Source organism: Brucella tritici, from assembly GCF_008932295.1.
Taxonomy (GTDB): Bacteria; Pseudomonadota; Alphaproteobacteria; order Rhizobiales; family Rhizobiaceae; genus Brucella; species Brucella tritici.
In genome coordinates, this window is sequence record NZ_WBWA01000005.1 from 57672 (window position 1) to 115342 (window position 57671).

The following is a 57671-nucleotide window of genomic DNA, read 5'->3' on the forward strand; positions in this document are numbered from 1 at the left end:
CCACGCAGATCGTCCCGAAGAACTGGGAAAAGACATATTTCGACTGGATGGAAAACATTCAGCCGTGGTGTGTCTCGCGCCAGCTCTGGTGGGGACACCAGATTCCGGCCTGGTACGGCCCGGACGGCAAATGCTTCGTCGAAAAGAGCGAAGAGGAAGCAAAGGCTTCCGCACGCGCTCACTATGGCGAAGATGTTGTACTGGAGCGTGATACCGACGTTCTCGACACATGGTTCTCATCGGCACTATGGCCGTTTTCGACGCTCGGCTGGCCGGACAAGACGCCGGAACTTGCAACCTATTATCCAACCAGCGTTCTGGTTACGGGTTTCGACATTCTGTTCTTCTGGGTCGCCCGCATGATGATGATGGGCCTCCATTTCATGGAGGAGATCCCGTTCCACACGGTCTATTTGCATGCTCTGGTTCGCGACAAGCACGGCGCGAAAATGTCGAAGTCGAAGGGCAACGTCATCGATCCGCTGGAGCTGATGGATGAGTATGGCGCCGACGCGCTGCGGTTCACCCTTGCAATCATGGCTGCACAGGGCCGTGACGTTAAGCTCGATCCGGCGCGTATTGCGGGTTATCGCAATTTCGGCACCAAGCTCTGGAACGCGACGCGCTTTGCCCAGATGAATGGCGTGAAGCTCGACGCTGGTTTCAAGCCGGAAAACGCCAAGCTTGCCGTCAATCGCTGGATTCTGACGGAGCTGACCAAGGCAACGCGCGCCGTCACTGAAGGCATCGACGCCTACCGCTTCAACGAAGCTGCGGGCGCTGCCTACCGCTTTGTCTGGAACCAGTTCTGCGATTGGTATCTGGAATTGCTGAAGCCGATATTCATGGGTGACGATGAGGCTGCGAAGGCTGAAGCTCAGGCCACGGCAGCTTATTGCCTCGATCAGATCTACAAGCTCCTGCATCCCTTCATGCCTTTCATGACGGAAGAGCTCTGGACCTTGACCGCAGGCGAGGGGCAGACGCGCGATACGGTGCTGGCGCTTGCAGCCTGGCCGGAACTGTCGTTCGAGGACGAGGAAGCAGCGACCGATATCAACTGGCTGGTTGATCTCGTCACCGGAATTCGTTCGGTTCGCGCAGAAATGAACGTTCCGGCAGGTGCAATTGCTCCGGTTGTCGTACTGGATGCCAATGCGGCAAGCGTTGATCGTTTTGCCCGTCACGACGCAGCGATCAAACGTCTTGCGCGCGTCGAAAGTGTTTCGTTTGAAGCGCAGGCGCCCAAGGGCTCGGCACAGATGCTGCTGGGTGAGGCGACCATTTGTATCCCGCTCGGCAATCTGATCGACCTCAAGGCCGAATCTGCACGCCTCGCCAAGGAAGCTGGCAAGATTGCCGCCGAAATGGACCGTATCGAGAAGAAGCTCTCCAACGAGAAATTCGTTGCAAATGCGCGCGAAGAAGTCGTTGAAGCAGAGCGTGAACGACTGATCGAGCTCAAAGAAGCGGCGCAGCGTGTGGCAACTGCTGAGTCACGCATACGTGATGCAGGCTGATTTGACCTAACGTCAGAAAGCGTCCTGCTTCCGAATCAAACACCCGGCCGCGTGCATTTCACGACCGGGTGTTTTTTATGCACAATGATAGAACTTCGGAGCGTTTCAATGGCTGGAGCGTTTGATCGAACTCCAATTTCGATTGTTTTTCCGCAATGTTGCGCTTTCGCAACAAGGCGAAAAATGGGCCGAAAAAGGGCCAATTTAGGCATGTTTCGCCATGTGCTTGGTTGAATTCCTCTAATGAAATGGTGAGGTACTTGATGTTTTAGCCATTTTCGACGGATGTGTCGAAAATCCGACGGTGCTAATCCAAGTTAGTGGGTCTTGCGGCCTGAATCCTTCCTGATTTACGTTTTCGTCAACGTTAATACTGATGCTCTGTGGGAGGACATTTATGAGTGTACAGCGCGTGAAAATGGCAGGAATGATCGCAGCTCTCCTCGGGAGCGCGGTTGCCGCCAATGCAGGTGGCTTCGAGCGCAGCTCACAGGATTTCGATATTCTTTTCGAAAAAGGCAATGCAGTCGAAGCTGGCGGTACCTTCGTAGCGCCACAGCGCAAGCTGAAGAACATTCACGGTTCAGCGATTGGAGATGCTCCTCCGCCCAGAGGCACAGGTGGGATTAACCCAATTACCCGACAGCCGTATGAAACAGAAGTAGATGAGGCCAAAAGCTACTGGGTTCCTAAAGCTTCTGCAAAGTTCGACCTGACTGACGATCTTGCCTGCGCGGCGCAATATCGCCAACCTTGGGGTATCGAAACCGATGTTGGCACCAGCACCGTTCGTATGTTCACGGCTATCGAGCAGAAGATTTCTTCGAACGACTACGGCGTGAATTGTTCGTATCGTTTTGCGGCTGGTGAAAAAAGCTATTTCCGTATTCTCGGCGGCGTAAGCTATCAGGAGCTCAAAGGGGAGCAGACCAAGATGGTTCCTCCCGGTTCCGCTTTCGGCGGCTCGTTTCGCATTGCGTCGCTGGATGTTGAAGACGAGGCTGTAGGTTGGCGCCTTGGTGCGGCCTATGAAATTCCTGAATATGCAATGCGTGCCACGCTCGTCTATCAGTCAAAGGTCAAATACGATCTCGAAGGCACGATTGATAATCTCGCACTCAATCCGCTCACGGGTCGCGGCATACCAATTAATGTCGAAAGTGACGTCGCGACACCTCAGTCGGTGGAATTCAAGTTTCAGACCGGTATTGCTCCTGACTGGCTCGCATTTGGTTCGGTGAAGTGGACTGATTGGTCCAGCATTGAATCGGTGGACTTCGTGTCCGCTGATAGCAAAGTCGCTCCGCAGGGGACAAAAATCACCAGCTTGAACCTATATTATCAAGATGGCTGGACAGTGAGCGGTGGTGTTGGGCACAAGTTCAATGACCAGTGGTCGACTGCTGCAACTGTTACCTGGGATCGCGGCACCAGCACGGGCCTGACTTCCCAGACAGATATCTGGCTCTTTGGTCTGGGCACGAATTACAAGCCGAACGATCAATTTGAGGTACGTCTGGCTGGCGCTGCTGGCTGGCTTTCCTCGGGTGAGCTCGACGACACCGTCGTCGCCGGTAAATCGAGCCCGACCGGTTCCAAGGGCGAATTCGGCAACGATTTCGTCGGTGCGCTTTCGCTGACTGCCAAAGTGAAGTTCTAAGCTTAGGATACTAATAAAAAAGCCCGGCATCGATGCCGGGCTTTTTTGTTTGGGAAGGTGTGTTGATCACTGTTCCAGACGCGCGAGCAATGAAGACGTATCCCAGCGTTTGCCGCCAATCTTCTGCACTTCTTTATAGAACTGATCCACAAGCGCTGTGACAGGCAGAAGCGCGCCATTACGGTCGGCTTCCTCCAGGCAGATGCCAAGGTCCTTGCGCATCCAGTCAACGGCAAAGCCGAAATCATATTTGCCCTGATTCATGGTGCCGGACCGGTTTTCCATCTGCCACGAGCCAGCCGCGCCTTTCGAGATCACCGAAATCAGTTTTTCGATGTCGAGGCCGGCTTTCTTGCCGAAGTGAATACCTTCGGCCAGCCCCTGAACGAGACCGGCAATGCAAATCTGGTTGACCATCTTGGAAAGCTGGCCGGAGCCGACCGGCCCCATGAGGCCAACCATGCGCGCATAAGCATCGATAATTGGCCGGGCACGCTCAAACACGGCTTCCGGTGCGCCGACCATGACAGTCAGCACACCGTTCTCAGCGCCAGCCTGTCCGCCGGAGACGGGGGCGTCGATGAAATGGAAACCGAGCTTTTGCGCTTCGGCATCCAGTTCGCGAGCGACTTCCGCAGATGCGGTCGTGTTGTCGATGAAAATCGCGTCCTTCTTCATGGTTGAGAAGGCGCCATCCGGGCCGATGGTCACAGAACGGAGATCGTCGTCATTGCCAACGCAGGCGAAGACAAAGTCTGCATCGCGCACGGCTTCGGCAGGTGTCGCGGCAAAGCTGCCACCGAATTCCTTGGCCCATTTTTCGGCCTTTGCCGTCGTACGGTTATAAACCGTGACATCGTGACCGCCCTTGTTCTTGAGGTGGGCTGCCATGGGATATCCCATGACACCCAGGCCCAGAAAGGAGACTTTAGCGGGTGTCGTCATTCGTTCATTCCTCTGGATAATTCTAAAATCAGGTGAGAGGCGTCATAACGGCCGCCTGATAGGCTGGGCGCTGCTTGAGACGGCCATACCAGTCTTCAAGGTGCGGAAGAGAAGGGCGCTCAATCGGAAACTCAAACCAGGCATAGGCATAGCATCCGGTGGGAATATCGCCGATACCGAAGTTCTCGCCCGAAAACCACGGCGCTTCCTTCAAGCCTTCATTGGCAATCTGCATCGATTGCGCAAGACCCTGAAGACTTTGTTCCAGAAGGGCTGGATTGCGTTCGGCTTCTGGCAATCGGATCAAGTGTTTCATCACGTTGCTGAAATTGGTGTAGAAGGATGAGGACGCCCAATCCATCCACTTTTCGGCCTGCGCACGCTTGGCCGCGTCTTCGATCCACAGCGTCTCCTTGCCGTAAGCTGCTGCAAGATAACGCGTGATGGTGTTGGATTCCCACAGCACTGTGCCGCCATCTTCCAGCAAGGGGATCAGCCCATTCGGATTGCGGGCAAGGTAGGCCGGGTCTTTCAGTCCGCCGAACTGGCCGCCGACATCGATCTGTTCATAGTCGAGATTAAGTTCGCGCGCTGTCCAGAGCGCCTTCTTCACATTGGTGGAATTGATACGACCCCAGATTTTCAGCATGACTCAACCTGTTACATTACTGTTGGAAGCTGCATTCTAAACAGATCGCCCCCGGAAGCCGCAAGGCTGCCGAGGGCGATATTTCGAGTTTTTGCGGTTCAGGGATTTCTAGAGCGCGTTGCGTTTAATGGAATTCATAGCGCTCGCTCTAGATTCTTTTAATTGCCGCATGTTCGCGAACGCTAAATGAATCCATTTAGCTGCGACATGCTTTAGCGAACGAGATGCCGGGTGAGGCGTCGCTCAAGAAAGTCCCAGATGTGCCGCAGGCATTCTACGATCAGCAAATAGATGACCGCAGCCCAGAGATAAGTCTGGAAGTCGAATGTCCGAGAATAGGCACGGCGCGTTTCACCCATCAGATCAAGCACGGTGATGATAGCCACGATAGCCGATCCCTTGATCATCAGGATGATTTCATTGCCGTAAGGACGCAATGCCACGATAAGTGCCTGCGGAAGAATAACCTTCCAGAAGGTTACGCGCTTGGAAATACCAAGTGCCGCAGCACCTTCCCATTGGCCCTGAGCCACGCTCTGGATAGCGCCGCGCAGGATTTCAGCCTGATAGGCTGCCGTGTTGAGCGAAAACGCCAGAATGGCGCAGTTCCACGCATCGCGGAAAAACACCCAGAGCCCGATGCTTTCAAGAAACGGACGGAAAGTGCCAAAGCCGTAATAGATAAGGAATGTCTGCGCCAGCAGCGGCGTGCCGCGGAAGAAATAGACATAGCCGAAAGCTATTCCGCGCAGCCACCGATTATTGGACATGCGCGCAGCCGTGATGGGCAGCGAGAGCAGGGCGCCTATGACAATCGATACGGCAACCAGTTTCAGCGTTATCAGAAGCCCGGACCAATAGCGTGGTCCATAGGTTTCAAACAGATCGATACGCCATGCATTGTAGAGATAGATCGCAAGGCCAGCGAACAGAAGAAACCAGAGAGCGACGATGATATGGCCGGCAACGCGCATCCGCGTCCATTGCCTGACCACTGGCGGCGGAGCCATAGCGGGAATAGTCGTATTGGAGACCGTCTGGCTCATATCATGCACCTCGCGAACGGTTGGCGCCCGCATCGGCCCAGCGGGCAATGCGATCGATGAAGTAGGAGGAGATGATTGCGAGAACCAGATAGAGCAGGCAGGCTATGCCGAAGAACAGAAACGGTTCCTTGGTCACACGTGCCGCAATGGAGGTCTGCCGCAGAATATCGGACAAAGTGATGACCGAAACCAGCGACGTATCCTTGAGCAAAACAAGCCACAGATTGGCAAGGCCGGGCAGGGCGATGCGGATCAATTGGGGCAGGATGACCTTGCGCATGGTCTGCCAGTGCGACAGGCCAACCGCATATCCGCCTTCATATTGCCCGCGCGGGATCGCACGGAATGCCGAAAGGAAGACCTCGCTCGAATAGGACGAGAAGACGAAACCCAGCGCGACCATACCCGCGCCGAACGCATTGATTTCGACATTGGCCTCAATACCAAACAGACTCAAAAGCCGCTGAAGGCCGAGCGATGCGCCGAAATAAACGAGAAAGAGGGTTAGAAGCTCGGGCAAGCCACGGAAGATCGTGGTGTAAATGTTTGAAGCGAGCCTAATCGATGGTTCGCTGGATTGTTTGCCGATGGCAACCAGAAAACCCAAAGCAAGACCGACGGGAAGTGTAGCGAGAGCCAGCGAGACGGTAACCAGAAGGCCCCAGGCAATACTTGCGCCCCAACCGTCGGGACCGAAACTCAACAAAGTGGCGTAGTGTTCCATGCGCCTATTCTTTTTCCTTAAGGCATTTGCCTATCTTTTTATCGCCTGCGAGAACTGGCCCGGCAAGGCTTTGTGCGGCATGCCCGTACAAATGTTTTGCGCCGATTTGCGGGAAAGCAAACCGGCGCATAGGTGTCAGTTTTGATTAATTTTCGGCGCCGTAAGCATCGAAGTCAAAGTACTTGTCGTTGACTTCCTTGTACTTGCCGTTCGCGCGGATCGCCTTGATGGCCGCGTTGAACTTTTCAACCAGCTCCGGACGGCCCTTCTTGAACGCAACGCCAGCGCCCGGACCATGGATTTCGATAACCGGCGGGAAGGTGCCGACCATCTTGCAGCATGCGCCATCAGGCGTCTTCAGCCATTCGGCCAGCGTCACGCTATCGTCGTTGACGGCGTCGAGGCGACCATTGGCGAGATCGAGACGATATTCCTCAGCGGTCGGATAAGCCTTGATCGTGCTGTCGGTAAAGGTCTTTTCCGAATAGTTGGCGTGCGTCGTGGAAACCTGAACGCCAATGGTTTTGCCAGCGAGGTCTTCCTTGGTCACACCCTTGATGTCGGTGTCCTTCGGAGCGGCAATGCCGGGAGGCGTGTTGTAATATTTGTTGGAGAAGTCAACCTGCTTCTTACGCTCGTCCGTGATGGACATGGAGGCGATGAAGGCATCGAACTTGCCAGCCTGAAGGGCGGGAATGGCGCCGTCCCATTCCTGGGTGACGAATTCGCACTGCGCCTTCATTTCATCGCAAAGCGCCTTGGCAATATCGACGTCGAAGCCCGAGAGGGTGCCGTCCGGCTTGATGAAGTTGAAGGGAGGATAGGCGCCTTCGGTGCCGATCTTGAGCTTGAGCTGCTCTTCTGCATTTGCAACACCGGCAGTCATGCTGCCGATTGTGATTGCCAGCGCAGCAACAGATGCCGCAGCGGCGATACGCTTGAATACGCGCATTTTTAGTCCTCTCGTTTTGTTCTGGCTGGTTCCCTGATTATTTCTTCTGGTTCAGCCGCTTAAGGGGTAGTCACGACCGTGAAACTTTAAATTGCACGTTTGGTAGTGGTTTCCCCCGGCCACTACCAATAGATGGTTGAGCCGATCATGCGCAATATTTTTTCGCGCTTCCATCCCCACCATCAAATCTGACAACGATATTCCCACCATTTTGAGACGATTGGCAAGATGGTCTACGTAATTAAATTGTGTCTCTCAAGGGTGGATTTCTCGGCGTTTTCAGCAGAGCTTTGCCAGAGTATGGGGAATTGTTTCGTAAAATAGGGTAATTATAGAGAATCTCTCAAAGACCCATCTGACCTTCGATGAAATCGGCTATTTGCTCGATATCGTCAATGCCGAACACCGGCACGTTTTCGCCGGGTTGGGGCTGGTCGCTGGCAATGGCGACAATGGCAGGATCGTCGGTCGAGAGCGGTGGTCCGGCACGGCCAGCTTCGCGACGCAGTTCGATTTTCTTGTGCGTCTCGCGTTTGTAGCCTTCGACAAGAATCAGATCGCAAGGCGCCAGCTTGGCCGCAATCTCCCACAGAGAAGGTTCTTCCTCGCCCAAGCCTTCGTGCATGATTGCGTAGCGTTGCGACGAGACGATAGCCACCTCTGCTGCTCCGGCCTTTCGATGACGCCAGGAATCGGTGCCTTCATGGTCGATATCGAAATTATGATGGGCATGCTTGATGGTGGCGATGCGGTATCCGCGTGCCGTAAGACATGCCACCAGACGTTCGGTCATCGTCGTCTTGCCGGAGTTTTTCCAGCCTGTGATGCCGAACAGTTTCTGGTTCATTCCATTGCCTCAGCCAGTATTCGGGCGGCAACGAGGTCGTCGGGCCGGTTGATGTTGAAGAACGGATCATATGTTTCGGGACTATCGCCAACGAAGGCAAGCGGAAAATCGACGGTCTCAAACCCGATCTGCTCGGCAAATGCGAAGACGCTGGCCCTGCTGGTGCCGGCGAGCCAGGCCGCGAGTTCGTCGGCCAGCCCAGTTTCCCACAGGCCAAAAATCGGATGGACCCGGTTACGGGAACTGGCGAGAACGACGCGCGCTCCGGTTTCGTTCCGACGTGAAAGAAGGCGGCCAGTGAGGTCGTGGGGCAGGAATGGCGTATCCGCAGCTGTCGTCAGCAGCAGCGAGGCTCCCTGCGCCTGCGTCAGCGCAGTCAGAATGCCGACCAGCGGACCGCCATGCTTCGTGGGCAGGTCCTTGATCACCGACACGCCGAGATCAGTCAGGCGGGGATCATCGCTATTCGCATTGATGACCAGAGTGTCGACCTGCGGTTTGATCCTTCTGGCGACGTGGGAAATGATGGTGCCAGTGCTGCCGAGAGGCTGAAGGAATTTGTCACCTGCAACGCCGCCTTCCTGCATGCGGCTTGAAAGCCCTCCTGCGATGATGGCGCCTGCAATCATGATGGTTCCACGCCGGTCGGGATCGTCGCAAGCGTGCTCTTGTTGCGCTCCCGCTTCTTCAGCACATTCTCGCGATAAACCATATAGACGCCGCTCCCGACCACCAGAATCGATCCCGCTATCATATACATGTCAGGCGCTTCGCCAAAAACCAGCGTGCTGAGGCCGATTGCCCATAGCAGGCTGGAATAGCGGAACGGTGACACGAACGACACCTCACCCTCGCGCATGGCAAGAATGATGAAGTGATATCCGACGAGAAGGAGAACTGCCGCGACGGCTGCAGCACCAATTACGGTTATTCCAACGGGCTGCCACCCGCCTAAAGGAGCGGTCAGCGCACCGCCGGTCAGCGTTATGGCAATCGACGTCACGGTGGAGAGAAAGAGCGTAGGTACGTGCTTGGGCACGCGGCGGGTGGCAATGTCCCGCGTGGCGGCAAAACCTACGCTGGCAAGAAGGACTGCAATGGCAACAAGGCTTGCAGCGCCATCTGTTCCCGGTCGGATGATGATGAGAACCCCGACAAGGCCGACAAGAATACAGGACCAGCGGCGCCAGCCCACTTTTTCCTTGAGGAACAGTGCTGCTCCCAGCGTGACGACGAGCGGCGTTGCCTGAAAGACAGCCGAACAGAATGCCTGTGAGAGATGACCGAGGGAATAAATATAGGTGATTGTGGCGACAACTTCCCCCGCAACACGCAAGACGGTCATCTTTTCTAGCGAAAGACTGCGCAATGCGCCATGGCGCCAGGCCAGCAAACCGATCAGAACCGTTGCGAATATGCCTCGGATCAGCATGTACTGTCCGCTGTTCATCTCGGTCAGGAGGTATTTTGTGATCGTATCGCCGATGGTAAAGGTCCCCATGGCGAGAAGCATGAAAATACTTGCGCGAAAATTTGCTGACTGCGGCACGATACAGAATCCAGTTTAGGCACTAAGCCATGCAACTGCATACCGTTTTAAAGTCGATCTCGCGACAATTATTTCAGGCCGTCAGCTTTTTTAAGTATAAACGGCTCAGCCGCCGGTAAGACTCATGTGGCGAGCGACCGCAGGGCGATTGTGATCGCGGTCAATGATGAAATCATGGCCTTTCGGCTTGCGCGAAATAGCTTCATCAATGGCCTGGTTGAGCAGCAGGTCGCTTTCGCTTTCCCGCAAGGCCTTGCGCAGATCGGCATCATCGTTCTGGCCGAGGCACATATAGAGCATGCCGGTGCAGGTAAGCCGGACGCGGTTGCAACTTTCGCAGAAATTATGCGTCATCGGCGTGATGAAACCGAGCCGGCCACCCGTTTCGGCAATCGTCACATAGCGTGCAGGGCCGCCAGTGCGGTAAGGAATGTCGGATAGCGTGAATTGCTGCGAGAGGTCCTCGCGCACCTGCGAGAGCGGCAGATATTGATCGGTGCGGTCAAACTCGATTTCGCCCATGGGCATCGTTTCGATAAGCGTCATATCCATGCCGCGGCCATGCGCCCAGCGGATCAGCTCGGGAATCTCATGGTCGTTGAAATCCTTCAACGCGACCGCATTGATCTTTACGCTGATGCCGGCACGCTGTGCAGCTTCGATGCCTTCAAGAACGCGAGCGAGGTCGCCCCAGCGGGTAATCTGATGAAATTTTTCAGGATCGAGCGTATCCAGCGAGACGTTGATACGTCGTATCCCGCATTCCGCGAGTTCTTCGGCAAAGCGCGAAAGCTGCGATCCGTTCGTGGTGAGAGTCAATTCATCCAGCGCACCTGATTTCAGATGACGCGAAAGCTGCCGGATCAGGTGCATGATATTCTTGCGCACCAATGGTTCGCCACCGGTCAGGCGCAGTTTCCTGACACCCTTTTCGATAAAGGCGGTGCAGAGCCGGTCCAGTTCCTCAAGCGTCAGCAGGTCCTTCTTGGGCAGGAACGTCATATGTTCCGCCATGCAATAGGTGCAGCGGAAATCACAGCGATCCGTCACTGAAACGCGAAGATAGGTAATGGCACGCCCGAAAGGATCAATCATGGGTCCAGTCGGGGAAACAAGTGGCCGGGCTTGGTTTGTGTACATCATTAAGCCGTTGTTTCCACAGGATGCGGAGGAATATCCGCGTCATCTGACTAGAAATAGGATCTGCGAGCCTCAATGTCCAGTTTCACGCGCGCGAAGCTCTTTCAATAATACCCGCGACTATTGCGATATTTTAACGCGGGGCCTATCAAAAGCTGACAAAGAACCAAGCTGGAGAATGGTGATGAGTGAGGTCTGGCCGACTGAGTTGCGTGTTTCGCACGACCGCAAACTGCTGACTGTGGCGTTCGACGATGGCCAGAAATTCGAGCTGACCGCCGAGCTGTTGCGTGTTCTGTCGCCTTCGGCAGAAGTGCAGGGGCATTCGCCGGAACAGCGCATAACGGTCGGTGGCAAGCGAAATGTCGAAATCATGAAGATGGAGCCAGTCGGCAATTACGCCGTCCGCATAACATTCGACGATATGCACGATACCGGCCTGTTTTCGTGGACCTATCTTCACAAGCTCGGCACGGAGAAGGACAGCTTGTGGCAAACCTATCTCGATGAGCTTGCCGAAAAAGGCCTGAAGCGGGATCGTTGATCCCACCTGCCGGTCATTCTTTCTCCAGCATTTCGGATATGCGGCGCATCACATCGCCCATCGCGTTGCACTGCGCGTTCGTCGATTGCGCCATGACGCGGTCGATCAGGTCGGTATAGATCGTCAGCGCATGTCCCAGAAGCTTTTCGCCCTTGGCGGTTAGCGTCAGTCGCATCACACGCTTGTCTGCCGGGTCGCCCTCGCGCACCAGCAAGCCGCGCTTTTCAAGCTTTGGTAGCAGCATTGTGATGTTCGAACGCCCGACGAGAATGCGGCGCGCAAGATCATGCTGGGATTCACCGGGATGACGATAAATATTCATCAGCACATCGAGATCGGCGATCTTGAGATCGAAAGCCGACAGCCCCTGGGCGAGGGCGCGTTCCACCGCTTTGCCGGCACGCGCAACAGCAATCCAGTTCTTGAAGCGTGGATTGTCCCACGGCAGTTTTTGAGTCTTGTCTTGCATTTTGTTCATTCTTGTACAATTATTTGTTCAGGATTGAACATAATTGAGGCCCTGTCATGACATCGATTTCTTTGCAGGTTACGCGATTCGGTCTGGGTGTGCTTGGCCGCATTGATGCCGACAAGGCAGGTCGCGCCGCGTTCAGGATTTTCTGTCGAACGCCAAGCCGCAAGCCGAAGACCAAGGCCTATGCCGCGCGGCTTGAACAGGCGAGCAACGAACTCAGCCGGGCAAAGCGGCTCGATCTGATTATAGATCGCGGACTTATCGCCACCTATCAGTTCGAACCGGACAGCTATGTGGGAAGAACGTCGCTCGTCGTCCATGGCTGGGGATCACGCACTGCGGATATGATGACGATCATTCGCGAGCTTGTTGCGCGTGGCGAACGGGTTGTTGCCATCGATCTGCCAGGGCATGGCGCATCGGCAGGCCGCACCCTCAACATGATACAGGCCATCGCCGCCGTCGATGTTGCGTGGCGCCAGTATGGCCCGTTCGATGCGATGATCGGCCACTCGTTCGGCGGGGCGGTCATCGTCAATGCCGCAGCGGGTTCTCTTGGGTGCTACCAGTCACATCGCCCGGCAAAGCTGGTGACCATTGCTTCCCCGCACTCCATGGCAGGCGTCTTTGACGGTTTCGGCAAAATGCTTGGGCTCGGTCGTGATGTGCGCAACGCAATGAAGGAACAAGTCCGTTATATCGCAGCGCGCCCGATCACGGATTTCGACACCGATGTTCATTTGCGGCGTATGACCATTCCAACGCTGGTTATCCATGCGCATGACGACAAGGAAGTGCCCGCCATCTGCGCGGAAATGGCCGGTAAGGCAGGCTCTCATGTCAAGGTGCACTGGGCCGATGGCCTTGGGCATCGCCGCATCATCGCAAGCGCCGACGTGGCATCGCTCGTGGCGGAATATCTTGATGATACCCCGAGGTTAAGGCTGGTTGCCTGATTATGCGTTGGGGAAAACCAGTTTCTCCCAGGCAGCCATGGCGCCCAATGCCGTTGCTGTAAGGTCTTGGCGCGTTCCGCCATCGCGCGCGAGAATGGACATGCCGTTCTGGACTGTCGCATAAAAGGTTGCGACCGCTCCGCAATTGACGGATGCAGCAATATCTCCATCACGAATGCCGCGCTCGAGCCGCTTTTTCAGGGTTTCTATATTGGTCTGGCGGCGATTGCGCAGCACGCCGCAAACCTTGTCGCTTGACTGCGTCCGATGCAGCGCATCCAGCGCAATCATGCAGCCCCGCGGCACGGATTCCTCACAATAGGCGTCTATCGTGGCAAGCAGAAAGCGCTCGAAAGCTGCGCGAACATCAGCCGTTTCATCCAGTGTCGACCAGATTTCAACGCCGATTTCACCAGCGTACAGGGTAAGGGCTTGAAGATAGAGTTCTTCCTTGCTGCCGAATGCCGCATAGAGGCTTGGCGCATTGATGCCCATAGCCGTCGTTAGATCGGCCAGCGACGATCCGTCGAAGCCTTTTTCCCAAAATATAAGCATCGCAGCACGAAGCGCTGTTTCGCGGTCGAAGCTGCGGGGCCTTCCTTTTTCTGCCACGTGCAAACCTTTCTGTATCGATCATTAAATAAATCGCTTGACGGTTCTGTGCAAGCCTGTCAGCAATTATGTATCAATCGATACAGAAAGGAAATGGCATGTCAGCCGAAGCTTTGAACGGAAAGGTTGCCTTTGTCACCGGCGGCAGTCGCGGCATCGGTGCCGCGATTGCACGACGGCTCGGGAAAGATGGCGCGGCAGTTGTCGTCACTTATGTAAACGGCAAGGAAAAAGCTGAAGCCGTGGTTTCCGAAATCGTAGCCAATGGCGGCAAGGCTCTGGCGCTGAAGGCCGACAATCGCGACGCGAGCCAGATTACGGCGGCAATCGAGAAAACGGTCAAGGATTTCGGTCGTCTGGATATATTGGTCAACAGTGCTGGTATCTGGCATGCAGCACCACTGGAAGAGATCACGCTTGCTGACTTCGATGAAGTGATGGCTGTGAACTTCCGGGCTGTCTTTGCCGCCGCTTCAGCGGCCACACCACACCTCGGTGCTGGCGGACGCGTCATCACCATCGGCTCCAACCTCGCCGAAAGCGTGCCGTGGCCGGGCATCAGCCTTTATGCGGCAAGCAAGGCTGCGCTGATCGGTTTGACGAAAGGTCTGGCGCGTGACCTTGGCCCAAAAGGCGTCACGGTCAATGTCGTTCAGCCTGGCTCCACCGATACGGATATGAATCCGGCGGCTGGAGAACATGCCGAACAGCAACGCGCGCTTATCGCAACCGGCAGTTTCGGTTCGCCTGATGATATTGCAAGTCTGGTGGCCTGGCTTGCCAGCCCCGAAGGGCGTTTCGTGTCCGGAGCTACGCTCACCATCGATGGCGGCACAAATGCCTGAAACAGAAAGGGCGGCTTGCGCCGCCCTTTTATTTGCTTAGAGCACAGATCTGATTCAATCAGATCTGTGCTCTAAGCGTTTGTTTCGTCGCATTATCGAACGCAAAACCGCTTCGTACTTTTGCTGGAAATGCTTTAACCCAGATTGAGTTCCTTGAAGAAATCGTTGCCTTTGTCATCGATGACGATGAAGGCCGGGAAATCTTCCACTTCGATACGCCAGATCGCTTCCATGCCGAGTTCCGGATATTCGACGACCTCGACCTTCTTGATGCAATCCTGTGCCAGACGAGCAGCCGGACCGCCGATGGAACCCAGATAGAACCCGCCATGCTGACCGCAAGCTTCGCGCACCTGACGCGAACGGTTGCCCTTGGCGAGCATCACCATGGAGCCGCCGAAGGACTGGAACTGGTCCACATAGGAATCCATGCGGCCTGCCGTGGTCGGTCCGAATGAGCCGGAGGCATAGCCAGCAGGCGTCTTGGCCGGGCCTGCATAATAGATCGGGTGGTTCTTGAAATAATCCGGCATGGCTTCGCCGTTTTCAAGCCGCTCGCGAATTTTGGCATGGGCCAGATCGCGCGCCACGATGATTGGACCGGAGAGCGACAGGCGCGTCTTGACCGGATGTTTCGACAATTCCTTGAGAATGTCCTGCATTGGCTGGTTGAGGTCGATCTTGACCACATGCGACGACAGTTTTTCCTCGTCGATATCCGGCATGTACTTGGCCGGGTTGGTTTCCAGCTTTTCCAGAAAGATGCCGTCCTTGGTGATCTTGCCCTTGGCCTGACGATCCGCAGAGCAGGAAACACCGATGCCGATTGGCAGCGAAGCGCCATGGCGCGGCAGGCGAATGACGCGGACGTCATGGCAGAAATATTTGCCGCCAAACTGGGCGCCGACGCCGAGAGATTGCGTCAGCCTATGGATTTCAGCTTCCATTTCGAGGTCACGGAAAGCATGCCCGGTTTCGGAACCCTCGGTCGGCAGGCTGTCCAGATAACGCGTCGAGGCGAGCTTGACCGTCTTCAGGTTCATTTCAGCCGAAGTGCCGCCGATGACGATTGCCAGATGGTAAGGCGGGCAGGCGGCTGTACCAAGGCTCAGGATCTTGTCCTTGAGGAAGTCGATCATGCGGTCATGCGTCAGAAGAGAAGGCGTTCCCTGATAGAGGAATGTCTTGTTCGCCGAACCGCCGCCCTTGGCGACGAAAAGGAACTTGTAGGCGTCTTCGCCCTCTTCATAGATGTCGATCTGGGCAGGCAGATTGTTCTTGGTGTTTTTTTCCTCGAACATGGAAAGCGGCGCCAGTTGCGAATAGCGCAGGTTCTTCTTGTTGTAGGCGTCCAGCACACCGGCTCCCAGCGCGTCAGCGTCACCGCCTTCGGTCCAGACGCGACGGCCCTTCTTGCCCATGATGATGGCTGTTCCGGTATCCTGACACATCGGCAGAACACCGCCAGCGGCGATATTGGCGTTCTTCAGAAGATCGTAGGCGACGAAACGGTCATTGTCCGTTGCTTCCGGGTCTTCGAGGATATGGGCAAGCTGTTGCAGGTGGCCGGGGCGCAGCAGATGGTTGATATCGGCAAAGGCCGCTTCCGAAAGCAGGCGAAGCCCTTCCGGATCGACGGTCAGGACTTCCTGTCCCTTGAACGTATCGACAGAGACATGATCGGAAGTCAGCTTGCGGTAAGGGGTGTCGTCTTCACCAAGAGGGAAAAGATCGGCGGCGCTTGCTTCTGCCATCGCGGTACCTCGCTTGCTTGCCAGCTACGCCAGCCGGAGGTCGTCATTGTTTCCGGCTCGCGCGATATGTTGATCGAAGTTCCGAAGAAGAGCTTTGGAACCATAGTCTGTGGGGCTTTTAGCGCGATGCGGGGTGGATGCCACTGCGTCACATTGTTCATTAAGGCATTCCGGGTTTGCCTCCCGAGAAGATGCCTCAAACAATTGTGATAAACGCAAATCAGAAAATTGCTTCAGGAAACAATAGCGTTAAAAGTTTCTATACGAGATTGGTAAATTCTACGGGTGAGATTCGGACGGATTCGCTTTTGAGCGAACGCATCAACTTTGGCGGTTTGAAATGCAGTTTTCCAGACACTCGCAGATGGATCAAAAGAGCAGCGCCGCGCGCGGACAAAATATCCGCCGCGCAGCCGCGATAGCTCTGGCAGCTTCGGTGTTTCTCCCCATGGCGCAGGCTCAAGCCGCAAATTCGTTGATGGAACTTTTCCAGCAGCGTCGCCAGCAGCAGGTGCAGCCAGCCCAGCCTGTCCAGCCGCAAGTCGCCCCCCGCGCTCCCGCAGCGCCGAATGCTGTCTCCGCTCCTCGTGCGGCCGTGCGCAGCCTTCCGCCAGTCCAGCGCGTGACCGTCAAAGGGCCGCAGATTTACGACTATAAGCCGGATGCTCTGGTCAATATCGATTTCAGCGCGCTCGATATGCAGGTAACTGCGGCCACCGAACCCACCACCGTCGACCCGCTGACATCGGGCATGTCGCCGATCCGTCCGCAGCTTCGGGAAGAAACACCGGGCGAGCGGGCATTCGATGCGGCGACGAATTATCTGAAATCCGTCGATGTCAAAGCCGAGAAAGAGATCGCTCAGGCAATCGTCGATTATTACTCAAGTCAGCGTTCCTTCATGTGGTCGGCCGATGACAAGGTGCTCGACCGCGCCAAGAATGTCGCGGCCTTCTTTGCCCGCGCCGATGAGGACGGGCTCAATCCCGAAGAATATGCAGTCACGATTCCGGCTGACAGCTTCGACACTACCGCGGAAGCCGAACGCCAGCAGAAGCTTGCCGAGTTTGAAATTCGCATGTCTGCCCGCGCGCTGCGCTATGCCATCGATGCAGGCGAGGGACGTGTCATAGCCGACCGCCTCAGCGGCTTCCACGATCTGCCGCGCAACCGCGTCGATCCGAAAGCTGTTCTCGAAAAGCTGGCATCGGAAAACGATCCGGCTGCCTATCTGCATGGTTTCCAGCCGGGCAATGAGCAATATGCGGCATTGAAGCGCGAATTGGCGAATACCGAGCCGCCGTCTGCCGAACCGGTCCGCATCTCGCTGAATGGCATCATCAAGCCGGGCGATACCAATGACCAGCTCAGCAACGTGGTTGCGCTGATTTCGAGACACGCGCCCGCCAGCTATCTGGCAGAGCACAAGCAAGTGCTGGATGCCCACGCGAGCGGCGACGTCTACGATCCGGAACTGGTTGCAGCCATCAAGGACTACCAGAAGCTTTCCGGTGGCACACCCGACGGTATCATTGGCCGTAATACGGTTTCAGCCCTTCAGGGCGAACAGTCATCCATCAAGCGCGACCGCATCCTTTATTCCATGGAACGTCTGCGCTGGCTGCCGCATGATTTTGGCACGCGCTACGTGATGGTCAATCAGCCGGCTTACCGTGCCGAATATTTCGAGGACGGAAAAGAGAAGCTGGCGATGAATGTGGTCATCGGCTCGCCGACCCATCAAACCTACTTCTTCTACAACAAGGTTCAGACAGTCGTTTTCAATCCATCCTGGGGCGTGCCGCGTTCAATCATTCTGAACGAGATGCTGCCCAAGGTCATGCGCGATACGAGCTATCTCGACCGCAATGGCTATGAAGTCTATGCGGACGGCAAGAAGGTTTCGGCAAGTGCCGTCAACTGGAGTGCGGTTGCCGCAGGCAAGGCCCATGTCGGCATCCGCCAGAAGCCGAGCCTCGACAACGCACTGGGGGAACTGAAGATCCTGTTCCCGAACACGCATGATATCTACATGCACGACACACCGGCCAAATCCTATTTCAGCCGCGACATGCGTGCCCTGAGCCATGGCTGTATCCGTCTGGAGCGCCCACGCGATATGGCGGCGGCTGTTATGGGAACATCGGTGGCGGATCTCGGAAAATATTTCGGAAAGAATGAGCGCGGCATCAAGGTCAAGGAACCTGTGCCTGTCTTTATTTCCTATTTCACCGCATGGCCGGCAGCGGACGGGAAAGTCCATTACTACGGCGACGTCTACGACCGTGATTCCGGATTGCAGAAAGCATTCGACAAGACCGAGAGCTCGCGTCTCGCAGCGCTCTGAAATCCCTTCCGCATCAAAACAGAACGGCAATCATCGATGGGTGGTTGCCGTTTTTCTTTTGGGGTAAGAGCTATCTTGGGAAAGATAGAAATCTCTTTGGAAACAGGCTTGCGAGACGCTTGACTTATGCAGCCGCTGGCCAGTATATCCGCACCACCTTGATTGAGCTTGGCTCATCGGGCGTGTAGCTCAGCGGGAGAGCACTCCCTTCACACGGGAGGGGTCACAGGTTCAATCCCTGTCACGCCCACCATTCAACGATATTCTGTATTTCTCTAATCACTGAACCCGGCAATGATTGAAACCTGTTGCTTCGTCAGTTGCTGTCACACGCGCACAATGGTCCGCAGACGTCATGGCGGCTCAGCGATGCCTGATTTTCAAAACGCCATTGGAATAAAAAAGAGGATGCTGAATCAGCACTTCTGGGGTAAAGCTCCTCACGATTGATAGCGGTATGGAAATATTCAGAAAATGGAATGGATTCCTGTATTCTTCGTAGCGTTCAAGGTTGTCGTGTTGGGCGCGGCCATGTTCTTCGCCATCAAGTGGCATTACGACGAAGATAAAAAGAAAAAGAAGAACGAAGTAAGCGGGTCGTAGACGTCCGCTTTGTCGCGCGCAGCCATTGCCTTATTGTCTTAACAAAAACCCCGCCGAAGCGGGGTAACGACTGCGATGCGCCTGCGCCAAAAGCTGTTGTGAAGGCGATATCAATTCCAGAACAGGTAACGATCCTGCCAGACAACCCGGCACTGAGTTTCTATTTCGGCAGTGGATCGGTGTGGGAATTCGTCGTGTAGACGTTCGGCAATCGGATTCAGCGAGAGGGTCTTGGGCATAATCAATTCAGCCCGGTCGGCCTGGGCGCTAATAGCATTCAGCAACAGAGCGTCTTCTGATCTCATCATAGAGTATCCTTATGGTGATGGGCATAAGCCAATATTGAAAAATGCAAAGCTACAAATGTTCGCAAAGGGAGTGGCTGACGGTCTGACAGCAGACGGAACATATCAGCGAACTGGATTTGAGCCTGATCTTGGCAATGCAATACGCCTGAAGGCAAATGAAAATATTTTGAAGCGAATTGATAAAGATGTTTCAGAGTAACGAAACAGGCCGCGCTGTTATGGGATTTGACCGTTGAAGTTGGCCGGTCGCTGCGCACTCTCTTCGCGGCAAATTCAGGGACGTTCATATCTCCAAAGCATGATGCACGCGGCGATTACCACCGTAGACGTCAGCACGCCTATGACAATAGAGAATAGAACCATTGTATTACCCCTGCTGCCTTCGTTTTCTTTATTGTGCGGGAGAATGACCGAGGAAAACCACTTCGTCAGGTCCACAATGACGAATCAACATTCCATGCATTTGAATTGACGAGTCGCGCTTTGCGGCGTTCGACGCCCGAGTGGAAAATATCGGCAATCACCGGCGTTGCGACGTATATTTATTGTTGCTGTTATAAAACCTTCACCGTTGCTGGATAGGCGAGGGCGTCCGCTTCTTGCGCGGACTGGACGGGCATAAGGGGCAGAATAAGAAAATATCCGATGTCGTGGATTCGTTGCATGTTGCGACGATGACGGGATTTTCTTTGCCAAATTTCCGATTATTGAAGTATATATAAAACATATGTGAAGTAACTTTTATATCACATATAAATAATTCACAAAACATACATCGAATAAACATTGCTCAAATTATCGTGAATAAATATAGCGATGGCGTCTAACTCATCTACTGGAGACGCATTAATGAATATCAGAAAAGTTCTTCTCGGTTCGGCAGCATCGCTCGTAGCGATTTCTGGCGCGCAAGCAGCCGATGCTATCGTGGCGCCCGAGCCGGAAGCCGTTGAATATGTCCGCGTATGCGACGCATATGGTGCTGGCTATTTCTACATTCCGGGAACGGAAACCTGCCTGCGCATTCATGGCTATGTTCGCTATGACGCAAGCGGCGGCGACAACAACTATGCTCGCACCCCGGCCCAGCTGGAGCGCGACACCTGGAACAAGCTGGCCCGCGTCAGCCTGCGTTTCTCGACCGCTTCCGAAACGGATCTCGGCACGCTGAAGACCTATAGCGAACTGCGTTACGACTGGACGGGTGACGGCAACGGCAAGGCCGACAATTATAATGGCGGCTCTACCAGCACCTCGCTGCGTTATGCTTACATCCAGCTCGGCGGCCTGCGCGTTGGTCTTGATGAATCGGCCTTCGTCACCTTCACCGGCTATCTCGGCAACGTCATCAGCGATGACGTGATCCTCGCTGGCGGTTATCGCACCAACCTCATCAGCTATACCTTCAAGGGCGGAAACGGCTTCTCGGCCATTGTTTCGTTCGAAGAAGGCGGCAACTCCGACTCCAACGTAGATGTCACCATCAAGGACTACATGCCGCATGTCGTCGGTGGTCTGAAATATGAGCAGAGCTGGGGCAAGATCGCCGGTGTCGTCGCCTACGACGCCCGAAACGAGGAATGGGCCGGAAAGGTCCGCGGCGATGTTAACATCACCGATCAGTTCTCGGTCTGGCTGCAGGGCGCTTACAAGTCCAATGACGACCATTACGGCACGTCGGGCGGTTATCGCATTCGTATCGTCGACTCGTTCTACGGTACCTGGGGCGGTGATTGGGCAGTCTGGGGCGGTGCAGCCTACAAGGCAACCAGCAAGGCGACCTTCAACGTACAGGCCGCTTATGACGACAGCGAAACCTTCGCTGCAACGGCAAACGTTGCCTACCAGCTGGTTCCTGGCTTCACCATCACGCCTGAAGTTTCCTACACCAAGTGGCAGGACAAGAACACGAGCATGGACGGCAAAGACGCCTGGCAGGGCAAGATCCGCTTCCAGCGCTCGTTCTAATACTCTGGCTAACTGTGCCTGCTCGGGCACACGTATTGTCGTAGAACTATGATGACCTCCAGTCCATGTTTCTAGCGACAGAGGCGGCGACCCATCCGGTCGCCGCCTTTATGTGTTTTATAGTGAAACACCCGCTTAACTTTCGCTCTTCCGCCTGACGAAAACCTGTTCGAACTCTGCCTGTCCGGGCAAGCCTGGCTTGCTGTCGAGATGCTCATCACTATCTATAGCTTGGGAAGGGAGCATGGATGACGGTGAAAATGATGAATGCGGATACCTATAGTTCGATGACAGACAAGAAGCCTTTTTCTGTTCCTGCAAATGAAGTCGAGCGACTTGAAAGCGTCCGCAGCCTCGTTTCCGTCTCCAACATCGGACTGCCTGAGCTGGATACGCTCGTATCGCTTGTGAAAGAGGTCTTTGGCGTCAGCACGTCTGCTCTCAACATTATCGATGAGGACTGGCAGCGTGTCGCGGCTAACGCAGGCGAAAAGGTTAGCAGTTGTCCGCGCGAACTGACCGCGTGCACCTTCGTCGTGGAAAGCGGCAAGCTCTTCGTGATCGAAGATATGGTTGAGAACGATTTCTTCTGTTCGATGCCCTATGTGACCGGGGAGCCTCGTTTCCGTTTCTATGCCGGAGCACCGGTGTCTATCGATGCCGGATTAACCGTCGGCTCGCTATGTATTGTCGACAGCAAGCCACGAAAAATCTCCGATGCGGAGCGAGCCAAGCTTGAGGACTTCGCCCGCGTTGCCAGCGGCCTGCTGCGCCTGCAAAGGACCAACAAATTCTTGAGCGATGATTCCACCGCTCTCAAGCGCCTTGCTCTGACCGATCGGTTGACCAAGCTTTATAATCGCGGGGCTCTTACCGAGCTTGCCGTTCCACTGATCGAAAAAGCCCTGGGAGAGGGCAAGCCGATTGGTGCGCTGCTGATCGATCTCGATCGGTTCAAGGCAGTCAACGACACTTATGGTCACCTGATGGGCGACGCGCTTCTGATTGAGGCAGCGCAACGTTTGCGTTCTGCCTTGCGGGAAAGCGACATTCCTGTGCGTGTGGGCGGCGACGAATTTGCGGTCATTCTTCCAGATGAAGATTGCATGGAAAGCATTGAGTCCGTGGCAGGGCGGGTCGTCGAAGCTTTCCGCGAACCCTTTGTCATTCACGGCGTCAATCTGGATATCTCGGCAAGCGTTGGTGCGGTTCTCGCACCGCGTGATGGTTCTACGCCGCAAGCGCTGGCCCGCAATGCAGACATTGCGCTCTATGAAGCAAAGGGTAAGGGCCGCAATTGCTATAGCATTTTCGGGAGAACCGAAAGCAATAGTTAATAAAAACAAATCGTTAGAGATAAATCATAGAATTTGCACTAACTAAAAAGCCCGGACCAAGGAATGGTCCGGGCTTTTGTATTCTGACGTTCGACGTTTAGTCGAGCACGTAGCAGGACTTGGCTTTTCCGCGGGCTGGATCGCCGAAGGCGCGGTTGTCACATTGGACGCCATTGCGGAAGACGCCTTCCGTGAAGCGGCCATTTGCGCCGTAACGGACACGCTTGCGACCGTAGAATTCGCAGAACCCGCCTTCATTCGCGCAACGGGTCCAGTCGCGGTCCCGATCATTGTAACGGTCGCCATAACGATCCGGACGACCGGGGCGATCAGGGCGGCCCGGACGATCCGGTCTGTCCCAACGGTCCTGAACCACGAAGGAACAGCTTTTCTTTTTGCCCGGTGCCGGGTCGCCGAAGACGCGGTTCGAGCAGGTGACCTGTGGCCGGTCGATGAAGCGTGACGTATTCTGTCCGCCGGTGCCATAGACCACTTCAGCCGGGTAGGGCAACTGGCAGACTCCGTTCTCGCTTGCGCAGCGCTGCAACTGGGCTGCGGAGGCCGGTGTGACGAGCGGCGAGAGGACGGCCACCAGGCCGCCAAGGCATAGTGAAGCAACAATCGTCTTGAGTGCAGGTATCATAATGAGTCCCTCTGATATCGGTGGAATATGCTTTAGTTCCGATATCTTGAACAGAGGATGAATGTGCCACACCCAATGGGAATTTTGCGAGGTGGTTAAAAATCCCAGGAGACGGGGTCGACATTCATTTCCTGCTCTGGTTTGCTTGGGGCAGGAATGAGGATCGGAAATGCACCATCTGCCTTTCAGTTTCAAATCGATTGTCGTTGTTCTGGCGGCCATGATTGCTGCCGGGTTGTATGTTGGCCACAAGACCAAGGAAGTGCGCCAGACCTCACTTGTTCAGCGCATCGCGCCCACTGAAGCCGGAATATAATCCGGCGACCACTCCTGAACGGCTTTCTTTCCCGCAGCTTTCATGAAATGAGAGTGAAACGCTCACGTTCACTCTTCGGAAGGTTGCATCCATGCACGGCGAATACAAAGTCCACGGCGGAAAACTTGTCGTTGTCGATCTGGATGTTCGTGACGGGCGCCTGAGTGATGTGCAGGTGGCGGGTGACTTTTTCCTGGAGCCGGACGAAGCGCTGGAGGATATCCGTAACGCGGTCGAAGGTCTTTCTGCGGATGCGTCGTCGGAGCAGATTGCGGACGCGGTGAGGGCGGGCCTGCGGCCCGACGCCATGATGCTCGGCTTCAGCCCGGAAGCAGTTGCGATTGCCGTCCGGCGTGCGCTGGGGGTTGCCCGCACATGGCGGGATTTCGAATGGCAGATTGTTGAGATGCCTGCGGTTTCGCCTGCCATGCATCTCGCGCTGGACGAGGTTCTGGCGCAGGAAGTTGCCGCCGGACGCCGCGCTCCCACACTGCGCTTTTGGGAATGGGAGCGCCCTGCCATCATCATTGGCGCGTTTCAATCACTGCGCAACGAAGTGGATATGGACGCAACGCGGGAATTCGGCGTCGAGACTGTCCGTCGCGTGACTGGTGGCGGAGCCATGTTCGTGGAGCCCGGCAGCACCATAACCTATTCGCTCTATGCGCCGGGTGAACTCGTGCGTGACATGAGCTTTGCCGATTCCTACGCATTTCTGGATGATTGGGTGCTGAAAGCGCTCAATTCACTCGGCATCGATGCCTTCTACAAGCCGCTCAACGATATTTCGAGCTCCAAGGGCAAGATCGGCGGCGCGGCACAGAAACGCTTCTCCAAGGGGACCGTCCTTCACCATGTCACCATGGCCTATGACATGGATGCCGAGAAGATGGTGAAGGTCCTGCGCATCGGGCGAGAGAAGCTGAGCGACAAGGGCACGGCAAGCGCTGTCAAGCGTGTCGATCCTGTCCGCAGCCAGACTGGATTGCCGCGCGAAGAAGTCATCAAGCGCATGAAGGATATGTTCGTGTCGCTGAATGGCGGCGTGAGCAGCAAGATCACGCCTGAGGAATATGCGGCGGCCGAAAAGCTTGTGGTCGAGAAATTCTCGACCGAACAATGGTTGCACAATATTCCTTAAACCGTCCGCCAGCTCTTCAATCGCGAAGCGGGGTGACTTGACCGTGCCGTCGTGGCATAGGGAGGTCGCAACGCGACCGCCTTACATTCCACTCCATCCAACAAAGTCCTCCCGTTCCATGATCCGCATCGACAATATCAGCAAGTCCAACAGCCATCGCATTCTCTATATCGAGGCTTCCGCCGCTTTGAATCGCGGTGAAAAGATCGGCCTTGTCGGTCCCAACGGTGCAGGCAAGACAACCCTGTTTCGTATGATTACCGGCGATGAACTGCCGGACGAAGGACAGGTCTCCGTCGAAAAAGGCGTGACGGTTGGTTATTTCGACCAGAATGTCGGCGAAATGGGCGGGCGTTCCGCCGTTGCGGAAGTGATGGAAGGTGCAGGCCCCGTCAGCGTCGTTGCGGCAGAACTCCGCGAGCTGGAAGCCGCGATGGTCGACCCGGATCGTGTGGACGAGATGGATGCGATCATCGAACGCTATGGTGAAGTGCAGGCGCGCTACGAGGAGCTGGACGGCTATGGTCTGGATGGCCGTGCGCGCGAAGTTCTGGCCGGCCTCAGCTTCACCCAGGACATGATGGATGGCGATGTCGGCAAGCTCTCCGGCGGCTGGAAAATGCGCGTTGCGCTGGCGCGCATTTTGCTGATGCGCCCTGACGTGATGCTGCTCGACGAACCGAGCAACCATCTTGATCTCGAAAGCCTCATCTGGCTGGAAGCATTCCTCAAGAACTACGACGGTGCGTTGCTGATGACCTCGCACGACCGCGAGTTCATGAACCGCATCGTGACCAAGATTATTGAAATCGACGGCGGCGCGCTCACCACCTATTCCGGCGACTATGGCTTCTATGAGGGCCAGCGGGCGCTGAATGAAAAGCAGCAGCAGGCGCAGTTTGAACGCCAGCAGGCCATGCTTGCCAAGGAAATTAAGTTCATCGAGCGCTTCAAGGCGCGTGCGTCCCATGCCTCGCAGGTCCAAAGCCGCGTGAAGAAACTGGAGAAGATCGACCGCGTGGAGCCTCCACGCCGTCGCCAGACGGTCGCTTTCGACTTTGCCCCGGCACCTCGTTCGGGTGAGGACGTCGTGAGCCTGAAGGGCGTGCACAAGACCTATGGAAGCCGAACGATCTATGACGGTTTTGACTTCATGGTTCGCCGCCGCGAACGCTGGTGCATCATGGGCATCAACGGTGCAGGAAAATCGACGCTGCTGAAACTGGTTGCAGGCGCTGCCGAACCGGACAAGGGCAATGTCAACATCGGTGCCAGCGTCAAACTCGGCTATTTCGCGCAGCATGCGATGGACGTGCTCGACGGCGATGCAACAATTCTGGAATGGCTGGAAGAGCGTTTTCCAAAAGCAGGGCAGGCCCCACTTCGGGCACTCGCTGGCTGCTTCGGTTTCTCCGGCGACGATATCGAAAAGAAGTGCCGTGTGCTTTCGGGCGGTGAAAAGGCGCGTCTGGTCATGGCGGCCATGCTGTTCGATCCGCCGAATTTCCTGGTCCTGGACGAGCCGACCAACCACCTTGATCTCGACACGAAGGAAATGCTCATCAAGGCACTTGCTGCCTATGAAGGCACGATGCTGTTCGTATCGCACGACCGGCATTTCCTGGGTGCTTTGTCGAACCGGGTTCTGGAACTGACACCGGATGGCATTCATCAATATGGCGGCGGCTATACGGAATATGTGGAGCGGACGGGGCAGGAGGCTCCGGGTTTGCGTTCATAGGGCGCTTCGACAGTCTCTTCTGGCGCGCATCTTATCCGAAAACCGTTTCACATTTTTCGGGATGCGCTCCAACGGAAAAATTTGCGTCGCTTAATCAAAATAAGCCATTGATGCACATGCGCGGTTCAGTTAGAAACGCGCATGAAAAGGCTTCGAGCCTTCCGGCAATGCACCCGTAGCTCAGCTGGATAGAGTGCTGCCCTCCGAAGGCAGAGGTCACAGGTTCGAATCCTGTCGGGTGCGCCATTTATTTGATGAGCTTGATGAACAGCGTTTGTGCGTGCAATCAGAGCAGAATCGAGAACTATTTCCGTAATCAAAAAGACATTGTGCAAGCTCCATCGAACCATCTATTGATGGCGGCGGGGGAGAAATCATGACGAGTCGGCAATTTGCGTTGCCTGCTTGAACCTCCCCTTGCCAGGGGCTTAACCAGAAGATCAATTCTGGAAAAGCCAAAATGAAATGGGAGGGATCTGAATGCGCGTATTAAAGCGTATCGCCGTGGCAGCTTCGATTGTGGGGATCGCGGCAACGGCAAGTGGTTTGGTGATCGGCGCGGCAACTGCCGAAGAGCCATTGAAACTTGTAATCGGAACAGAAGGCGCCTATCCGCCGTTCAATTTCACCAATCCGGATGGCTCGCTGTCGGGCTTTGATGTCGATATTGCAAGGGCGCTCTGCGAGGAAATGAAAGCCGAGTGCACATTCATCACGCAGGAGTGGGATGGCACTATTCCGGCACTTCAGGCCGGAAAGTTTGACGCTTATGTATCCTCCATGTCGATCACGGATGAGCGCAAGAAGCAGGTCGACTTCTCCAATAAGTATTACAACACGCCTCCCGGCATCGCGGTACCCAAGGACAGCGACATCAAGGGTGTGACCAAGGAAGACCTTGCGGGCAAGACAATTGGCGTTCAGGTGTCAACGACGCACGCCAACTTTGCCGAACACGCCTTCACGGACAGCACGATCAAGGCTTATCCGACCGCCGAAGAATACCGGCTCGATATGGCCAATGGCCGCCTTGATGCCGTCAACGACGACAGTGTAACCCTGAGCGAATGGCTGAAGACGCCGGATGGTGCCTGCTGCAAGATGGTCGGCACTTATCCGTCCGACGACAATATCCATGGCGTTGGCGTCGGCGTTGCCTTGAAGAAGGGCCGTCCTGAACTGGTCGAAAAGTTCAACAATGCCATCAAGGCGATCCGCGCGAACGGCAAGTACAAAGAAGTCAACGACAAGTACTTTGATTTCGACGCTTACGGCGCTGAAAACTGATCGCGCAGAACGATTGGGTCGTTCGGCATACTGAATTTTGCAACACCGCCCAATTTGGGCGGTGTTGCTGTATCAGAAGGGCTACTTGCGCACGCGCAATAGCTAATCCATATAATTACGAGGCATTTGTTGGCGTTGAGAAATTCTCCGCCAGCAAGGACAATGTTGATCTTCCGGCGCAAGGGAGATCAAAATGTAGCAAATATTGTGCCTGACGATTTCAGGCTTCGTACTTGTTGCAATTTATTCATTTTACGGCCGGGAAAAGCCCGGACTATCCTATTCCGCGTCAAATGGTTGTATCTGCGATAAGAACCGCGAACCGGTCTCAGCATGTCTGGATGTTTGCCAGCCTGCGAACTGAAGATTGCCGGAACACCGAAATCAGGAGTCCAAATGCGACCTGAAAAGCTTGTCATTCGCGCAGTAGAAGTTACGGATGCTGAAGGCCTCACCCGCCTGCAGAACATGCCTGGATTTCGGTTCGGCACTTTACGCACGCCGTTCCAGCGCCTTGAGACCACGAAGAAATGGCTGGATTCGCTCGGACCAAAATCGACGGTGATTGTTGCGACGATCGATGGGGAGATCGTCGCAAACGCTGGCTTGCTGCGGCGTACCGGAAGACGGAGCCATACCGCAGGCATTATAATGGGAATAGATGACCAATATGTCGGCAAGGGGATCGGCACGGCACTTATGACCGAGCTGATCGAGATCGCCGATAACTGGCTCGGTCTGAAGCGGCTTGAACTGACCGTTTATGTCGACAATGTCGCCGCGATCCATCTCTATGAGAAGTTCGGTTTCGTCCCGGAGGGCATTCACGTGAAGGATGCTTTCCGAGCTGGAGAGTTTGTCGATTCACTTGCAATGGCCAGACTCAATTTCTGATGCATTGCGCAAAAATTGAGCGCCGAATGTTGCCTCCATTGGGTTAACTGACGAGTATCCGCACGGCCGCTGAACGAGAGTTACCCGTCGTCAACAACTGAGTGCGAAACAAACGTTGCATTTTCGCCACAATGCGTTGCATAGATGCAACGCTATTGGGTAACATGGTTAACATGAGCACGGCGAATCTGACGACGGACATGAACGGCGAGAAACAATCATCGCAAGGCGGCGAGGGGCGCAGGCTTCTGGCGCTGCCGGGTATCATCACTGTTGTTTCAGCGCTGATTACGGCATCGATATCCTTCGCCATTCTGATTGGTATTACCCCGATCACGCCTGACCGGACGGTAACGCTGGCCTTGGTCATCATCAATGTTGCGTTGATTCTGTTCCTCATTCTTCTGATTTGCCGCGAAGTCTATCGCATCGTCATGGCTCGCCGGCTTGGAAAGGCCGCTTCGCGCTTGCATGTCCGCATCGTCGCGCTGTTTTCGCTGATCGCGGCGGTTCCTGCCATCGTGGTGGCCATCGTTGCTTCCGTAACGCTCAATCTGGGTCTTGATCGCTGGTTTGATACCAATACCCGCGACATTGTCAGTTCATCGCAGAGCCTGACCACCGCCTATATCCGCGAAACCGCGCTCAACCTGCAAAGCACGTCCTATTCGATGCTGCAGGATCTCGATGCGCAGCGCACCATCTACAGTCTTGATCGTGGCGGCTTCGTTCAGTTGATGACGTTGCAGACGCGCGGTCGCGGTCTGCTCGGTGCGTTTCTGGTGCGCGAAAATGGCGAAGTGGTTGTCAAAAGCGATACCGGCGTCGAGGATCGTCTGCCGCCGCCGACTGAAGATGCACTGAAGACGGCACCGGACGGCAAGCCCGTCATCATCCCTCCGGGGAACAGTAATTTTGTCGGCGCAATCATCAAGATGCGCGAGATACCTGACGTCTATCTTTATACGGTTCGCGCCGTGGATTCGCAGATTCTCGACGCCATGCGCCTGATGGAAGCCAATACCAAGCGCTATCAGGAGATGGATGCGAACCGCATTCCGACACAGATTGCATTTGCGCTGCTCTATTTCGGCCTGACGCTGATCGTGCTGCTTTCGGCAATCTGGACAGGCATTGCCGTTGCCGACAGGCTGGTGCGTCCGATCCGGCTTTTGATCGGCGCGTCGGATGACGTGGCAGCCGGTAATCTCGATATCTCGGTTCCGGTGCGGGCTTCGGATGGCGACGTTGGTGCATTGTCCGGCACTTTCAACAACATGGTCGCGGAACTTAAGAGCCAGCGTAACGAGCTGCTTTCTGCCAAGGACCAGATTGACGAACGCCGTCGCTTCTCCGAGGCCGTGCTTTCCGGTGTTACGGCGGGCGTCATCGGTATCGAAACGGATGGCTGTATTTCAATTCTGAACCGTTCGGCAGAGCATATGTTCGGCGTGACGTCGGATGATGCCGTCGGAAAGAACCTTACCAGCATTGCACCGGAGGTCGGGCAGGCTTTCGAGGTCGCCCGTTCGACAGGGCGTGCGGTACATCGCGAGCAGGTCAGCATGACCCGCGGCGGCGTAGCGCGTACCTTCAATGTGCAGGTGACGGTCGAAGATACAGAATCCGAAGATCACTCCTATGTGGTGACTGTGGATGACATCACTGATCTGGTGCAGGCACAGCGTTCCTCGGCCTGGGCGGATGTCGCTCGCCGCATTGCACACGAGATCAAGAACCCGCTTACGCCGATCCAGCTTTCCGCCGAACGCATTCGCCGCCGTTACGGCAAGGTGATTACCGAGGATCGCGAGGTTTTCGACCAGTGCACGGATACGATCATTCGCCAGGTGGGCGATATCGGGCGCATGGTCGATGAATTCTCCGCCTTTGCCCGTATGCCGAAGCCGGAAATGCGGCTGATGGATATGCGCGAGGCATTGCGCGAAGCGTCGTTCCTGATCGAGGTCAGCCGCAGCGATATTCGCTTCCAGAACGATTTCGGCCCGGACAAGCTGGTTGGTTCCTTTGACAGCCGCCTGATCGGGCAGGCGTTTGGCAATGTCATCAAGAATGCCAGCGAAGCCATTGACGGGCTTCCGAAGGAAGACCGTGAAGAAGGGCACATCCTGATCCGTTCCTATCAGACGGATGGGCAACTGGTTGTCGATGTCATCGACAATGGCAAGGGCCTGCCAGGCGACGACCGCCAGAAGCTGCTCGAACCCTATATGACGACGCGCGAGAAGGGCACCGGCCTTGGTCTCGCGATTGTCCGCAAGATCGTCGAGGATCATGGCGGACATCTGGAATTGCATGACGCGCCTTCGGATTTCCACGGAGGCCGGGGCGCGATGATACGCATGGTCTTCCCGCAAGCGCCTGCCAGCGAGGCTGGCGTGAGCGCGGGACCTGCCGGCGAAGCTGGCACCAATGCGGGAAATAATGAAAAGAACATAGCTGGACAGGTGATTTGATATGGCTGCCGATATTCTTGTAGTTGATGACGAAACGGATATCCGGGAACTTGTTGCAGGCATTCTGAGCGATGAAGGCCATGAAACCCGCACGGCTTTCGACGCGGACAGCGCGCTCGCGGCGATCAATGATCGCGTTCCCCGACTGGTTTTTCTGGATATCTGGCTGCAGGGCAGCCGGTTGGACGGTCTGGCATTGCTTGATGAAATCAAGAAACAGCACCCGGAACTGCCTGTGGTGATGATTTCCGGTCATGGCAATATTGAAACGGCGGTCTCGGCGATTCGACGCGGAGCCTACGATTTCATCGAAAAGCCGTTCAAGGCCGACCGACTGATCCTCGTCGCGGAACGGGCGCTCGAAACTTCGAAGCTGAAACGCGAGGTTTCCAACCTTCGCAAGCGCAGCGGTGATCATCTGGAATTGATCGGTGCGTCTCTGGCGATGAACCAGTTGCGCCAGACCATCGAACGTGTGGCGCCGACCAACAGCCGCATCATGATTACCGGTCCGTCAGGTGCAGGCAAGGAGCTTGCCGCTCGCGCCATTCATGCGCAATCGAGCCGCGCCAGCGGACCGTTTGTGACGGTCAATGCCGCGACTATCACGCCGGAACGCATGGAGATCGAACTCTTCGGCACAGAGATGGACGGCGGAGAGCGCAAGGTGGGCGCTCTGGAAGAAGCCCATGGCGGTATTCTTTATCTCGATGAAGTCGCGGATATGCCGCGCGAGACGCAGAATAAGATACTGCGTGTGCTTGTCGACCAGCAGTTCGAGCGCGTTGGCGGCACCAAGCGCGTGAAGGTGGATGTGCGCATCATCTCCTCGACAGCACAGAACCTCGAAGGCATGATTGCGGAAGGCACGTTCCGCGAAGACCTGTTTCACCGTCTGTCGGTGGTTCCGGTGCAGGTGCCGCCGCTGGCGGCCCGGCGCGAGGATATTCCGTCCCTGGTCGATTACTTCATGAAGCAGATTGCCGAACAGGCAGGCATCAAGCCGCGCAAGATCGGCCCGGATGCCATGGCGGTTTTGCAGGCACATAGCTGGCCGGGCAACCTTCGCCAGCTTCGCAACAATGTCGAACGCCTGATGATTCTGGCACGCGGCGATGATCCCGAAGCGCCGGTAACGGCCGATCTTTTGCCGGCTGAAATCGGCGACACACTGCCGCGCGCACCAACGGAATCCGACCAGCACATCATGGCACTCCCGCTGCGCGAGGCGCGCGAGCGTTTCGAAAAGGAATATCTGATCGCCCAGATCAACCGGTTCGGCGGCAATATTTCCCGCACGGCGGAGTTCGTTGGCATGGAGCGCTCGGCGTTGCATCGCAAACTAAAGTCTCTGGGCGTATAAGTACTTAGAGCTGTCCAGCTAATGCGGAGACGCTGGAGCCGCTCTAAATATTAGTTTTGTCTCGGTCGGAGTAGCTATGCGGGTAATCGTTTGCGGAGCAGGGCAGGTCGGATACGGCATCGCCGAGCGGCTTGCCGCCGAGGAAAACGACGTCTCTGTCATTGACACATCTGCACGCCATATCGAGATCGTGCGCGACACGCTGGATGTGCGTGGATTTGTCGGACACGGCTCGCAGCCCGATGTGCTCGCGGCGGCTGGCGCCGACGAAGCAGACATGATCATTGCCGTCACCTTGTCCGACGAAGTCAATATGGTGGCCTGTCAGGTCGCCCATTCGGTCTTCAATGTGCCGACCAAGATCGCCCGCATCCGCGCCCAATCCTATCTCAAGGCCGAATATCAGGATCTGTTTCTGCGCGAAAACCTGCCGATTGACGTGATTATCTCGCCAGAACTGGAAGTGGGTGAGGTGGTCCTGCGACGTATCGCCTTGCAGGGCGCAACAGACGTGCTGCGCTTTGCCGACGACAAGATCATCGGCCTCGCTATCGAATGTCTGGAGGAATGCCCGGTCATCAATACGCCGCTGAAACAGCTTACCGATCTGTTTCCCGACCTTGCCGCAACCGTCGTCGGTGTGGTGCGCAATGACAGCCTCTTCATCCCGCGTTCCTCCGACGAATTGAATGCTGGCGATCTCGCTTATGTCGTGACGACACGCGAGCAGGTCCGGCGCACATTGGGTCTTTTCGGGCACGAGAAACCGGAAGCCAGCCGCATCGTAATCGCAGGCGGCGGCAATATCGGTCTTTATGTGGCCAAGGCCATCGAGGACCGAAAGTGGAACACGCGCGTCAAGATGATCGAAAGCGAGCACGAGCGTGCCTTCGCAATTGCCGATCAGCTCAAGCGCACCATGGTCCTGCACGGCAGTGCGCTGGATCAGAACTTGCTGCAGGAAGCCGATATTCAGGACGCGGACCTGATGGTCGCGCTCACCAATCAGGATCAGGTCAATATCCTGTCGAGCATCATGGCCAAGCGCCTGGGCTGCAAGTCCAACATGGCCCTGCTCAATACGGTCGCCTATCAGGATTTCACCCACATGGTGGGGATCGACGCCTACATCAATCCGAAGGCGGTCACGATCTCGAAAATCCTGCAGCATGTGCGCCGGGGCCGCATCCGGGCGGTCTACAGTGTCTACCGCGATATGGCCGAACTGATTGAGGCCGAGGCATTGGAAACATCCTCGCTCGTTGGCGCACCATTACGCGATCTCGACTTGCCGGAAGGCTTGCGAATCGGAGCTATCTATCGTGACGGACAGGTAATCCGTCCAAATGGCGATGTGCGGATCAAGCCGAAGGACCGCGTCGTCATTTTCGCAACATCCGACGCCGTAAAGCATGTGGAACAGATGTTCCGCGTCAGTCTGGAGTTCTTCTGATCACGGTTTTGTGTTAGCTTCTGTCCGGGTAAGGACTTAGGGGCTGACATGGATATCTGTACGTTCTGGTACGGGTCGCGTTTGCGCGATGTTGATTGTATTTGTCTGGCGTCTATGGTGATGACGGGGCAACGGGTAAAGCTCTTCGCTTACGCCCCGATCGAGAACGTACCGCCGGGCGTTGAACTGCATGACGCCAGCAGCATCTTGCCTGAAGCGACCTTCAAGCGGCTTGATCCAGCCTATCCGAATTTCCGTTCCAGACGAACTATCGTTCAATTCAGCGATATTTTCCGCATCATGCTGATGAAATATCAGCAGGGTGTCTGGCTGGATACGGATGTCTATCTTCTGAAGCAGTTTCATCCCGATCCGAACAAACCGTATCTCGCCCGGGAGAATCGCTTCCGTGTCGGCGTGTCTGCGCTTTATCTTCCGCACGATCATCCGATTATTCGCGAATTTGAGGCCTACGTAGCGGCGACCTATCCGCTACCGAGCTGGCTGGGCATACGTCGAGGCAAACTGCGCCCACTTTACTATCGTCTTATCGGCAAGGAAGTGACGCCCGCCTCGATTGGCATCACGGTATTCGGCAATGACGGCATTTCGCGTTTGGCCCGCAAATACGGGATTTTCAAGAATGCAGCCCCCCAGGAAAACTTCTATTACTGGGTCGGCAAGGATGCCACGCGCATCTATAATCCGGCCTATGGTCTCGAGCCGATCAACCATCCGGATTTTATAGGCTTTCATATACATAAGAAGCACAAGGAAGTCGTTTCGCTCCAGCCTGGAAGTTTTTACATATGGGCGATGGATCGGGTGCGACCACTGCTTGAATCGCAACCAAATGAAGAGCTTGTCGAGGCCAACTGAGATAGCGGAACCAACTTGCCTTTCGGAATTTGCCGGGCGGCTAATGAAATTGACGGTTGCGCAAAGATTCCCATCCTGTTAACCGAAGCTAAATAGCGAAGCAGTTGTCTTTCCACAGCAATTGCAGTCGGGCCCCGGTTTTGCACGCTCCGGTGCTTGATTTATGTGCATGCGCGTGTTCGTTTAACACATCGCGAGCTGGCTGCTGATCGATTAAAGGAATAAAAACAATGGCTGAACGATCGCAAAATCTACAAGACCTTTTTCTGAATTCTGTACGTAAGCAGAAAATTTCCCTGACGATTTTTCTTATCAATGGCGTGAAACTGACCGGCATTGTAACGTCGTTTGATAATTTCTGCGTGCTTCTGCGCCGTGACGGTCATTCGCAGCTTGTCTACAAGCATGCGATTTCGACGATCATGCCAAGTCAGCCTGTGCAGATGTTCGAAGGCGAAGAAGCCTGACGCTTTCCGAATTCCACTGGGGCGCGATGGCTTAGGTCGTTTCGCTCCAGTTTATTGTTTCTGCTGATGATAACCGGACACGCTCTGCCTGTCCGGTTCGTCATGTTTAGACAATCCGGGGCGTCTTTCATTTGAAACAGCTTTAGCGGCGACTTATCTGCAATGTCAGATAGTGCATTAACCTGATCTCTTCAGCCCAAATGCATCCACGACAGTTTCCGCGTCCCGGAGTGAATATATTTGTCCAAGTTCAAGGATAAGAAGCCGACATCTGCCGAAGCAGACAAGGCCTTCGAGCTTTCAGAACCTGAGCCCACAAGGGCAGCCGTCATCGTTCCCGTCCTGCCGGAGCGATATAATACGGGCACGTCGGCGGAAGATGGGGCTCGTCCCGAATTTCAGCGCTCGAACGAGGCGCGTCTGGAAGAAGCCGTCGGGCTTGCCCGGGCAATCAATCTCGACATCGAACACGCTGAAATTGCGATTGTCGCCAATCCGCGACCTGCGACCTTGCTGGGTGCGGGAAAGGTGGAGTCCATCGCCGAAACCATCAAGGAAAAGGCCATTGGGCTGGTCATCGTCGATCACGCATTGACACCAGTGCAGCAGCGCAATCTGGAAAAGGAATGGAACGTCAAGGTCATCGACCGGACCGGTCTCATTCTCGAAATTTTCGGTGAACGCGCGCGCACCAAGGAAGGCGCCTTGCAGGTCGAACTGGCGCATCTGAATTATCAGAAAGGCCGTCTGGTCAGAAGCTGGACCCACCTTGAGCGTCAGCGCGGTGGTGGTGGCTTCCTCGGTGGTCCTGGTGAAACCCAGATTGAAGCCGACCGCCGCTTGCTGCAGGACAAGATTCTGAAGATCAAGCGCGAGCTTGAAACGGTGGTGCGAACCCGCACGCTGCATCGTCAGAAGCGGCGCAAAGTACCGCATCCGATTGTAGCGCTTGTCGGCTATACAAACGCCGGAAAGTCTACGCTTTTCAACCGCATGACGGGTGCGGAAGTGCTGGCCGAAGACATGCTCTTCGCCACGCTTGATCCGACATTGCGCCGCATCCGCCTTCCGCATGGCGAAACGGTTATCCTGTCGGATACGGTCGGTTTCATCTCGAACCTGCCGCACCATCTCGTCGCTGCATTCCGCGCCACGCTCGAAGAAGTGGTGGAGGCCGATCTGATCCTGCATGTCCGCGATATTTCCGATCCGGACAATGCCGCGCAGGCGGAAGATGTTGAAAGCATTCTTGCCGGGCTGGGCATCGAGCCGCAGGACCGCAAGCGTGTCGTCGAAATCTGGAACAAGATCGACAATCTCGACGAAAGCGGACGTGAAGCTGCCATGCGCCTTGCAGCCGCCGGTAGCGAGGAGGGACGTCCAATCCCTCTTTCAGCCATCACCGGTGAAGGCGTTGACAGATTGCTTTCGCTCATCGAAACACGGATAGCGGGTTCGCTCGGCCCTGTTGACGTCTTGCTGTCTCCTTTCGAGCTGCATCTTCTCGACTGGATTTACCAGCATGGCAGCAGCGTCGAACGCGAGGATCTGGAAGACGGTTCCGTTCGCATCAAGGCGCGGTTGACCGAAGTTGCGCGCAAAACGCTGGACGAGAAGCGCGGCATTCGCCCCGAAAAGCCGGATTCGGATTGGGAGTGAGGCCGCTAATGTGGTGGATTTGAAGTTCCTGTCATTTGCGTGGCATCCGTGTTCAGGAACTTCAAATTCGTAAACCACACTAGATTCAATATGTTACTAGTGTGGCTTTGAATCCGAAATTTGTACACAACCTTGCTCCCGAGTGAGACCAATTTCGGATTCGCCACACTGGTGCTGCGCCACTTGCGGAACAGGGGCGCAACGCCCTATGTATGGAACACTCACGATTCAGAACTATTCACTTCGCCATAAATATATCCAGAGGCCCATAATGAGAGATCCGATCGAAACCGTCATGAACCTCGTCCCGATGGTGGTTGAGCAGACCAACCGTGGCGAACGGGCCTATGATATTTTCTCGCGCCTTCTCAAGGAGCGCATCATCTTCGTGAACGGACCGGTAGAAGACGGAATGTCTATGCTGGTTTGCGCACAGCTTCTCTTTCTCGAGGCAGAAAACCCGAAGAAAGAGATCAACATGTACATCAATTCGCCTGGCGGCGTCGTAACCTCCGGCATGGCGATCTATGACACGATGCAGTTCATCCGTCCGCCGGTTTCCACGCTTTGCATGGGGCAGGCCGCATCGATGGGATCGCTGCTCCTGACCGCCGGTGCGACAGGCCAGCGTTATGCGCTGCCGAATGCCCGGATCATGGTTCACCAGCCATCGGGCGGTTTCCAGGGACAGGCGTCGGATATCGAACGTCATGCGCAGGACATCATCAAGATGAAGCGCCGCCTGAACGAGATCTACGTCAAGCACACGGGCCGCGATTACGAGACGATCGAACGCACGCTCGACCGCGACCATTTCATGACCGCGCAGGAAGCGCTCGAATTCGGCCTTATCGACAAGGTGGTTGAATCGCGCGACGTGGGCGCGGACGAATCGAAGTAAGAGCCGGAATCTCCGGCTCGCACCTGTTTTTAGCGCCCCTTGCCACAAAAGGGGCCCAATTCTTGCAACTACGTGATGGTTAACGCGCCGCGTTAAGCATCTGTTGGGGTTCGGGGCGCTAAACTTGGTCAGATTATGCCGAATCTTTGCCGGGAACTTATTTTTCATTTGTTCGGCGGTGCAGCTTCTGCAAAAGTCGCCAAATGGCTCCTTCGGTCGGGGAGCCATACGGTGACAGGAATCCTGAGACTACAGGCCCTAGACGACGGGTAGCGCGTATCTGCTGCTGTCGTGACCGGCGGGAGGCGCGTTTCTCCTCCAGCACTGGGTCCGAACCGGAAGAAACGATCGATTTGAACGCCCAAGGTTCATTTCGGTCAATTGAAAGGAAACTGCGATGAGCAAAGTCAGCAACAGCGGCGGCGATTCCAAGAATACGCTTTATTGCTCGTTCTGCGGCAAAAGCCAGCATGAAGTGCGCAAGCTGATTGCAGGCCCGACCGTTTTCATCTGCGACGAGTGCGTCGAACTCTGCATGGACATCATCCGCGAGGAAAACAAATCCTCGATGGTGAAGTCGCGCGAGGGCGTGCCTACGCCGCAGGAAATCATGGCCGTTCTTGACGATTACGTCATTGGCCAGAAGGATGCCAAGCGCGTTCTGTCGGTTGCGGTACACAATCACTACAAGCGTCTCGCCCATCAGTCCAAGAGCAGCGATATCGAGCTTGCGAAGTCGAACATTCTTCTCGTCGGCCCGACGGGTTGCGGCAAGACCTATCTTGCCCAGACGCTCGCACGCATCATCGATGTGCCATTCACCATGGCCGATGCGACGACACTGACGGAAGCAGGCTATGTCGGTGAAGATGTCGAGAACATCATCCTGAAGCTGCTTCAGGCCGCCGACTACAACGTGGAACGCGCACAGCGCGGCATCGTCTATATCGACGAAGTCGACAAGATCAGCCGCAAGTCGGATAACCCGTCCATCACGCGCGACGTGTCGGGCGAGGGCGTCCAGCAGGCGCTTCTGAAGATCATGGAAGGCACCGTCGCTTCCGTGCCGCCACAGGGTGGCCGCAAGCATCCGCAGCAGGAGTTCCTGCAGGTGGACACGACGAACATCCTCTTCATCTGCGGCGGCGCTTTTGCCGGTCTCGACAAGATCATCTCCGCACGTGGCGAGAAGACGTCCATCGGCTTCGGCGCCACCGTTCGTTCGGTTGATGAGCGCCGTATCGGTGATGTCTTCAAGGAACTGGAGCCCGAAGATCTTCTGAAATTCGGCCTCATTCCGGAATTCGTCGGTCGTCTGCCGGTGATCGCGACGCTCGAAGACCTCGATGTCGATGCTCTGGTGCAGATCCTGACCGAGCCGAAGAATGCGCTCGTGAAGCAGTATCAGCGCCTGTTCGACATGGAAAGCGTCGAGCTCAGCTTCCACGACGACGCCCTGCGGGCGATTGCCAACAAGGCAGTCGAGCGCAAGACGGGTGCACGCGGTCTGCGCTCGATCATGGAAAAGATCCTGCTCGACACGATGTTCGAGCTGCCGACGCTGGAAGGCGTGCAGGAAGTGGTCATTTCCGGCGATGTGGTGGATGGCAGTGCCCGTCCGCTCTATATCTACGCCGAGCGCCAAGACGAAAAGGGTAATGTTTCTGCTTAAAGCATTTCCTGCAAAAGTGCGTAGCGGTTTTGCGTAGGATAATGCGCAAGACAGCGTTTAGAGCGGTGACAATTAATCCATAAAAAGGCCGCGTTAGCGGCCTTTTTCATGTGCAGACTTGCGTCGGGCCGATCCTGTCACTATTGCAGGCGCAGCAATCGGGGTACAGCCTAAGCTAGATATTGTACTTGGTGACGGTACAGCGCAGGATAGATGACGATTCTATGAAAGCCATCCCGCTACAGGCTATTGAATTGCCGGGTTCGGCTCTCCAAGTATGGACCGAAGCACATTCGTGACCTGCCTCATGATGAAAGGGGGCGCGGAGGTGGCAGTCAGGTTGAAAGACCTGAGAAAGGACTGAGTTATGACGGGTACTGAACAGAAGACCCCATTGGGTGGTTCTGAAGCGGGCGGTTCGGACGGGCTCTATGCCGTTTTGCCGTTGCGTGACATCGTCGTTTTCCCGCATATGATCGTTCCGCTTTTTGTCGGCCGCGAAAAGTCCATTCGCGCGCTGGAGGAAGTGATGGGCGTGGATAAGCAGATTCTGCTTGCCACCCAGAAAAACGCTGCCGATGACGATCCGGCACCGGACGCGATTTATGAAATCGGCACGATTGCCAACGTATTGCAGCTCCTGAAGCTGCCGGACGGCACCGTCAAGGTGCTGGTCGAAGGTACGGCGCGCGCCAAGGTTTCCAAGTTTACCGACCGCGAAGATTATCACGAGGCCTATGCTGCGGCTTTGCCGGAGCCTGAAGAAGATGCCGTCGAGATCGAGGCGCTTGCCCGCTCGGTGGTTTCCGACTTCGAAAACTACGTCAAGCTGAACAAGAAGATTTCGCCGGAAGTGGTTGGCGCCGCCAGCCAGATCGACGACTATTCCAAGCTTGCCGATACGGTTGCCTCGCATCTCGCGATCAAGATTCCCGAGAAGCAGGAAATGCTGTCGATCCTCTCGGTGCGCGAGCGCCTTGAGAAGGCACTTTCCTTCATGGAAGCCGAAATTTCGGTTCTCCAGGTTGAGAAGCGTATCCGCAGCCGCGTCAAGCGCCAGATGGAGAAGACGCAGCGCGAATACTATCTCAACGAGCAGATGAAGGCGATCCAGAAGGAGCTTGGCGATGGCGAGGACGGTCGCGATGAAGCGGCTGAACTAGAAGAGCGCATCAACAAGACCAAGCTCTCCAAGGAAGCCCGCGAAAAGGCCCAGGCTGAGCTGAAAAAGCTGCGCAGCATGAGCCCGATGTCTGCCGAAGCAACGGTCGTCCGCAACTATCTCGACTGGCTGCTGTCCATTCCGTGGGGCAAAAAGTCGAAGATCAAGCAGGACCTAAACTTTGCCGAAGGCGTACTCGGTGATGATCACTTTGGTCTCGAAAAGGTCAAGGAGCGCATTGTCGAGTATCTCGCGGTGCAGGCTCGCTCGACCAAGATCAAGGGTCCGATCCTCTGCCTCGTCGGACCTCCCGGCGTCGGCAAGACTTCGCTTGCCCGTTCGATTGCCAAGGCTACCGGCCGTGAATATGTCCGTATGTCGCTCGGCGGCGTGCGTGACGAGGCTGAAATCCGCGGTCACCGCCGCACCTATATCGGTTCGATGCCCGGCAAGGTCATCCAGTCGATGAAGAAGGCGAAGAAGTCCAACCCGCTCTTCCTGCTCGATGAAATCGACAAGATGGGCCAGGATTTCCGAGGCGATCCGTCATCGGCCATGCTTGAGGTGTTGGATCCGGAACAGAACTCGACCTTCATGGATCACTACCTTGAGGTGGAATATGATCTGTCGAACGTCATGTTCGTGACGACGGCAAATACGCTGAACATCCCCGGTCCATTGCTGGATCGTATGGAAGTCATCCGTATTGCCGGCTACACCGAGGATGAAAAGCTTGAGATCGCCAAGCGACACCTGCTGCCGAAGGCAATCAAGGACCACGCCCTGCAGCCGAAGGAGTTTTCGGTCACGGACGATGCGCTGCGCAATGTTATCCGCCTTTACACGCGGGAAGCAGGTGTGCGTAACCTCGAACGCGAACTGATGACTCTGGCACGTAAGGCCGTGACCGAAATCCTGAAGTCGAAGAAGAAGTCTGTGAAAGTCACCGACAAGAACCTCTCCGACTATCTGGGTGTCGAGCGTTTCCGCTTCGGTCAAATCGATGGCGAAGATCAGGTTGGCGTTGTGACAGGCCTTGCCTGGACGGAAGTTGGCGGCGAATTGCTGACCATCGAAGGTGTCATGATGCCCGGCAAGGGCCGCATGACCGTCACGGGTAACCTCCGTGACGTGATGAAGGAATCGATCTCCGCAGCGGCTTCCTATGTCCGCTCCCGTGCCATCGATTTCGGCATCGAGCCTCCGCTGTTCGACAAGCGCGACATCCATGTGCACGTACCGGAAGGTGCAACACCGAAGGACGGTCCGTCCGCCGGTATCGCCATGGTCACGGCGATCGTATCCGTGCTGACCGGTATTCCGGTTCGCAAGGACATCGCAATGACAGGCGAAGTCACCCTGCGCGGTCGTGTCCTGCCAATCGGCGGCTTGAAGGAAAAGCTCCTCGCGGCTCTGCGCGGCGGCATCAAGAAGGTTCTGATCCCGGAAGAAAACGCCAAGGATCTGGCGGATATTCCGGACAATGTGAAGAACAATCTTGAGATCGTTCCGGTGTCTCGCGTGGGTGAAGTCCTCAGGCACGCCCTTGTTCGCGAGCCTGAGCCGATTGAATGGACTGAGCCGGCAACCCCGGCGACCGTGCCTTCGGTTGAGGAAGAAGCAGGGGTTTCGACCGCCCATTAAGGCATTTCCGGCAAACATGCGAAGCAGTTTGCTTACGGGTAATGCCCTGAAATGAGCTTCCGGCAGGCGATTCTGATTCAGTCGGATTGCCCCGCTGAAAGGTGTCTATCAGGACCAACAATCGAAATGCCGGGCAAATTGCCCGGCATTTCTGTGTTTAACCCCGGTTTTCCGGGGTTTTTTCACGTTGACAGGCTTGGTTTGTGAACCGATTTGAATAAACTCCGACCAATCCGGTCACGTTATCCGTTCCGGTAGATAAAGAAAGGAAATGCCAATGAACAAGAACGAATTGGTTGCCGCAGTTGCGGAAAAGGGCGGTTTGACGAAGGCTGATGCCGGTACTGCTGTTGACGCCGTACTCGCCGCTGTTACCGGCGCCCTGAAGGCTGGTGAAGAAGTCCGTCTGCCTGGCTTCGGCGTTTTCTCCGTTTCGCATCGCGCTGCCTCGACCGGCCGTAACCCATCGACCGGCAAGGAAGTTGCTATTCCGGCTCGCAACGTGCCGAAGTTCTCGGCTGGCAAGGGCCTGAAGGACGCCGTAAACGGCTAATCATGATCTGGAGAGTGAAAGCTCTTCGAACGGATCGTGACATTAAATTTCCAGCCATCGCGGCATGATCGCGAATGGCTGTCGAGAAGGCCCGGTTCAGCCGGGCTTTTTTCGTTGATGCGTGAAAAACGTCACGCCTAGTTGAGGACCGAAAATCTGCTAGCATCAGTACGGGTATGCTTATCACGAAGCAAGATGATCTACTTGCTCAAAATTTGAACCCTTCTGGTGCGCCTATGCAGATTGATAAAGACGATGAAGCCGCATTGTACGAAGCGTTTCAGCGAGAGAATGACGGAGGCTTAATAACTCCGGCAATAGGTGATGTACCGAGCCTTGAGTTTTCAAACGACGATGCGGTGCATGACTGCCGAATATGGGAAGGTTATCTCGATGCGAGCATTTTGCTCTTGGAAAAAGCCACGCAGGATTGGCCTCGTTCCAATAACCTTGTTTTTCCCGGTTTGTTTAATCTTCGTCATGCGATGGAAGTCGCTCTGAAGTGGCTTATTAAGTATGCAGGAGGAACCGTTCCCAAGCGTGCTGGACACAATCTTAGTGTCTTGATTGACGCATTTCGGGATACCGCCGTAAATTTAGATGAAGAAAGAACATATATATCAGAATGTTTTCTAGAGCGTATCTCTGAAATCGCGGCTCTTGACCCCCGTTCGGTGACTTTCCGTTATTCTCAGGAACATGATGGAACTTCCATAAGAATAGCTTCCGCGCCTTGGAATATACGTTCTCTTTATTTTGCTGTTTCGGACTTCGGTGTGATCTTGGACAATCTATCAAGCCGCATTGAACAGAGCTGGCTGGAGCATGATCAACCGGACGGTCCATGATCTTGAATGTACTCGACATAATTCAAACTGAAAAAGCCGGACACTAGGTCCGGCTTACTTCCAATACTTCCCATAATCAATCTACTGCCTATTCAGCAGCCTCTGAACTACGCTTGGGGCGACGTTCCAGCAGTTCCTTCAGGAAGTGGCCGGTGTAGGAGCGTTTCTCCTGCACGATGTCTTCCGGACGGCCCACGGCGACAATCTCGCCGCCGCCATCGCCACCTTCCGGTCCAAGGTCGATCACCCAGTCTGCAGTCTTGATGACTTCGAGATTATGCTCGATCACTACGACCGTGTTGCCCTGTTCGACCAGCTCGTGCAGCACTTCCAAAAGTTTTGCCACGTCGTGGAAGTGCAGGCCGGTTGTCGGTTCGTCCAGAATATAAAGCGTACGGCCCGTTGCGCGGCGCGACAGTTCCTTGGCAAGCTTTACGCGCTGCGCCTCACCGCCCGAAAGCGTCGTCGCCTGCTGGCCAACCTTGATATAGCCGAGGCCGACCTTGACGAGCGTTTCAAGCTTGTCGCGCACCGCAGGCACGGCGGAGAAGAACTCCGCGCCTTCCTCGACCGTCATGTCCAGCACATCGGCGATAGACTTGCCCTTGAACAGGACTTCCAGTGTTTCGCGGTTGTAGCGCTTGCCGTGACAGACGTCGCAAGTCACATAGACATCCGGCAGGAAGTGCATCTCAATCTTGATGACGCCATCGCCCTGGCAAGCCTCGCAGCGCCCGCCCTTCACGTTGAACGAGAAGCGGCCCGGCTGATAGCCGCGCGCCTTGGCTTCCGGCAGGCCCGCGAACCAGTCGCGGATCGGCGTGAAGGCGCCGGTATAGGTTGCCGGATTGGAGCGCGGGGTGCGGCCAATCGGCGACTGATCGATATCGATCACCTTGTCGAGGAATTCCAGCCCCTCGATGCGGTCATGCTCTGCCGGATGCTCACGCGAACCCATGATGCGGCGCGAGGCGGCCTTAAACAGGGTTTCGATCAGGAAGGTGGATTTGCCACCGCCTGAAACGCCAGTGACGGCGGTGAAGGTTCCAAGCGGAATATCCGCCGAGACATTTTTCAGGTTATTGCCGCGCGCGCCCACCACGCGAATGCGCTTGGACTTGGAAATCTTGCGGCGTTCCGCCGGGACGGCAACTTCCATTGCACCCGACAGATATTTGCCGGTCAGCGAGTTCGCATTGGACATTACGTCCTGCGGCGACCCTTGAGCGATGATCTTGCCGCCATGGACGCCAGCCGCCGGACCGATATCGACCACATAATCTGCGGTCAGGATCGCGTCTTCGTCATGTTCGACCACGATGACCGTATTGCCGAGATCGCGCAGATGGCGCAGCGTGTCGAGAAGACGCGCATTGTCCCGCTGATGCAGGCCAATGGACGGTTCGTCCAGCACGTAAAGCACCCCGGTCAGGCCGGAGCCGATCTGCGAGGCAAGACGGATACGCTGGCTTTCACCGCCCGACAGCGTGCCGGAATTGCGTGCCAGCGTCAGATAGTCGAGGCCGACATCATTGAGGAACTGCAGCCGCTCGCGGATTTCCTTGAGGATGCGGGCGGCAATCTCGCGCTGCTTGTCGTTAAAGCTGCTGTCAATGTCGCGGAACCAGGCGTCGGCCTTGCGGATCGACATTTCCGTGATCTCGCCAACATGCTTCATGCCAACCTTGACCGCCAGCGCTTCCGGCTTCAGGCGGTAGCCGTTACAGGACGGGCAGGGCGTCGAGGCCATGAAGCGCTCGATATCTTCACGCGACCAGGCGGAGTCGGTCTCCTTCCAGCGGCGCTCCAGATTGGGGATCACGCCTTCAAAAGGCTTCGTTGTCTGGTAGGAGCGCAGGCCGTCATCATACTGGAAGGTGATTTCCTTGCCCTTGGTGCCATAAAGAATGGCCTGCTGTGCTTCTTCCGAAAGATCGGCCCAGCGTGCGCCGATCTTGAAGCCATAGGCTTTGCCCAGCGCTTCCAGCGTCTGATTGTAGTAGGGCGACGAGGACCGCGCCCACGGAGCAATCGCGCCGTCCTTCAAAACCGCCGTTTCGTCGGGAACGATCAGGTTCGGATCGATGGCCTGCTGCGTGCCGAGACCATCGCAGGTCGGGCAGGCGCCGAACGGGTTGTTGAACGAGAACAGGCGCGGTTCGATTTCAGGAATTGTGAAACCGGAAACCGGGCAGGCAAACTTTTCCGAAAACAGAATGCGCTCATGCGTTTCGTTGGCGGACTTGTTGGCAGCACCGCCTTCAGCCGTTTCTTCCGGCGGCAGAGGCATGTCGGCAAACTCGGCAACGGCCAGACCTTCGGCAAGCTTGAGGCAGGTTTCAAGACTGTCGGCGAGGCGGGTCGACAGGTCAGGGCGCACCACGACACGGTCCACCACGACATCGATGTCGTGCTTGTACTTCTTGTCGAGCGCCGGAACGTCGGCGATTTCATAGAAGGTGCCGTCCACCTTGACGCGCTGAAAGCCCTTCTTCTGAAGTTCCGCCAGCTCCTTCTTGTACTCGCCCTTGCGGCCGCGAACGATGGGCGCGAGGATATAAAGGCGCGTGCCTTCTTCCAGCGCCATGACGCGATCAACCATCTGGCTGACCGTCTGGCTTTCGATGGGAAGGCCGGTCGCTGGCGAATAGGGCACGCCTACGCGCGCAAAGAGCAGGCGCATATAGTCGTAAATTTCGGTGACAGTGCCAACCGTCGAGCGCGGATTGCGGCTCGTCGTCTTTTGTTCGATAGAGATGGCGGGCGACAGGCCGTCGATCTGGTCGACATCCGGCTTCTGCATCATTTCCAGAAACTGGCGCGCATAGGCCGAAAGGCTTTCGACATAGCGGCGCTGGCCTTCCGCATAGATCGTGTCAAAGGCAAGCGAGGATTTGCCCGAGCCGGAAAGCCCCGTCATCACGATCAGCTTGTCACGAGGCAGATCGAGATCGACATTTTTCAGATTGTGTTCGCGCGCGCCACGTATGGAAATGAATTTCTGATCGCTCATTCCGCGTCCTGCCTGCTCATGATGCCATGGATAAACTGGCGCCGAATGATGAAACACGTCGCGCCGGTGTCTAATATGGGGTGAAACCCTCCAATAAGAAGGGGGCTCCGGTCATTCATCGGTGCACTCTTATCATTAGAACAAATATCGAACAACCAGCCTTCTGATAGGCGATACGAAATGTGAACGCAAGAGCGTTGACTGTCACTCCTGACAGGAGCAGACTATCCTTACTCGCTGATAGCGGAGAGGTGCCGCGGTGGGATGACACGGCATCGGCAAGAGGTCCGCAGGAGGCGGGGAGACCCTGTAGGGAGGTAAAGGAGCATGAGTCCACCTGACTACGTTGCCTAGCTTTCACGGAGATGAAAGCACAATCCGTTTCGGTCGCGGCAGCATCTTTTCGCAAGGAATGATGCCTCGTTGATCGAAAGTGTGATTGCCGACAATTTGAATTTGCGCGGAATGCAAATGGCCGTGCGCCTTTGTGATCCGAAAAGACCTGCCGACGAATTAATGTCGACACATGAGCATTGCTCAATCCCCTAAGCCCTGCGCGCCAAAGATACAGTGAGCGGCAGGGCTTTTCCTTGGAAGCTGATCCGGTTTGCAAGGCGCAAGCAGCCATTGCTTCATGAAGGCGACCGGCAAGGCTGTTTTGAAATTATGGCAGATGCAGTTTTCGGCTCTGAAATGAGGAAAACTGCATTTTCAGCACAGGAAATGGTGCAAAAAGCCACTGGAATTTGTGGCGAGCGCAAGGCTTTTTGATGTCGGAAGGTTGCATTTTGAACAAAACAAGAACATAAACTCTGTGGACATCAACAAATTCACCGACCCGGATTGAGCACGTTTTGAGCCAGTCCTGTAAGGTGAACATATGAGTTTCTGGTGATGGCGCATCGTTGCGCCTGATCTTTCGTTTGGAACGTGCCTCTTGTCCGTGCGAAGCCGTGCGGAAAGAGCGTGCATGCAAGACCCGGAGTAATTTTTCGATGGCTGGTAGCGTCAACAAAGTCATTCTGGTCGGCAATCTTGGTGCCGATCCGGAAATTCGTCGTCTGAATTCGGGCGATGTGGTTGCCAATCTGCGCATTGCAACGTCGGAAAGCTGGCGCGACCGCCAGAGCGGCGAACGCAAGGACCGCACCGAATGGCACAGCGTTGTCATTTTCAATGAAAACCTTGCCAAGGTCGCCGAGCAATATCTGAAAAAGGGCGCCAAGGTTTATATCGAAGGCGCACTCCAGACCCGCAAGTGGCAGGATCAGAACGGCAATGACCGTTACTCGACGGAAGTCGTGCTGCAGAAGTTCCGTGGCGAACTGCAGATGCTCGACAGCCGTGGCGAAGGCGGCGGTGAAGGCCGTTCGTTCGGCGGCGGTGGCGGCAACCGTAACCAGATGTCTGACTATTCCGGTGGCGGCGGTGATTTCGGCTCGTCTGGCCCGTCTTCAGGTGGTGGCGGCGGCGGCGGTTTCTCGCGCGATCTGGACGATGAAATTCCGTTCTGAGAACGGATGTAATCCAGTTTATAAGTTAAATGCGATAAGGCGCTGTTTTACAGCGCCTTTTCTATTGGATCATACTTCCGATTCTCTAGGAAACATGCTGTCTGATCGCGAGTTCGTCAGCGCGACTTGCCCTCAGATGTAATCTGCTCACCGTCCTCTTTGGTGAACGATGCGACCGGGTTTTCCAAAAGCGGCAGAACCAGCTCAGAGGGACGGCAAAGCCTGGTGCCACGAGGCGTCTCGACAATGGGCCGGTTGATCAGGATCGGATGAGCCATCATGAAGTCGATCAGCTCGTCATTAGTCCATTTTGGATCGGACAGTCCGAGTTCGGTATAGGGTGTGCCTTTCTCGCGCAGCAGTTCGCGTGGTGTCATGTTCATTGCCGCCAGCAGACCGAGCAGACGTTCCCGCGTGGGCGGATTCTGCACATATTCGACTATGACGGGCTCTTCGCCACTGGCGCGGATCATTGCCAGCGTATTGCGCGAGGTGCCGCATTTCGGATTGTGAAAAATAGTGACGGTCATCGGGAGTTTCCTGTCTGTGTCGAAAGCACCATACGTGGTTGGCACCAGCGTGGTTCAGTTCATATCATTCATCTGCGGGTCACCGGGATAAGTGTCGATAGCAAACTCCATATTATCGGCTGAAAACCGTGTCAGCGAATACTGGATGGGTACACCGTCAGTGTTCACATTGATTGCCTTGGCCGTCAGCACAATGGCGCCGGGCGAAAGCTTCAAATGTTTCAGATCATCCGAATCCGCATGGCGAGCGGATATGATTGTCGATTTACGGAAGTAGTCGGCAATGCCTGCTTTTCGGAAAGCCACGGTTATTGAACCGCTTGCCGCATAATCCTCGGCGATTTCTGGAAATTGTTCGGCACTGATCCAGAGTGTTGCGCGCGAGACCGGGCGTCCGTCGGCACTATGCAAGGTTTCCAGCCGCATGACTGGGGAACCGGGCTCGATCTCAAGAGCCTCGGCGATATCCGGAGAGGCGGGCATAGTGCCGGAAGCAAGCAATGCGCCCTGCATGTCCCGCACCTGTGAAGCCAGCGACTGCGAGATACGGGTACGGCGTCCAATCTGGTAGGTCAGTCGCTTTGCATTGGCAACAAAGGTGCCGCGACCTTGCTCGGCACGCAGCACGCCTTCCTGCGTCAGCGCGGCAATGGCACTGCGCACCGTATGGCGATTGACCCCAAACCTGTCGGCAAGTTCCATCTCGGCAGGCATGCGCGCACCGGACTGAAGCTTCCCCGCCATGATGTCGCCGCGTATCTCGTCGGCAATCTGCCGCCAGATCGCCACACCGCTGTTTCTCTCAATTCTTCTGGTCTTTGTCATCAACTGTCATCGTCCTGTCATTGGCAGGGTGTATTCATTCTGGTATTGTATAGTTGTCTATATAACTAGACAAATTGGAAGAGCAAGTCAACAAGATCTCAAAGGGCAGGGAAGCTCATGTACGGTACGGAGCAGAGTGCGAAGGGAGGCGGAGCCGGTTCCGCCACTGAAAGCAGAAAGGCGCCAGATCCAGTTCAAGCCGCAAGGCAGGCGAGCATGGCGGTTCTTGCGCGTGCAAGTGGCGAAGAGCTGCAAGCCTTCTGGCAGGCATGGTCGGACAAGCCTGAATTCGAGGTTCTACGCGGACCGGAAACCGGCCTTGTAATGCTGCGCGGCCGCATTGGCGGCGGCGGCGCACCTTTCAATGTAGGCGAGGCAACGGTAACGCGCGCTACGGTGCGGCTCTCCGACGGCTCGGTCGGTCACTCTTATGCACTTGGTCGCGATCAGGAAAAGGCACGCCTTGCCGCTCTTTTCGATGCGCTGTGGCTGGATGAAGGCCAACGCGATGCGGTGGAGACGCAGGTGCTGAATGTCCTGCGCAAGCGGCTCGACGACGCCGACGCCACGCTGCGCAGCGAAGCTGCCGCCACCAAGGTTGATTTCTTCACAATGGTCCGGGGAGACAATTAATGCTTCCTTCTTCTGTAAACAGTACTTCCTCCGCGTTCGAGGGCGGCTTTGCCGATCCGGTGACGGATGCACAGTCGGCATTCCATGCCGTCATGCATGCCATGGCCAATCCCGGCCGCATCTATCCTCTGGCTCGCGCAGCCACCCCACCGCAGCCGCTGACGCCTGAACTGGGCGTTATTGCAGCACCCCTGCTCGATCATGACGCGACGGTCTGGTGCGATGCAGCGATAGCTACCGATCAAGATGCAACCGCCTGGCTTACTTTTCACACCGGTGCGCCGCGTGTCGATGATACAGACGCCGCGCAATTCGCTCTGATCAGCAATGTTTCCCTGCTGCCGTCCCTGGCAGAGTTTTCACAGGGCGACGCCGAGTTTCCTGATCGTTCGACAACCATTGTCCTTGCTGTTGCATCGCTGACAAGCGGGCAGGGCTTTGTGCTCAAAGGCCCCGGTATCGATGGTGAACGTGCGCTTCACGTCGAAGGTCTGCCGCAGGACTTCATCAATCAATGGCGCGAGAACGGTGCGCAATATCCGCTGGGCGTTGATCTTGTTCTGGTCTGCGACGGTGCTGTTGCAGCGCTTCCCCGCACAACGCGCGTAAGCAATCTGGAGGGCTGAAAATGTATGTTGCCGTAAAGGGTGGCGAAACAGCCATCCGCAATGCCCACCGTCTTCTTGATGATCGCCGTCGCGGCGACCGCTCGGTCCCGGCACTGCGTCTCGATCAGATTGTCGAGCAGCTTGCGCTGGCGGTCGATCGCGTCATGGCCGAGGGTTCGCTTTATGATCGCGAACTGGCCGCACTTGCCGTCCGTCAGTCCCGTGGCGATCTGATCGAAGCAATCTTTCTGGTGCGCGCCTACCGTACCACCTTGCCGCGCTTTGGCTATTCCCGCCCGATGGAAACAGCCCAGATGCTGATCGAGCGTCGCATTTCGGCGACCTATAAGGATTTGCCCGGTGGCCAGCTTCTGGGACCGACTTTCGATTATACGCATCGGCTTCTTGATCCGGATCTGGCAGGCGATGTGGCCGTGCCGGAACCGGAAATGCGTGAAGCTGAAATCCAGGAAACTCCACGTGTAACCGATATTCTCGGTGTCAACGGGATGATCGAGGATGACGGCTCTCTGCCGGAAGGTCACGAACCGGGCGACCTGACCCGCGAACCCTGGACATTTCCGATGGAACGCGACCTGCGCCTTCAGGCACTGGCGCGTGGCGATGAAGGCTTCCTGCTGGCGCTCGGCTATTCCACCCAGCGCGGCTATGGCAATAACCATCCTTTCGTCGGCGAAATCCGCATTGGCGAAGTGGATGTCGAGTTCGACGTGCCGGAACTTGGCTTTGCCGTTTCGCTCGGTCGCGTACAACTGACCGAATGCCAGATGGTCAACCAGTTCAAGGGCTCGGCCAAGCAGCCACCGCAATTCACACGCGGCTACGGGCTGGTGTTCGGCCAGAGTGAGCGCAAGGCCATGTCCATGTCGCTCTGCGACCGTGCGCTGCGTGTTCGCGAGTTCGATACGGATGTGACCGCTCCCGCACAGGATGAGGAATTCGTCATCTCCCATTCCGACAATGTGCAGTCCACCGGTTTCGTTGAGCATCTGAAACTGCCGCATTACGTGGATTTCCAGGCAGAACTCGATCTCATCCGCCGTATGCGTGCGGAATATGACCAAGCGCACAACCAGATGAAAGAGGCCGCAGAATGAGCGATCTGGCCAATTACAACTTCGCCTATCTGGACGAGCAGACCAAGCGGATGATCCGCCGCGCCATCCTGAAGGCCATTGCCGTTCCCGGCTATCAGGTGCCTTTCGCCAGCCGTGAAATGCCGATGCCCTATGGCTGGGGCACCGGCGGTGTGCAGGTAACCGCCTCGATCATCGGGCCGGACGATGTGCTGAAGGTCATCGATCAGGGGGCCGACGATACGACCAATGCCGTCTCCATCCGCGCTTTCTTCCAGAAAACAGCCGATGTTGCCGTGACGACCCATACGGGCGAGGCGACCATCATCCAGACCCGTCACCGCATTCCGGAATATCCGCTGACCGAAGGGCAAGTGATCGTCTATCAGGTGCCGATCCCCGAGCCGTTGCGTTTTCTGGAACCGCGCGAAACCGAAACCCGCAAGATGCACGCACTTGCCGAATATGGGCTCATGCATGTGAAGCTCTACGAAGACATTGCGCGTCACGGCCATATCGCCAAGACCTACGATTATCCGGTGATGATCGAGGGGCGCTATGTGATGGCGCCTTCGCCGACGCCTAAATTCGACAATCCGAAAATGCATATGTCTCCGGCATTGCAATTGTTCGGTGCCGGTCGCGAAAAGCGCATCTATGCCGTTCCGCCTTACACGCAGGTGGTGAGCCTCGACTTCGAGGATCATCCGTTCGAAGTGCAGAAGTTCAAGGAACCCTGTGCGCTGTGCGGTGCGAAGGGCGTCTATCTGGACGAAGTCGTACTCGATGATCGCGGCGGCTCGATGTTTGTGTGCTCCGACACTGATTTTTGCGAAGACCGTCAGGCCAACGGCCATTTCGGTCATCTGGCTGCGAACAATGAGGCCGCGGCCAAGGAGACAGTAAAATGAACAGCGAACCCCTGCTGAGAGTAAACAGCCTGTCGAAATTTTACGGCAATCGCCGGGGCTGTGCGGACATTTCCTTCAATCTGTGGCCGGGCGAAGTGCTGGCCATCGTCGGCGAATCCGGTTCCGGCAAAACGACGCTCCTGAACAGTCTGGCAACCCGTCTGGAACCGACGTCCGGCACGGTTGAATACCGGATGCGTGACGGTGAATTCCGCGATCTCTACAAGATCGGCGAGGCGGAACGCCGTTTCCTGATGCGGACCGACTGGGGTTTTGTGCACCAGAACCCGGCAGACGGATTGCGCATGACGGTTTCGGCTGGCGCCAATGTCGGCGAACGTCTGATGGCTGTTGGTGAGCGCCATTATGGCAATATCCGCTCGACGGCCACGGAATGGCTCGGTCGTGTCGAAATAGCTTCCGACCGTATCGACGATCAGCCACGCGCCTTCTCCGGTGGTATGCGCCAGCGCTTGCAGATTGCCCGCAATCTGGTGACTGCGCCGCGTCTTGTTTTCATGGATGAACCGACCGGCGGTCTCGACGTGTCCGTGCAGGCACGTCTTCTCGACCTGTTGCGCGGTCTGGTGAGTGATCTTGGTCTCTCGGTGATTATCGTTACTCACGATCTCGCCGTGGCCCGACTTCTGTCCCATCGCATCATGGTCATGAAAGACGGCCATATTGTCGAACAGGGCCTGACCGACCGCGTTCTGGATGACCCGCAGGCGCCTTACACGCAGCTTCTTGTGTCATCTATATTGCAGGTTTAGTAAACTAAGACAGATATTTATCGCACGTTGTTCCTAAATTAGCCGAACTTCTTGCGTGAGGTGAAAAATGTCTATGTTGCAAATATCAGCCCCGCTTGCCGTTACCGATGTCACGAAAACCTTCGTCATGCATCTTCAAGGCGGCATTGAACTTCCGGTCGTTCGCGGCGTGAATTTTGAACTCCATGCCGGTGAATGCGCCGTGCTTGGCGGTCCTTCGGGTGCAGGCAAAAGCTCGATCCTGAAAATGGTCTACGGTAATTATGCGGTCAATGGTGGTTCAATCCTGATCCGTCATGCCGACGCGGTTGTCGATCTTGCCACTGCTGATCCGCGTGAAGTGCTGGCGGTGCGTCGTGATACGATTGGTTATGTCAGCCAGTTCCTGCGCACATTGCCGCGTGTGGCGGCAATCGATGTCGTTGCGGAGCCATTGGTGGCTCGTGGAGTTGATCGCGAAGTGGCGCTGAAACGCGCTCGCGAGCTTCTGTCACAACTCAACCTGCCGGAACGTCTGTGGGCCTTGCCGCCTGCAACTTTCTCCGGCGGTGAACAGCAGCGCGTGAACATCGCACGCGGTTTCATCACGGATCATCCGGTACTGCTGCTCGATGAGCCTACCGCCTCGCTCGATGCGAAGAACCGTGCGGTCGTGGTTGATCTCATCAAGACCAAGAAGGAGCAGGGCGTCGCCATGCTCGGCATTTTCCACGATGAGGACGTGCGCACGGAAGTTGCCGACCGGATTATCGACGTGACGGCTTTCTCTCCAAGGGCGGCGGCATGACCAAGCTATCGGTAGAACCGCTGGTGCATGAAACCGCCATCGTCAGCGGTTGCACACTCGGTCGTTATACGGAGATCGGCGAGCGCAGTCGCGTTTCGGAGACTGTGCTCGACGACTATTCCTATCTCGGCGTCGATTGCGAAATCTGGTGTGCGGAAATCGGCAAGTTTTCCAATATCGCCAGCCATGTGCGTATCAACGCCACCAACCATCCGACATGGCGTCCGACGTTGCATCATTTCACCTACCGCGCCGGTGATTACTGGCCGGAAGAAAAGGATGAGACGGAGTTCTTTGATTGGCGTCGCGGCAATGCCGTGAAAATTGGTCACGACACATGGCTCGGCCATGGCTCCACCATCTTGCCGGGTGTGACAGTTGGCAATGGTGCCGTTGTTGGTGCTGGTGCGGTGGTGAGCAAGGACGTGGCCCCCTATACGATCGTGGGCGGCGTACCGGCGCGTCTCATTCGCGAACGCTTCGACGCTGCGACCGGCAATCGTCTGGATCGTCTGGCCTGGTGGGACTGGAGCCATGATCGTCTGCGCGATGCGCTCGATGATTTTCGCGCGCTCGATATCGAAGCTTTCCTATCGAAATATGAAACTGCCGCTAACACAAATGCGGTCATGAAAGAGCTATCCAATGGCTAATGAAATCGTTCTGAAAAATGCGCAGATCGTGCTCGCTGACGAGATTGTTTCCGGTTCAATTTTGATCCGTGACGGCAAAATTGCCGCCATCGATCAAGGCAATGCCAATGGCGGCGATGACATGGACGGCGATTATGTCATTCCGGGTCTCATCGAGTTGCACACCGACCAGCTCGAAAGCCATTATGCGCCGCGCCCGAAAGTGCGCTGGAATGTCGATGCAGCGGTTCAGGCGCATGATGCGCAAGTAGCAGCATCCGGCATTACGACAGTTTTCGATGCGATGCGCGTCGGCACGGACTATGATCGCGACTTCGTGGGCAAGGATATGCGCATGCTTGCGGACGCCATTGAAAGCGGTGTTCGCGAAAATCGCCTGCGTGCAGACCACTTTCTGCATCTACGCTGCGAAGTTTCCTCAGCAGATTGCCTTGAAACATTCGAGCTTTTCGCAGGCGATGACCGCGTCAAACTCGCTTCGCTGATGGATCATGCGCCCGGCCAGCGTCAATTCGTTGATCTTGAGACCTATCGCACTTATTACATGCGCAAGATGAAGCTCACGGATGAGGAGTTCCGGGTGCATTGTGAGAAGCGCATGGCAGATTCCGACGCCTATTCGGCCAGACATCGTCGCGCCATTGCCGAACTGGCGGCGACGCGCGACATCGTTCTGGCCAGCCACGATGATGCGACCTGCGCCCATGTCGATGAATCACTCGACCATGGCGTGCGGATTGCCGAGTTTCCGACCACGATGGAAGCCGCCAATGCTTCCAAAGGCGCAGGCCTCTCGATCCTGATGGGCGCGCCGAACATCGTTCGCGGTGGCTCCCATTCGGGCAATATCGCTGCACGCGATCTCGTCGACAATGGCAGCCTCGACATCCTGTCTTCGGATTACATTCCGTTCAGCCTTATTCAGTCGGCTTTCGGCCTTGCTTCGGGCGAACGTCCGATTGCGCTGCCACAGGCCGTCCGCCTTGTAACAAAGAACCCGGCTGATGCCATGGCCATGGATGATCGCGGCGAAATCGCTATCGGGAAACGTGCCGATCTGGTTCGCGTGCGCCCGAAAGGTGCGATCCCGGTTGTCCGCACTGTCTGGCGCGAAGGCGAACGGGTGCTCTGATGCAAATGCAATCCGATATGCCGAAAGGCTGTTTCGTCGCCGTCGTCGGCCCCAGCGGGGCCGGCAAGGATACGATCATGGATGCAGCGCGTGTGGCCCTTGCGGGCGACACGCGTTTTCATTTTGTACGTCGCATCATCACACGCCCGCAAATGCCGGGAACCGAAGATCATGACAGTCTGGATGAGACGGCATTTGCAAAATCGGCAGGCGAGGGAGCTTTCGCCCTGCACTGGCAGGCACACGGCCTGAGCTATGGCTTGCCGAAATCGATTGAGGATGAAATCGCCGAGGGCACCGTGGTGATAGCCAATGTTTCGCGCCGGGTTCTGGGCGATATCCGCAGGCTCTACACGTCGCGCTCTGTGGTTGTGATAACGGCCCGGCCGGACGTTCTGGCAGAACGGCTTGCATCACGTGGTCGCGAAAGCCGGGACGAAATCGCCGCGCGGCTTGCGCGTGAAGTGAGCTTCGATGACGGTGCCGGGGATGTTGTCACAATAGACAATTCCGGCGATGTCAATGCATCCACAGAGACCTTCCTTCACCATCTGAAGGAAATAACCGCTAAATCAATAGCTTAGGGAAAACACCTGTAGCGGCGTGTAAATTTACACAAACGTCATTATGCTTTCATTGCAGTGTCATGGAAGCAATTCAGAGTAAGCATGAATGGAGACGAATTCATGCTTCAACTGAAAAACATAACGCGCCGCTATAATGACAAGGTGGCGGTTTCGGGTGTGGACCTCGAAATCGAGCCGGGCACGTTTGTGGGAATTATCGGGCGCTCGGGCGCGGGAAAGTCGACGCTGCTGCGTATGATCAATCGCCTTGTCGAGCCGTCCGAGGGAACAATTCACTGGGACGGTCGCGACGTTACCGGGCTCAAGGGTTCGGGGCTGCGTGACTGGCGCGCACAATGCGCGATGATTTTCCAGCATTTCAATCTGGTTGACCGTCTGGATGTTCTGACCAATGTTCTGATGGGGCGTCTCAACTATGTTTCGACGCCGAAATCGCTCCTGCGTATCTGGAGCGATGAAGAACGCCTGATCGCTCTTTCCGCCCTGCAGCAGTTCGACATTGCGCATCTTGCGGCGCACCGCGCTGATGAACTTTCGGGCGGCCAGCAGCAGCGCGTGGCCATTGCCCGTGCGCTCGTCCAGCAGCCGCGCATCATTCTCGCCGACGAGCCGATTGCATCGCTCGATCCGCGCAACACCCGCAGCGTCATGGACGCCCTGCGTCGCATCAATCGCGAGTATGGCATCACGGTTCTCTGCAATCTGCACTCGCTCGATATTGCGCGCA

Annotated in this window: 54 protein-coding genes, 2 tRNA genes and 1 pseudogene (2 of these 57 cut by a window edge); 41 read left to right on the plus strand and 16 right to left on the minus strand. The window is 55.9% G+C overall.

Annotated elements, in window-relative coordinates:
• A protein-coding gene (locus F9K91_RS07185; protein ID WP_151555006.1) for a valine--tRNA ligase crosses the window boundary here: on the plus strand, positions 1-1520 show its 3' portion. Its footprint begins 1213 nt before the window's first position; the window shows 1520 of its 2733 coding nt (coding positions 1214-2733); its start codon lies beyond the left edge, outside the window; its stop codon occupies positions 1518-1520.
• 427 nt (positions 1521-1947) lie between these two features.
• On the plus strand, positions 1948-3180 hold the full coding sequence (locus F9K91_RS07190) for an OmpP1/FadL family transporter (RefSeq protein ID WP_268878387.1): 1233 nt from the start codon (positions 1948-1950) through the stop codon (positions 3178-3180).
• A 66-nt stretch (positions 3181-3246) separates the two neighbouring features.
• On the opposite strand, the gene F9K91_RS07195 is transcribed toward F9K91_RS07190, so the two are convergent.
• From F9K91_RS07195 to moaA, 9 genes are all read right to left on the minus strand, one after another.
• Positions 3247-4125, minus strand: coding sequence for an NAD(P)-dependent oxidoreductase (locus tag F9K91_RS07195; protein WP_151555005.1), 879 nt, complete (start codon positions 4123-4125; stop codon positions 3247-3249).
• Between the two features lie 28 nt (positions 4126-4153).
• Entirely contained in the window at positions 4154-4774 is a 621-nt protein-coding gene (locus F9K91_RS07200) for a glutathione S-transferase family protein (RefSeq protein ID WP_151555004.1), read from the minus strand.
• A gap of 212 nt (positions 4775-4986) precedes the next feature.
• The gene (locus F9K91_RS07205) at positions 4987-5820 is read right to left on the minus strand and encodes an ABC transporter permease (RefSeq protein WP_151555003.1); all 834 of its coding nucleotides are present in this window, start codon (positions 5818-5820) and stop codon (positions 4987-4989) included.
• A gap of 1 nt (position 5821) precedes the next feature.
• Complete coding sequence (locus F9K91_RS07210; RefSeq protein WP_061346370.1) at positions 5822-6544, minus strand: ABC transporter permease; 723 nt, start codon at positions 6542-6544, stop codon at positions 5822-5824.
• Positions 6545-6689: 145 nt separating this feature from the next.
• The gene (locus F9K91_RS07215) at positions 6690-7496 is read right to left on the minus strand and encodes an ABC transporter substrate-binding protein (protein WP_109988200.1); all 807 of its coding nucleotides are present in this window, start codon (positions 7494-7496) and stop codon (positions 6690-6692) included.
• 343 nt (positions 7497-7839) lie between these two features.
• Entirely contained in the window at positions 7840-8343 is a 504-nt protein-coding gene (gene mobB, locus F9K91_RS07220; RefSeq protein WP_151555002.1) for a molybdopterin-guanine dinucleotide biosynthesis protein B, read from the minus strand.
• Positions 8340-8972, minus strand: a complete 633-nt coding sequence (gene mobA / locus F9K91_RS07225; RefSeq protein ID WP_151555001.1) for a molybdenum cofactor guanylyltransferase — start codon at positions 8970-8972, stop codon at positions 8340-8342. Before mobA ends, mobB begins: the two co-directional genes overlap by 4 nt.
• Positions 8969-9856, minus strand: a complete 888-nt coding sequence (locus F9K91_RS07230; RefSeq protein WP_151555032.1) for a DMT family transporter — start codon at positions 9854-9856, stop codon at positions 8969-8971. The genes mobA and F9K91_RS07230 overlap by 4 nt, the downstream gene beginning before the upstream one ends.
• Positions 9857-9997: 141 nt before the next feature.
• Entirely contained in the window at positions 9998-10987 is a 990-nt protein-coding gene (gene moaA, locus F9K91_RS07235; RefSeq protein WP_235912810.1) for a GTP 3',8-cyclase MoaA, read from the minus strand.
• Between the two features lie 229 nt (positions 10988-11216).
• Between moaA and F9K91_RS07240 the strand changes: the two genes are divergently transcribed.
• Positions 11217-11576, plus strand: a complete 360-nt coding sequence (locus tag F9K91_RS07240; RefSeq protein ID WP_061346364.1) for a gamma-butyrobetaine hydroxylase family protein — start codon at positions 11217-11219, stop codon at positions 11574-11576.
• Positions 11577-11589: 13 nt separating this feature from the next.
• On the opposite strand, the gene F9K91_RS07245 is transcribed toward F9K91_RS07240, so the two are convergent.
• Complete coding sequence (locus F9K91_RS07245) at positions 11590-12054, minus strand: MarR family winged helix-turn-helix transcriptional regulator (RefSeq protein ID WP_061346363.1); 465 nt, start codon at positions 12052-12054, stop codon at positions 11590-11592.
• A 47-nt stretch (positions 12055-12101) separates the two neighbouring features.
• Here F9K91_RS07245 and F9K91_RS07250 point away from each other — a divergent pair, with 47 nt between their 5' ends.
• On the plus strand, positions 12102-13007 hold the full coding sequence (locus F9K91_RS07250) for an alpha/beta fold hydrolase (protein WP_151555000.1): 906 nt from the start codon (positions 12102-12104) through the stop codon (positions 13005-13007).
• Here F9K91_RS07250 and F9K91_RS07255 read toward each other — a convergent pair whose 3' ends face one another.
• Complete coding sequence (locus F9K91_RS07255) at positions 13008-13619, minus strand: TetR/AcrR family transcriptional regulator (protein ID WP_151554999.1); 612 nt, start codon at positions 13617-13619, stop codon at positions 13008-13010. It abuts the gene before it with no gap.
• Between the two features lie 98 nt (positions 13620-13717).
• On the opposite strand from F9K91_RS07255, the gene F9K91_RS07260 reads away from it, so the two are divergent.
• Positions 13718-14464 carry a 3-oxoacyl-ACP reductase family protein gene (locus tag F9K91_RS07260; protein WP_151651206.1) on the plus strand — a complete coding sequence of 249 codons (747 nt, stop codon included), beginning with the start codon at positions 13718-13720 and terminating at the stop codon, positions 14462-14464.
• Between the two features lie 134 nt (positions 14465-14598).
• Here F9K91_RS07260 and F9K91_RS07265 read toward each other — a convergent pair whose 3' ends face one another.
• Positions 14599-16218, minus strand: a complete 1620-nt coding sequence (locus F9K91_RS07265) for a fumarate hydratase (RefSeq protein ID WP_109988191.1) — start codon at positions 16216-16218, stop codon at positions 14599-14601.
• A 364-nt stretch (positions 16219-16582) separates the two neighbouring features.
• Here F9K91_RS07265 and F9K91_RS07270 point away from each other — a divergent pair, with 364 nt between their 5' ends.
• The 6 genes from F9K91_RS07270 to F9K91_RS07290 all read left to right on the plus strand — a co-directional run bounded on the left by F9K91_RS07270 (position 16583) and on the right by F9K91_RS07290 (position 22781).
• A complete protein-coding gene (locus F9K91_RS07270) occupies positions 16583-18565 on the plus strand; it encodes a L,D-transpeptidase family protein (protein ID WP_412842151.1) in 1983 nt (660 codons plus the stop codon).
• Between the two features lie 178 nt (positions 18566-18743).
• Positions 18744-18818, plus strand: a tRNA-Val gene (locus F9K91_RS07275).
• A gap of 221 nt (positions 18819-19039) precedes the next feature.
• Positions 19040-19168 carry a hypothetical protein gene (locus F9K91_RS26575; protein ID WP_255362344.1) on the plus strand — a complete coding sequence of 43 codons (129 nt, stop codon included), beginning with the start codon at positions 19040-19042 and terminating at the stop codon, positions 19166-19168.
• Between the two features lie 231 nt (positions 19169-19399).
• Positions 19400-19675 carry a hypothetical protein gene (locus tag F9K91_RS07280; protein WP_151677516.1) on the plus strand — a complete coding sequence of 92 codons (276 nt, stop codon included), beginning with the start codon at positions 19400-19402 and terminating at the stop codon, positions 19673-19675.
• 650 nt (positions 19676-20325) lie between these two features.
• On the plus strand, positions 20326-21444 hold the full coding sequence (locus F9K91_RS07285) for a porin (protein ID WP_151677517.1): 1119 nt from the start codon (positions 20326-20328) through the stop codon (positions 21442-21444).
• A gap of 248 nt (positions 21445-21692) precedes the next feature.
• A complete protein-coding gene (locus F9K91_RS07290; protein WP_151677518.1) occupies positions 21693-22781 on the plus strand; it encodes a sensor domain-containing diguanylate cyclase in 1089 nt (362 codons plus the stop codon).
• Between the two features lie 97 nt (positions 22782-22878).
• Here the strand turns inward: F9K91_RS07290 and F9K91_RS07295 are convergent, their stop codons facing one another.
• Positions 22879-23424, minus strand: coding sequence for a hypothetical protein (locus tag F9K91_RS07295; protein ID WP_151677519.1), 546 nt, complete (start codon positions 23422-23424; stop codon positions 22879-22881).
• Between the two features lie 169 nt (positions 23425-23593).
• Between F9K91_RS07295 and F9K91_RS25930 the strand changes: the two genes are divergently transcribed.
• From F9K91_RS25930 to F9K91_RS07380, 18 genes and pseudogenes are all read left to right on the plus strand, one after another.
• A complete protein-coding gene (locus F9K91_RS25930; protein WP_155723812.1) occupies positions 23594-23740 on the plus strand; it encodes a hypothetical protein in 147 nt (48 codons plus the stop codon).
• 91 nt (positions 23741-23831) lie between these two features.
• Positions 23832-24881 (plus strand): lipoate--protein ligase family protein, encoded by a 1050-nt coding sequence (locus F9K91_RS07300; protein ID WP_151651210.1) that lies wholly within the window; start codon positions 23832-23834, stop codon positions 24879-24881.
• Between the two features lie 118 nt (positions 24882-24999).
• Positions 25000-26622 (plus strand): ribosomal protection-like ABC-F family protein, encoded by a 1623-nt coding sequence (gene abc-f, locus F9K91_RS07305; protein WP_151677520.1) that lies wholly within the window; start codon positions 25000-25002, stop codon positions 26620-26622.
• A 169-nt stretch (positions 26623-26791) separates the two neighbouring features.
• Positions 26792-26868 (plus strand) — tRNA-Arg (locus tag F9K91_RS07310).
• 234 nt (positions 26869-27102) lie between these two features.
• Positions 27103-27909, plus strand: coding sequence for an ABC transporter substrate-binding protein (locus tag F9K91_RS07315; RefSeq protein WP_151554979.1), 807 nt, complete (start codon positions 27103-27105; stop codon positions 27907-27909).
• A 396-nt stretch (positions 27910-28305) separates the two neighbouring features.
• Entirely contained in the window at positions 28306-28803 is a 498-nt protein-coding gene (locus tag F9K91_RS07320; RefSeq protein ID WP_151677521.1) for a GNAT family N-acetyltransferase, read from the plus strand.
• Positions 28804-28934: 131 nt separating this feature from the next.
• A complete protein-coding gene (locus tag F9K91_RS07325) occupies positions 28935-31280 on the plus strand; it encodes a sensor histidine kinase NtrY-like (RefSeq protein ID WP_151554977.1) in 2346 nt (781 codons plus the stop codon).
• Between the two features lies 1 nt (position 31281).
• The gene (gene ntrX, locus F9K91_RS07330) at positions 31282-32643 is read left to right on the plus strand and encodes a nitrogen assimilation response regulator NtrX (RefSeq protein ID WP_151554976.1); all 1362 of its coding nucleotides are present in this window, start codon (positions 31282-31284) and stop codon (positions 32641-32643) included.
• Positions 32644-32719: 76 nt separating this feature from the next.
• Positions 32720-34096, plus strand: a complete 1377-nt coding sequence (gene trkA / locus F9K91_RS07335) for a Trk system potassium transporter TrkA (protein WP_061346345.1) — start codon at positions 32720-32722, stop codon at positions 34094-34096.
• Positions 34097-34144: 48 nt separating this feature from the next.
• Positions 34145-34975, plus strand: coding sequence for a glycosyltransferase family 32 protein (locus F9K91_RS07340; RefSeq protein ID WP_151554974.1), 831 nt, complete (start codon positions 34145-34147; stop codon positions 34973-34975).
• Positions 34976-34990: 15 nt separating this feature from the next.
• Positions 34991-35200 (plus strand): annotated as a pseudogene (locus tag F9K91_RS07345) (hypothetical protein).
• Between the two features lie 5 nt (positions 35201-35205).
• On the plus strand, positions 35206-35442 hold the full coding sequence (gene hfq / locus F9K91_RS07350; RefSeq protein ID WP_002964239.1) for an RNA chaperone Hfq: 237 nt from the start codon (positions 35206-35208) through the stop codon (positions 35440-35442).
• A gap of 240 nt (positions 35443-35682) precedes the next feature.
• Positions 35683-37101 carry a GTPase HflX gene (gene hflX / locus F9K91_RS07355; RefSeq protein WP_151677522.1) on the plus strand — a complete coding sequence of 473 codons (1419 nt, stop codon included), beginning with the start codon at positions 35683-35685 and terminating at the stop codon, positions 37099-37101.
• A 271-nt stretch (positions 37102-37372) separates the two neighbouring features.
• Positions 37373-38002, plus strand: coding sequence for an ATP-dependent Clp endopeptidase proteolytic subunit ClpP (gene clpP, locus F9K91_RS07360; protein WP_010660144.1), 630 nt, complete (start codon positions 37373-37375; stop codon positions 38000-38002).
• A gap of 397 nt (positions 38003-38399) precedes the next feature.
• Positions 38400-39674 (plus strand): ATP-dependent Clp protease ATP-binding subunit ClpX, encoded by a 1275-nt coding sequence (gene clpX / locus F9K91_RS07365; RefSeq protein WP_061346342.1) that lies wholly within the window; start codon positions 38400-38402, stop codon positions 39672-39674.
• 367 nt (positions 39675-40041) lie between these two features.
• On the plus strand, positions 40042-42480 hold the full coding sequence (lon, locus tag F9K91_RS07370; protein WP_061346341.1) for an endopeptidase La: 2439 nt from the start codon (positions 40042-40044) through the stop codon (positions 42478-42480).
• Positions 42481-42757: 277 nt separating this feature from the next.
• A complete protein-coding gene (locus F9K91_RS07375) occupies positions 42758-43033 on the plus strand; it encodes an HU family DNA-binding protein (RefSeq protein ID WP_006470422.1) in 276 nt (91 codons plus the stop codon).
• 176 nt (positions 43034-43209) lie between these two features.
• Entirely contained in the window at positions 43210-43881 is a 672-nt protein-coding gene (locus F9K91_RS07380; RefSeq protein WP_151677523.1) for a hypothetical protein, read from the plus strand.
• 88 nt (positions 43882-43969) lie between these two features.
• Here the strand turns inward: F9K91_RS07380 and uvrA are convergent, their stop codons facing one another.
• The gene (gene uvrA, locus F9K91_RS07385; protein ID WP_151677524.1) at positions 43970-46894 is read right to left on the minus strand and encodes an excinuclease ABC subunit UvrA; all 2925 of its coding nucleotides are present in this window, start codon (positions 46892-46894) and stop codon (positions 43970-43972) included.
• A gap of 627 nt (positions 46895-47521) precedes the next feature.
• On the opposite strand from uvrA, the gene F9K91_RS25935 reads away from it, so the two are divergent.
• Both F9K91_RS25935 and ssb read left to right on the plus strand, forming a co-directional pair.
• Positions 47522-47665 (plus strand): hypothetical protein, encoded by a 144-nt coding sequence (locus F9K91_RS25935; RefSeq protein ID WP_167522186.1) that lies wholly within the window; start codon positions 47522-47524, stop codon positions 47663-47665.
• A gap of 224 nt (positions 47666-47889) precedes the next feature.
• Complete coding sequence (gene ssb / locus F9K91_RS07395; protein WP_151677526.1) at positions 47890-48408, plus strand: single-stranded DNA-binding protein; 519 nt, start codon at positions 47890-47892, stop codon at positions 48406-48408.
• A 116-nt stretch (positions 48409-48524) separates the two neighbouring features.
• Here ssb and arsC read toward each other — a convergent pair whose 3' ends face one another.
• Positions 48525-48938, minus strand: a complete 414-nt coding sequence (gene arsC / locus F9K91_RS07400; protein WP_151554967.1) for an arsenate reductase (glutaredoxin) — start codon at positions 48936-48938, stop codon at positions 48525-48527.
• Between the two features lie 54 nt (positions 48939-48992).
• On the minus strand, positions 48993-49766 hold the full coding sequence (phnF, locus tag F9K91_RS07405; RefSeq protein ID WP_167522187.1) for a phosphonate metabolism transcriptional regulator PhnF: 774 nt from the start codon (positions 49764-49766) through the stop codon (positions 48993-48995).
• A 114-nt stretch (positions 49767-49880) separates the two neighbouring features.
• On the opposite strand from phnF, the gene phnG reads away from it, so the two are divergent.
• The 10 genes from phnG to phnC form a co-directional block, all read left to right on the plus strand.
• Entirely contained in the window at positions 49881-50396 is a 516-nt protein-coding gene (gene phnG, locus F9K91_RS07410; RefSeq protein ID WP_151677528.1) for a phosphonate C-P lyase system protein PhnG, read from the plus strand.
• Positions 50396-51022, plus strand: a complete 627-nt coding sequence (phnH, locus tag F9K91_RS07415) for a phosphonate C-P lyase system protein PhnH (RefSeq protein ID WP_151677529.1) — start codon at positions 50396-50398, stop codon at positions 51020-51022. Before phnG ends, phnH begins: the two co-directional genes overlap by 1 nt.
• Before the next feature lie 2 nt (positions 51023-51024).
• A complete protein-coding gene (locus tag F9K91_RS07420) occupies positions 51025-52122 on the plus strand; it encodes a carbon-phosphorus lyase complex subunit (protein ID WP_151554963.1) in 1098 nt (365 codons plus the stop codon).
• Positions 52119-53012: an alpha-D-ribose 1-methylphosphonate 5-phosphate C-P-lyase PhnJ gene (locus tag F9K91_RS07425; protein ID WP_151554962.1), complete on the plus strand. Its 894-nt coding sequence runs from the start codon at positions 52119-52121 to the stop codon at positions 53010-53012. Before F9K91_RS07420 ends, F9K91_RS07425 begins: the two co-directional genes overlap by 4 nt.
• Positions 53009-53785 (plus strand): phosphonate C-P lyase system protein PhnK, encoded by a 777-nt coding sequence (gene phnK, locus F9K91_RS07430; RefSeq protein WP_010660129.1) that lies wholly within the window; start codon positions 53009-53011, stop codon positions 53783-53785. Before F9K91_RS07425 ends, phnK begins: the two co-directional genes overlap by 4 nt.
• Positions 53786-53867: 82 nt before the next feature.
• Positions 53868-54572: a phosphonate C-P lyase system protein PhnL gene (gene phnL, locus F9K91_RS07435; RefSeq protein ID WP_167522197.1), complete on the plus strand. Its 705-nt coding sequence runs from the start codon at positions 53868-53870 to the stop codon at positions 54570-54572.
• Positions 54569-55225: a DapH/DapD/GlmU-related protein gene (locus F9K91_RS07440; protein WP_151677531.1), complete on the plus strand. Its 657-nt coding sequence runs from the start codon at positions 54569-54571 to the stop codon at positions 55223-55225. The genes phnL and F9K91_RS07440 overlap by 4 nt, the downstream gene beginning before the upstream one ends.
• Positions 55218-56357, plus strand: a complete 1140-nt coding sequence (locus tag F9K91_RS07445) for an alpha-D-ribose 1-methylphosphonate 5-triphosphate diphosphatase (RefSeq protein WP_151677532.1) — start codon at positions 55218-55220, stop codon at positions 56355-56357. Before F9K91_RS07440 ends, F9K91_RS07445 begins: the two co-directional genes overlap by 8 nt.
• 5 nt (positions 56358-56362) lie before the next feature.
• On the plus strand, positions 56363-56941 hold the full coding sequence (gene phnN / locus F9K91_RS07450; RefSeq protein ID WP_151677609.1) for a phosphonate metabolism protein/1,5-bisphosphokinase (PRPP-forming) PhnN: 579 nt from the start codon (positions 56363-56365) through the stop codon (positions 56939-56941).
• A 102-nt stretch (positions 56942-57043) separates the two neighbouring features.
• On the plus strand, positions 57044-57671 hold the 5' portion of the coding sequence (phnC, locus tag F9K91_RS07455) for a phosphonate ABC transporter ATP-binding protein (protein ID WP_151643431.1). 203 nt of this gene lie beyond the right edge of the window; 628 of the gene's 831 nt are visible here — the first part of the coding sequence; its start codon is at positions 57044-57046; its stop codon lies off the right edge, out of view.

Excerpts from the sequence above, each read along its gene's own strand:
- moaA (WP_235912810.1), bottom strand. The coding sequence starts at position 10,987 with ATGATTGATCCTTTCGGGCGTGCCATTACCTATCTTCGCGTTTCAGTG.
- F9K91_RS07315 (WP_151554979.1), top strand. The coding sequence starts at position 27,103 with ATGCGCGTATTAAAGCGTATCGCCGTGGCAGCTTCGATTGTGGGGATC.
- trkA (WP_061346345.1), top strand. The coding sequence starts at position 32,720 with ATGCGGGTAATCGTTTGCGGAGCAGGGCAGGTCGGATACGGCATCGCC.
- F9K91_RS07290 (WP_151677518.1), top strand. The coding sequence starts at position 21,693 with ATGACGGTGAAAATGATGAATGCGGATACCTATAGTTCGATGACAGAC.
- F9K91_RS07265 (WP_109988191.1), bottom strand. The coding sequence starts at position 16,218 with ATGGCAGAAGCAAGCGCCGCCGATCTTTTCCCTCTTGGTGAAGACGAC.
- F9K91_RS07240 (WP_061346364.1), top strand. The coding sequence starts at position 11,217 with ATGAGTGAGGTCTGGCCGACTGAGTTGCGTGTTTCGCACGACCGCAAA.
- uvrA (WP_151677524.1), bottom strand. The coding sequence starts at position 46,894 with ATGAGCGATCAGAAATTCATTTCCATACGTGGCGCGCGCGAACACAAT.
- phnK (WP_010660129.1), top strand. The coding sequence starts at position 53,009 with ATGAACAGCGAACCCCTGCTGAGAGTAAACAGCCTGTCGAAATTTTAC.
- F9K91_RS07190 (WP_268878387.1), top strand. The coding sequence starts at position 1,948 with ATGATCGCAGCTCTCCTCGGGAGCGCGGTTGCCGCCAATGCAGGTGGC.
- F9K91_RS07320 (WP_151677521.1), top strand. The coding sequence starts at position 28,306 with ATGCGACCTGAAAAGCTTGTCATTCGCGCAGTAGAAGTTACGGATGCT.
- F9K91_RS07420 (WP_151554963.1), top strand. The coding sequence starts at position 51,025 with ATGTATGTTGCCGTAAAGGGTGGCGAAACAGCCATCCGCAATGCCCAC.
- mobB (WP_151555002.1), bottom strand. The coding sequence starts at position 8,343 with ATGAACCAGAAACTGTTCGGCATCACAGGCTGGAAAAACTCCGGCAAG.
- arsC (WP_151554967.1), bottom strand. The coding sequence starts at position 48,938 with ATGACCGTCACTATTTTTCACAATCCGAAATGCGGCACCTCGCGCAAT.
- F9K91_RS07270 (WP_412842151.1), top strand. The coding sequence starts at position 16,583 with ATGGATCAAAAGAGCAGCGCCGCGCGCGGACAAAATATCCGCCGCGCA.
- F9K91_RS07285 (WP_151677517.1), top strand. The coding sequence starts at position 20,326 with ATGAATATCAGAAAAGTTCTTCTCGGTTCGGCAGCATCGCTCGTAGCG.
- F9K91_RS07230 (WP_151555032.1), bottom strand. The coding sequence starts at position 9,856 with ATGCTTCTCGCCATGGGGACCTTTACCATCGGCGATACGATCACAAAA.
- hfq (WP_002964239.1), top strand. The coding sequence starts at position 35,206 with ATGGCTGAACGATCGCAAAATCTACAAGACCTTTTTCTGAATTCTGTA.
- phnG (WP_151677528.1), top strand. The coding sequence starts at position 49,881 with ATGTACGGTACGGAGCAGAGTGCGAAGGGAGGCGGAGCCGGTTCCGCC.
- F9K91_RS07200 (WP_151555004.1), bottom strand. The coding sequence starts at position 4,774 with ATGCTGAAAATCTGGGGTCGTATCAATTCCACCAATGTGAAGAAGGCG.
- F9K91_RS07445 (WP_151677532.1), top strand. The coding sequence starts at position 55,218 with ATGGCTAATGAAATCGTTCTGAAAAATGCGCAGATCGTGCTCGCTGAC.
- F9K91_RS07210 (WP_061346370.1), bottom strand. The coding sequence starts at position 6,544 with ATGGAACACTACGCCACTTTGTTGAGTTTCGGTCCCGACGGTTGGGGC.
- F9K91_RS07340 (WP_151554974.1), top strand. The coding sequence starts at position 34,145 with ATGGATATCTGTACGTTCTGGTACGGGTCGCGTTTGCGCGATGTTGAT.
- F9K91_RS07375 (WP_006470422.1), top strand. The coding sequence starts at position 42,758 with ATGAACAAGAACGAATTGGTTGCCGCAGTTGCGGAAAAGGGCGGTTTG.
- F9K91_RS07425 (WP_151554962.1), top strand. The coding sequence starts at position 52,119 with ATGAGCGATCTGGCCAATTACAACTTCGCCTATCTGGACGAGCAGACC.
- F9K91_RS07440 (WP_151677531.1), top strand. The coding sequence starts at position 54,569 with ATGACCAAGCTATCGGTAGAACCGCTGGTGCATGAAACCGCCATCGTC.
- ssb (WP_151677526.1), top strand. The coding sequence starts at position 47,890 with ATGGCTGGTAGCGTCAACAAAGTCATTCTGGTCGGCAATCTTGGTGCC.
- ntrX (WP_151554976.1), top strand. The coding sequence starts at position 31,282 with ATGGCTGCCGATATTCTTGTAGTTGATGACGAAACGGATATCCGGGAA.
- phnH (WP_151677529.1), top strand. The coding sequence starts at position 50,396 with ATGCTTCCTTCTTCTGTAAACAGTACTTCCTCCGCGTTCGAGGGCGGC.
- F9K91_RS07205 (WP_151555003.1), bottom strand. The coding sequence starts at position 5,820 with ATGAGCCAGACGGTCTCCAATACGACTATTCCCGCTATGGCTCCGCCG.
- clpX (WP_061346342.1), top strand. The coding sequence starts at position 38,400 with ATGAGCAAAGTCAGCAACAGCGGCGGCGATTCCAAGAATACGCTTTAT.
- F9K91_RS07380 (WP_151677523.1), top strand. The coding sequence starts at position 43,210 with ATGCTTATCACGAAGCAAGATGATCTACTTGCTCAAAATTTGAACCCT.
- F9K91_RS07300 (WP_151651210.1), top strand. The coding sequence starts at position 23,832 with ATGCACGGCGAATACAAAGTCCACGGCGGAAAACTTGTCGTTGTCGAT.
- F9K91_RS25930 (WP_155723812.1), top strand. The coding sequence starts at position 23,594 with ATGCACCATCTGCCTTTCAGTTTCAAATCGATTGTCGTTGTTCTGGCG.
- F9K91_RS07325 (WP_151554977.1), top strand. The coding sequence starts at position 28,935 with ATGCGTTGCATAGATGCAACGCTATTGGGTAACATGGTTAACATGAGC.
- clpP (WP_010660144.1), top strand. The coding sequence starts at position 37,373 with ATGAGAGATCCGATCGAAACCGTCATGAACCTCGTCCCGATGGTGGTT.
- F9K91_RS07195 (WP_151555005.1), bottom strand. The coding sequence starts at position 4,125 with ATGACGACACCCGCTAAAGTCTCCTTTCTGGGCCTGGGTGTCATGGGA.
- F9K91_RS07250 (WP_151555000.1), top strand. The coding sequence starts at position 12,102 with ATGACATCGATTTCTTTGCAGGTTACGCGATTCGGTCTGGGTGTGCTT.
- mobA (WP_151555001.1), bottom strand. The coding sequence starts at position 8,972 with ATGATTGCAGGCGCCATCATCGCAGGAGGGCTTTCAAGCCGCATGCAG.
- F9K91_RS26575 (WP_255362344.1), top strand. The coding sequence starts at position 19,040 with ATGGAATGGATTCCTGTATTCTTCGTAGCGTTCAAGGTTGTCGTGTTG.
- abc-f (WP_151677520.1), top strand. The coding sequence starts at position 25,000 with ATGATCCGCATCGACAATATCAGCAAGTCCAACAGCCATCGCATTCTC.
- phnN (WP_151677609.1), top strand. The coding sequence starts at position 56,363 with ATGCAATCCGATATGCCGAAAGGCTGTTTCGTCGCCGTCGTCGGCCCC.
- F9K91_RS07245 (WP_061346363.1), bottom strand. The coding sequence starts at position 12,054 with ATGAACAAAATGCAAGACAAGACTCAAAAACTGCCGTGGGACAATCCA.
- F9K91_RS07295 (WP_151677519.1), bottom strand. The coding sequence starts at position 23,424 with ATGATACCTGCACTCAAGACGATTGTTGCTTCACTATGCCTTGGCGGC.
- lon (WP_061346341.1), top strand. The coding sequence starts at position 40,042 with ATGACGGGTACTGAACAGAAGACCCCATTGGGTGGTTCTGAAGCGGGC.
- F9K91_RS07260 (WP_151651206.1), top strand. The coding sequence starts at position 13,718 with ATGTCAGCCGAAGCTTTGAACGGAAAGGTTGCCTTTGTCACCGGCGGC.
- F9K91_RS07215 (WP_109988200.1), bottom strand. The coding sequence starts at position 7,496 with ATGCGCGTATTCAAGCGTATCGCCGCTGCGGCATCTGTTGCTGCGCTG.